We start from the raw sequence: 55,647 nt of genomic DNA, 5'->3' as shown, positions 1-55,647 counted from the left end.
CCGGCCCGACGCCACGGACGAGGAACTGTGGCACGCGCTGGAGACCGCCCAGGCGAAGGACTTCGTGGAGCGCATGCCCGAGGGCCTGGACACCCCGGTCTCCCAGGGCGGCACCACCGTCTCCGGCGGCCAGCGCCAGCGCCTGTCCATCGCGCGGGCCCTGGTGCACCGGCCGGAGATCTACCTCTTCGACGACTCCTTCTCCGCACTCGACTACACCACCGACGCCCGGCTGCGCGCCGCGCTCGCCGCGCAGACCTCCGACGCCACCGTCCTCATCGTGGCCCAGCGGGTCAGCACGATCCGCCACGCCGACCGGATCGTGGTCCTCGACCACGGCCGCGTCGTGGGAACCGGCACGCACGACGAGCTGATGGCCGGCAACGAGACCTACCGGGAGATCGTCCTCTCCCAGCTCACCGAACAGGAGGCCGCGTGACCACGCCGAAACAGCCGGCTCCCGGCAAGCCCGGCGGCCCCGGCGGCCCCGGCGGAGCGCCCCGCGTGGGGCCCGGAGCCTGGATGGCGGGACCCTCGCTGGAGAAGTCCTCGGACTTCACCGGCTCGGCCAAACGGCTGCTGCGCAGCCTGCGGCCGGAACGCGCGCTGATCGTCACCGGGCTGGCGCTGACGGCGGTCAGCGTCGCGCTCACCGTGGCCGGGCCGAAGATCCTCGGCACGGCCACCGACCTGATCTTCAACGGGGCGATCTCCGCGAAGCTGCCCGCCGGCGCCGACAAGGAGCAGGTCGTCGCGGGACTGCGCGAGCGGGGCGACGACACCTTCGCCGACATGATCTCCTCGATGGACGTCGTCCCCGGCGAGGGCATCGACTTCGGCGCGGTCGGCAGGGTGCTGCTCGTCGCGCTCGCCGTCTACCTGGTCGCCAGCCTGCTGGCGGTGATCCAGGGCCGGGTGACCACCCGGGTCGTCCAGCAGGCGATGTACCGGCTGCGCCGGCAGGTGCAGGACAAACTCTCCCGGCTGCCGCTGAGCTACTTCGACAGGCAGCAGCGCGGCGAGGTGCTCAGCCGGGTCACCAACGACATCGACAACCTGTCGCAGAGCATGCAGCAGACGCTGAGCATGGCGGCGAACTCGCTGCTCACCATCGTCGGCGTGCTGGCGATGATGTTGTGGATCTCGCCGCTGCTGGCGCTGGTCGCCCTGGTCACGGTGCCGCTGTCCATGGTGGTCGCGGCGAAGATCGGCGCGCGTTCCAAGCCGCAGTTCATCCAGCAGTGGGCGAGCACCGGCAAGCTCAACGCGCACATCGAGGAGATGTACACCGGGCACACGCTGGTGTCGGTCTTCGGCCGCAGGGACGAGGCCGCCGAGACGTTCACCGAGCAGAACGACAAGCTGTACCAGGCCTCGTTCAAGGCCCAGTTCATCTCCGGGATGATCCAGCCCGCGATGATGTTCATCGGGAACGTCAACTACGTGCTGGTCGCGGTGATCGGCGGGCTGCGGGTCGCCAGCGGCTCCCTGTCCCTCGGCGACGTCCAGGCGTTCATCCAGTACTCGCGCCAGTTCACCCAGCCGCTCAGCCAGCTGGCGAGCATGGCGAACCTGGTGCAGTCCGGCGTCGCCTCGGCCGAGCGGGTCTTCGCCCTGCTGGACGCCGAGGAGCAGCGCCCGGACCCGGACGAGCCCGCGAAGCCGGAGCGGATCGAGGGCCGGGTCGCCTTCGAGCACGTGAACTTCTCCTACAAGGAGGACGAGCCGCTCATCGAGGACCTGTCCCTGACCGTCGAGCCGGGCCAGACCGTCGCGATCGTCGGCCCCACCGGCGCGGGCAAGACCACGCTGGTGAACCTGCTGATGCGCTTCTACGAGCTGAACGCAGGCCGCATCACGCTGGACGGCGTCGACATCGCCGAGATGAGCCGCGCCGACCTGCGCTCCCGCACCGGCATGGTGCTGCAGGACGCCTGGCTGTTCGGCGGCACCATCGCCGACAACATCGCCTACGGCAGGGCCGACGCCACCCGCGAGGAGGTCGTCGAGGCGGCCAGGGCCACCCAGGTCGACCCGTTCGTGCGGACCCTGCCGGACGGCTACGACACCGTCCTGGACGAGGAGGGCGGCACGGTCAGCGCGGGTGAGAAGCAGCTCATCACCATCGCCCGCGCCTTCCTGGCCGAACCCGCCATCCTCATCCTCGACGAGGCCACCAGCTCCGTCGACACCCGCACCGAGGTCCTCATCCAGCGGGCGATGCGCAGCCTCCGCCAGGGCCGCACCAGCTTCGTCATCGCCCACCGCCTGTCCACCATCCGCGACGCGGACCTCATCCTCGTCATGGAGAACGGCTCCATCGTCGAGCAGGGCACCCACGACGAACTGATCGAGGCCGGCGGCTCCTACCAGCGACTCTACGCCGCCCAGTTCGCCGAGGCCGTCACCACCTGACCCACCGCTCCCACACGACGAAACCGGCCGGGCCCTCCAGGGGCCCGGCCGGTTTCGCGTCCCGGCGAGACGCCGGGCGGACGGGCGACGAACGGCGCCTTGACCTCAACCTCGGTTGAAGTTCTACCGTGTTCATGCAGTCCAGCCGATCCGAAGGAGGCGTCAACGACCGTGAAGGAATACTCCCAAGAGCGCCTCGCCGCTCAGCCCGTCGGTTACTGGAGCGGCGAGGCATACCGCCTCGTGGTCGGACGCATCCGCGCCGACCTGGCCGTGGAGAACCTCACCCAGCCGCACTGGTGGACGCTCAACCACGTCGCCGGCGCCCCCGGCGTCTGGAGCCGCTCGAAGCTCACCGAGAAACTCGCCCCGTTCGACGACCTGGGCATCGATTTCAACGCCGTCTTCGACGACCTGGTCACCCGCGGTTGGCTGAGGGAGGACGCCGATGCCCTGACGCTGACCGAGGCCGGTGAGGCCGGGCGCCTACGCGCCAAGGACCGCAGCGCACGTGCGCTCGAGCAGATGCATGAAGGCATCGACAAAGCGGACTACGTCACGGCTCTCAACGTCCTGCGCCGTATGATCGCCAACCTGGGCGGTGACAGCGACCTTCCCGATTAGGACTGCGTTCGACGCAGATCTAGACACGGAGACATGCTTCATATGCCACACGAACAGCAGCACCGACGCGAAGCCGAGCCGTCGGCCGCCGCCGACGTCCAACTGAACCACACCATCGTCTACGCCGCGGACCGGCGGCTGTCCGCCGAGTTCCTCGCCTCGATCCTGGGGCTGGAGGTCGGCGACGCCTTCGGGCCGTTCCTTCCCGTCGATCTGGGCAACGGGGTGACGCTCGACTACTACGAGAAGCGCGACGGGCCGATCCAGGGGCAGCACTACGCCTTTCTCGTGCCCGACGAGCAGTTCGACACCATGATCGCCCGCCTGGAGGAGGCCGGGGTCGTCTACTACGCCGACCCCGGGCACACCGAGCCCGGCCGGGTCAACCGCCTCTTCGGTGGTCGCGGCGCGTACTTCGAGGACCCGAACGGCCACAACATGGAGATCATGACCCGGCCGTACGCCCGTCCGTGAAAAACCGGAGGGACGGCCTCCGCCGGCATGGCGGAGGCCGTCCCTTGCGCGTGCTACCAGGCGAAGGCCTCCGGGGAGGGGCCGGGGCCGGGGAAGATCTCCTCCAGCTTCGCGAGGAAGTCCGGGGAGAGTTCCAAGGCTGCGGCGCGCAGGCCCGACTCCAGCTGTTCCAGGGTGCGGGGGCCGACGATCGGGCCGGTGACGCCCGGGCGGGTGAGCAGCCAGGCGAGGCCGACCTCTCCCGGGTGCAGGCCGTGGGCGTCGCAGAGGTCCTCGTAGGCCTGGATCCGGGCGCGGGTCTGCGGGTCGGAGAGCACCTGCCGGTTGCGTTCGGACAGGGAGCGGGAGCCGCCGCCCTCACGCTCCTTGCGCAGGGCGCCGCCGAGCAGGCCGCCCTGGAGCGGGGACCAGGGGATGACGCCGAGGCCGTAGGACTGGGCCGCGGGGATGACCTCCATCTCCGCGCGGCGCTCGAAGAGGTTGTAGAGGCACTGCTCGCTCACCAGGCCGAGGGAGCCGCGCCGGGCCGCGGTCTCGTTGGCGCGGGCGATGTTCCAGCCGGGAAAGTTCGACGAGCCGACGTACAGGACCTTGCCCTGCTGCACCAGCACATCCATCGCCTGCCAGATCTCCTCCCAGGGAGTGGCCCGGTCGATGTGGTGGAACTGGTAGAGGTCGATGTAGTCCGTGCCGAGCCGCTTGAGAGACGCCTCGGCGGCCCGGCGGATGTTCAGGGCCGAGAGCTTGTCGTCGTTGGGCCAGGGCTTCCCGTCGACGCCCATGTTCCCGTACACCGTCTTGTCCCTGCGTCCGCCGCCCTGCGCGAACCAGGTGCCGAGGATCTCCTCGGTACGGCCCTTGTTCTCTCCGTTGCTGATTTCATAGTCGGGTATCAGCATCTCCGGCCTTTCGGCTGGAGAGGTCCGTAACGGTGACACCTCAGCCGCAGAGGCCGGGTGTCTGTTGACGGTCCTCGTTTCCTTCCCCCGCTGGTGCGGTGGCGCTGCGCCGCCTGCCCGGCCCGCCCCGGCCTTGCGGCCGGGACGGGTGGTGCGGGTCTTACAGCCGGCTCCACGAGGCTTCGGCGCCGAGGCGCCCAGGTCTCCGGCCACTCCGGTACCTGTTGACACACTCGCCGCGAGGGCGAGAAGGTTACGGGCCGCGTTCTCATCCCGATCCAGGACGAGCGGGCAATGATCGCAGGCGAACACCCGGACGTGCAGCGGCAGCTTGGCTTTCACCGCACCACACCCCGAGCAGGTCTTCGACGAAGGAAACCACCGATCCGCCACGATCGTGGGGCAGGCATGACGACGGCCCTTGTAGGTCAGCTGACGCCGGAGCCGTCCGAACCCGGCATCGGCGATCTTCCGGGACAGGCGCCGGTTCCTGAGCATCCCCGCCACGTTCAGGTCCTCGACCACCACGACGGCGTACTCGCCCCGGATCGCGGTGGTCAACTGGTGCAGGGCGTTCTCGCGCAGATTCGCCACCCGGTACTGCGCCCGGTTGCGTTCGGCGTTCGCCTTCACCCACCGGTTCGACGGCCCCTGCCCGGCGCGCCGGTCGGGGCCCCGGCGGCGCGAGACACGCCGGGACAGGTGCCGGAGCTTCTTGAGCGCGGTCTCGTAGTGGCGGGGGTTGGGGACATGGCGGGTCTCGCCGAGGCTGTCGGCCAGTACCGCCAGGTGCTTGATCCCCAGGTCGATGCCGACCGCGCTCCCGGGCCGGGCCACCCGCTCGATGTCCCGCTGCACCTCGACCTGGAAGGACACCAGCCACCGGCCCCGCTCATGCCGGACGGTAGCCGACAGGATTCTTGCGGAGCCTGCGGTGATCCTTCGGTGGAGTTTGCCGGTGGGCTCGTGGGTGCGGAGCGTGCCCAGACGCGGCAGGGTGACGTGCCTGCGGTCCGGCTCCAGGCGGATCGTGCCAGTGGTGAACCGGCACGACAGCGCGGTCTTGTGCTTGGCCTTGTAACGCGGCCGCCCCATCGGCCTGCCCTTGCGCCGCCCTTGCTTGGACTTGGCGTAGTTGTCGAACGCGGCGGCGGCACCCGCCAGGCCGGTGTTGTAGGCCTCCTTGGAGTTCTCCCGCCACCAGGACGCGAAGCGCGGGTCGCTCTTCTTGGCCTCGTTGAACGCCTTGCGCAGCTCCGGCAGCGACCACGGCCGCCACGGCGTCAGCTCTTCTCCGCCGAGGCCGTGGGTCTGCTCGGCGCCACGCTGCCGCCAGGACGCCGTCACCCAGCCGACGGCCCAGTTGTAGGCGGTGCGGGCCGCACCGCAGTGCGACCGCAACGCCGCTTCCTGGCCTGCGTTGGGGTCCAGGGCGAACCGGTAGGCCTGCACCACGCAGCCGGGACGCGGCCGGAACTTCCTCACCCCGGCCCCTCCTCTCTGGCGCGTGGTCTGCGGGCGGCGGTGTCGAACACCACACCGAACACTACTACAAGTAATGGGCTGGTCACGCAATGGCCGGGTGGTGGGGGCGGGGCCTTTCGAGACGGTCCCGCCCTCCACCCTGCAGAGTGGTCGTTACGCCCTGCTGGAGCTCCTGCCCGGCGGGCTTCATATCGCTATGGATGCCTATATCTGACCATGAAACCGGGAGCAGTTGCTTAACCCCACCCGTACACGTCGGCCGTGTTGAAGAAGTTCCCTCCGGCGTCGAGCGCCGCTTCCATGATCTTGTGGCTGTCCGTCTCGGATGTCTCCGGACCGAAGTTCATCGTCCCGAGCACCAGACGGCTCACCTTGGGCCCGGTCTTCCCAGCTGCACGTAGTCCATGGCACTGCCGACCACACGAGGACACGAGATCTTCCGGACCTGCCGCGCCGTATCCCGTCCGACCGCGTGGATCCGCCCGTCACCCCTCGGAAAGCGCGCCGAAGGTCACCTCGACGGGGACCGGACTGTCGAGAGACAGCCTTCGGGTGTGGAGGCAGACCAGGTGATAGCGCCCCTCCGAGAGCCGGTACTCCTCGATCCGCTCGATGCCGTCCTGGGATTCGGAGAGGAACACGATCAGGTAGACCGGGATGCCGGCAGCGGCGTACGCGGCTTTCTTGTCGACGGTGTCGGTACGGAAGGAACTGTCGGGCGACACGATTTCGACCACCAGGACGGTGTCCCCCGCGTACAGGCGCCGATCGTCGGGCAGGCAGCGGTACACGATGACATCCGGGCGACGGAGGTTGAGCGGGACGTCACTGATGCGCACATCCACATCGGTTTCCACCATCAGGCACGGTTCAGGCTTACGACCCTGCTCCAGCACCGCCGCCAGCCGCCGCGCGACTCGGTTGTGCAGTCGAGACGCGCTCTCGCATTTGACGATGTGCCCGTCGATGACCTCGATCGTCCGGCGGAAATCCTCAGGCAGCGCCTCATACTCCTGCGCGGTGATCTGCTCGGGAATCCAGCGATACCAGTCCTCGGGACCGTCGCTCGTCATGGCGCGAGTCTATCGTTCCCTCCGACGCCCCTCAGGAGCCGCAGGATCTTCCAGTCGGGCCGCTACCAGCGCATGTGCACCTGTTCGGCCCAGCCGAGCAGACCGTCCAGCTCGATCGTGCCCCCGTTCTCTGGGCGGATCGTGCCGGTGTAGTGGCCGAAGCATTGGTGGGTGTCGTTGAGTAGAAGGCCCGCGTTGATCGAGGCTCGGCGTTCGTGGAAGGGGGTGAAGGTGAGGTCGAGGCGGTCCGAGCCGGTGATCCGCCAGGGTTTGAGGAAGTCTGCCGTGTCGTACTCCCAGGCCAGTTCCTCACCGACCTTGGTGAGGTGTCCGTCGACGCACAGGGCGTTCTCGGTCATGCCGGTGCCGTCGGTCCACTTGCCGCCCAACTGCAGGCCGATGACGCGGCCGTCCTGGGTGCCGGAGGCCGCGCCCCAGTTCCAGAGGGTGTCGTAGGGCCAGCGGCCGCGGCCGTGGTCCAGGACGCCCCAGGCTCCGGTGAAGTCGTAGCGCCTGGCGCCGAGGGTGACGGTGCCCTCGGCGGGCCGCGCGGTGTGCTTGGAGGTGAACTGGAACCGCTTGTCGCTCCAGGGGATGACCACGCTCAGCGTCTCGTGCCCGGCGGGCAGCGCGACGAACAGGTCGGCGGCCAGATCTCCTTCGGACGTGCGGCAGGACGCGCGCAGCCGGTGGCCGCCGTCCTCACGGGTGATCGAGACCTGGACGGAACCGGGGACCGCGATGTCCTCGCCGTCCAGGCTCGCGGGGAGGCGGACGTTCCGGCCGAGCGGCGAGATGGCGCTCTTCTCCAGCTCGACGCCGCCGTACTCGAGGAAGTACACGCCGGTGAGCGCCAGGTAGTCCAGGTCGCTGACGGTCAGCGCGATCAGGTGTGTCGGCGTGGTGAGGCACCAGTACTCCCAGCGCTTGTTCCGCCCCCATCCGCCTGACAGTGCGGTGTCGTGCAGCGGGGTCCGCGACCAGCCCACCGCTTCCCTGGCGAGCCGCCCTTGGGACGTGCAGAGCGCGACGGGTTCGGTGATCTCACGTTCGTGCGTCATGGGTCCAGGTTCCCCGGTCAGGCGAAGGCGCGGTAGAGGGAGGACAGGAAACGGATCAGGAGTCCCTCGCGGGTCTGCGGGGGCAGGGCGTCCAGGACGGAGTTGACCACGGCCATGCCGCCGCCTCCGGGCTCGGCCGCGGGGTCGGCGCCGACGGAGGCCAGCAGGGCGGCGAACCCGGCATCGTCGACGGTGTCGAGGTCCAGCTCCAGGAGCGCTTCGACCAGGCCGTCGGGGAGGGCCGCCGGACCCGCCTCGCGGGCCTCGGCGGCGGCCTTGGCGAGGACTTCGAGCAGGGCGTCCACGCCGGCGAGGCTCACGCCGGTGAGGGTCAGGTGGACGTTGGCGGGGATGCCGGGGAAGGACAACTGCGGCTGGATGAGCCAGCCGTGGTCGCGCGCCTTGTCCGACAGGACGAAGACGTCCAGGCCGGGGTCGTCGGAGGCGACGGCGACCAGGGAGGCGTCCGGGGAGCCCAGGACGCGCAGGCCCGGGATGTCCTCGACGCCCGCGATGAGCTTGCGGGCCGCGGCGACCGCGTCGACGGCCAGTTCGCGGTAGCCGGATTCTCCGAGGGCCTGGAGCGTCGCCCACGCCCCGCCGAGCGGGCCGGCGCCCTTGCTGCTCTGCACCGTGGAGTTGATGACGGTGTAGCCGGGCCAGGCGGCGGAGGCGAAGTAGGCGTGGCGGCGCAGCGACTCGTCGGCGTACAGGACGACCGAGGCGCCCTTGGGCGCGTAGCCGTACTTGTGCAGGTCGCAGGAGATCGAGGTGACTCCCGGGACGGACAGGTCGAACGGGGCGACGTCCTCTCCGGCGTCGCGCAGCCACGGCAGCAGCCATCCGCCCACGCAGGCGTCGACGTGGCAGGGGATCCCGCGCGCCGAGGCGAGGGCCGCGATCTGCGGCACGGGGTCGATCACGCCCTGGGGGTAGGACGGCGCGGACACCACGACCAGCACGGTGCTGTCGGCGTCCTCGTCGATCGCGGCCTCCATCGCCGCCGGGTCCGCCCGGAACGTCGTGGTGTCCACCGGCACGGTCACGAGTTCGAGGCCGAGGTAGTGGGCAGCCTTGTGGAAGGCGGGGTGGGCCGTCACCGGGACGACGAGCCGGGGCCTGGCGACCGGGCGGGCGTCCCGGGCCGACTTCACCGCCAGCATGATCGACTCGGTGCCCCCGCTGGTGAAGATGCCCGGGGTGCCGGGGCCCCCGCCCAGTTTGGCGGCGACGGCTCCGACGACCTGCTTCTCCAGCTCCACGATGCTGGGGAAGGCCGTCGGGTCCAGGCAGTTGACCTCGAGCATCTCCAGGTAGGCGCGGGCCGCGGCCTCGCGGACCTCGGCCCGTCCGGTGTCGTAGACGTAGGCGGTCACCTTGCCGCCGTGGACGGGCAGGTCCGCCTCCTTGAGCGCGGCCAGCTCGGCCAGCAGGTCCTCGGCGGTACGTCCGTTCTCAGGCAGCATCGGGGGTTCCTTCGGTTCGGTGGGCCAGCGCGCGGGCCCGGTAGGCGAGCACCAGCGGGACGCTGAGCAGGAGCAGGAAGGCGGGGACGAGGGTGAATCCGGCGGTGAGCCCGGTCAGGGCCCCCTCCTGCTGGACCGCTTCCCGGCCCGCCTCGGCGGAGCGGAAGCCGGTGAGCGCCAGGACCGCCGAGTACACGCCGGAGCCCAGGGCCATGGCGCCGGTCTCGGCGGCCGTCCAGGCACCGGTGAACGCCCCGGCCTGGGCGTGCCCGGTCCGTCCCGCGTCGGCGTGGACGGTCTCGGGGAGCAGGGACAGCGGCAGCAGTTGCAGCGCCGCGTAGCAGACGCCGAGCAGCCCGGTCAGCGCGAAGACCGTGACCGCGGCCCCGGCGGTGAGCGCGGGATAGAGCGCGAGCACCCCGGCGATGAAGAGCACGACGGCCAGCAGGTAGCACGGCACCGCGCCGTACCGGCGGGACAGCCGGTTCCACGCGGGCACCGCCAGGGCGCTGGGCGCGACCAGGCAGACGAACAGCACCGAGGTGAGCCCGTCGTCGCCCAGCCGGTACTCGGCGACGTAGGCGGCGCCCGCGAGCATCACCGCGACGGCCAGGGACTGGACGGCGAACGCGCCGAGCAGCGCGAAGAACGGCCGGTTGCCGCGCGCGGCGCGCAGCGCGGCGGCGAAGCCGAGCGGTTTCGGGCCGGGCCGCGAGGTGATCCAGCGGGTGGACAGGGCGGAGTACAGCATCGCCGCGCCCATGATGAGGCCGACGACCGCGCCCATGAGGGCGTACCCGCCGCGGCCGTCCCCGGCCAGGCCGACCAGTTCGGGCGCGAGCCCTCCGGCGAGCAGGATGCCGGCGGTCAGCGCGACGATCCGCCAGGCCATGGCGCGGGACCTCTCCTCGGGGAGGTCGGAGATCTCGGCGGGCAGCGCGACGTAGGGCACCTGGAAGGCGGCGAAGGCGCTGGCGGCCAGCAGGAAGACGACCATCACCCAGGCCGCGGCGACGGTGCCGTGCGCGGGCGCGGCGAACATCAGCGCGAACAGCACCGGCAGGGTGACGGCGCCCAGGAGCAGCAGTCCGGTGCGCCGCCCGGTGCGGACGGCCTCCCGATCGCTGAGCGTGCCGACGTAGGGGTTGAGCAGGACGTCCCACGCCTTGGGCAGGACGAGCGCGACGCCCGCCACCGCCGCCGGGACTCCCATCACGTTGGTGAGGTAGTAGAGCAGCAGCAGTCCGGGAGTGGTGGAGAAGACGCCGGTCCCGACCGAGCCGAGCGCGTATCCCAGGAGCCTTCCCCTGGCGACTCTACCCTTCACAGCTCCAGCAGCCCGTCTACGAGCCGGTGCAGGGTGAGGCGGAACCGCCGGAGCGCCGCCTGGTCGTCGCCGCGCCGGCGCCGGCCCTTCTCGTCCAGGACGCCGCCGCGCACGAAACCGTGCACGCACCAGATCACCGACCACACCGCGTACTCGACGTCCGCCTCGGGGCCTGCGGCCTTCCGGGCCAGCTCCACGATCCGGGAGACCAGCGGGCGCACCCGCTCGGCCTCCAGCGAGGTGACGTCCTCGGCGTCCGACAGCCAGCGCCGCAGCCACAGCGCGGCGATCTCCGGGTGCTCCACGCAGAAGTCGAGGTAGCGGTCGGCCAGCCGGTGGGCGTCCTCGGCGGTGGGGGTGAACGTCCGCATGACCTCGCCCAGTGCCCGGCGCTCCTTTTCGGCGGCGCGTTCCATGACCGCCAGGTACAGGTCGCGTTTGCCGCCCAGGTGGTAGTTGACGGTCGCGATGTTGAGGCCGGCGGCCTCGGCGATGAGCCGGGTCGAGGCCCCTTCGAAGCCCTTCTCGGCGAAGAGGAGCGTCGCCGCGTCCAGGATCCGCTCCGCCGCGGGTCTCCCGCTCGTACTGGTCACCCCCGGAAAGTAGGACAAGCATCTGCATTCCGTCAATCGTTTGATTGACCGTCCTCTTGTGGCCGAAATCCGTAGTCCATCCTGTTCTGTGATCGGCGGAACCGGCGCCCCACTACAGTGATGCGCCTGGAGGGCAGGCATGACCGAGAATTTCGCGACGATCCTCGACCGGCTGTGCGCGCGGCCGCGGGGACGCGACCCGTTCACCAACACCGAACTCGCACGGCTCATCGTCCGGCGCGGCGGCGAGATCACCGACGGGTACATCTCCCACCTGCGCAAAGGGCATCGCGACAACCCCACCCTCCAGACGATCGAGGACCTGGCGGCCGCGCTGGACGTCTGCCCCGCGGTGTTCGTCGGCGGACGGCCCGAACGCCTCGGCCCCGAACGCCCGCGCCTGTCGTTCACCGGCAAGCTCCGCCACCTGTTCGCCGCGATCCACCCGCCGCACCGCGGCCCCTACACCCCCGAGGAGGCCGCCGCCACGATCACCTCCGGCGGCCGGTTCGGGTCGATCTCCTCGAGCTACATCAGGGAGTTGCTCAACCCGGCTCCCGGCACGCAGCCCAACCCCCGGCTGCGGCACATCCTGGCGCTCGCCGACTTCTTCGGCCTCAGCGACGGGCACGGGCCGCAGGCCGCCTACTTCCTCGACGACCGGCTGGCCGAGGTGATCGACGCCGAGCTCGCCGGGTTCATCGCGCTCCGCGACGCCGGGGTGATGGAGTTCGCGGCCCGGCTGGCACGACACGCCTCGGACTGGACCCCCGAACTGCGGCGCCAGGCGGTGCACGCGGTCACCGAGGCGGTCGAGACGGGCGAGACCACATGGGTGTTCGGGAACGGAGGCGTCAGCGGATGACCGACAGGGAGACGTTGTGCGGATGGGCCGCCGAAAGGCTCGCGCCCTCGCCTTCCGCCACCTACCAGGACACGTGCCGCCGCATCGGAGCGCTGCTCGGCGAGCTGGTCCAGGCCCAGGTCGCCGTGAAGTTCACCTCCCTGAGGGGCGCGCCCTTCAGCGGCGCGACCGTGCGGCTGGCCGACGGCTCCTACGTCGTCTACTGCGCGAACTCCCGGTCCTGGTACCACCGCATGGGCATCCTGCTGCACGAGCTCTCGCACGTCCTGCTCGGCCACGAGCCCGCCTCGCTGGAGGACATGCGCCGGCAGTTCCTCCCCCACGTCCCCGGCAGGATGGCGCGGATCGTCGCGGCCCGCAGCAGCCACACCGGGCCCCAGGAGAGGGAGGCCGAAGACCTCGCCGACCTGCTGCTGGCCCGGCTGACCGAGCACCGCGGGCCCGTCGCGGGGGCGCTCCCGCCCCCGGCCTCGGCCCGGCTGCGGCGCATCGCCGAGGAGCTCGCCCGCCCACGTTGATCCCCCGGCATCTTGCCGACCAAGGTCACAGACGATTAGGCTGCGGTTCTACTGACGTCCACGGAGGTCTGCGATGATCCCTCACCAGTATGAGAGCTGGGAGGTGCGCCGGTGACGGAGAGCGCGCTCGCGAGTTTCTCCTTCGGCCGTCCCGCCGGGCCCGACTTCGACGTCCCCAACTCCGCCCGGATGAGCGACCACCTGCTCAACGGCAAGGACAACTTCGAGTGCGACCGCCGCACCGTGGCCGAACTGCTGCGGGCCGCACCCGAACTGCCGGCGCTGGCCCGCGCCGCACGCGACTTCCTCATGCGGTCGGTGGCCCGGCTCGCCGCCGAGCACGGCATCGACCAGTTCATCGACCTCGGCTCCGGGCTCCCCGCCTCGCCCTGCACCCACGAGGTCGCCCGGGAGCACGGCCCCTGCCGGGTCGCCTACGTCGATCACGACCCCGTCGTCGCGGTGCACAACCGGGCCCTGCTCACCGGGCACCCCGGAGTCCGAGCCTTCGAGGACGACCTGTGCTCCCCCGAGATCGTCATCGCCCGGCTGAGCGCGATGGACGTCATCGACTTCGGCCGCCCGGTGGCGGTCCTGTTCGGCGACGTGCTGCCGTACCTGCCCGAACCGGCGCAGACGGTGCGCGCGTTCCGCAACGTCATGACGGCGGGCAGCGCGCTGGTGCTGAGCCACCTGTCCCGTGACCGGGCGGACCAGGGCATGGTCGCCGCGGTCGAGAAGATCTACGCCTGTACCGGCGGGCTGTCCGTCCGCACCGACGCGCAGATCTCCGAGCTGTTCACCGGCTTCGCCCACGCCCCCGAGGTGCTGGACGTGCGGCCCGACCCGGACGTGCCGGGGCTGACCAGCTACGCCGGCGTCGGCTGGCGGGTGCGCGGCGGTCAGACACGGGCCGCGACGGCCGCGCCCACGACGGGGCAGCGGCAGAACGCGTCGGCGACCTGAACCCACCAGGTGAGCTCGGTGGTGAACGCGCCGTCGCGCGCCTCCCCTCCCCCGTGGTCCCCCGCTGTGCTCCGCTCCCCCCTCGTCCAGGCCTGCAGCGCGTGCCTCAGCTGCGCGGCCTCGACCATCGCGGCCAGTGCCTCCCCCCGGTAGCCGGCCCTGTGGCCCCAGCGCTCGGCCAGCTCGGCCAGCTCCGGATCGAACAGCGGCGCGAGGCTCCAGCGCCAGTCGCTCAGCTCCAGCACCATGCGCCGGGTCCGGTGGTAGGGGTCGAACCGCCTGCCGGGAGCCGTGTAGACCAGTTCGGGCGCCACTTTCACCAGTTCCCGGTGCATCGGCCGCAACCGCAGGTACAGCCGCCATCGGAAGGTCCAGGCGCCGACCTCCTCCAGCTTCGGGCCGAAGGCGGGCAGGGTCAGCGCCGCCGTCACCAGCAGCACTCCCACCGGGGCGACCACCGGGCCGGTCGCCTTGTAGAGCCCGTCCAGCTCGGCGACTCCGGTGAGGTGCGCGACGATCGCGAGAATGCCGACCAGAGGGAACAGCGCGACGTCCACCCCGTAGGCGCCGTACAGCCGCAGACCGCGCCGCAGCCAGGGGAACCCGGCGTAGTCCGGCTCCCTGGTCCAGCGCAGGCACCAGTAGGCCAGCGTCGCGTGCCCGGCCAGCACCCACGACAGCCACAGCAGGGAGAACGCCGCGACCGTCGGCTGGTCGGCGTAGTAGAGGTTGAAGTCCTCGGTGCGCTCCACCGGGATGGACGACGCGAAGAACAGCACCGAGAGCGTGACGATGCACAGCGGGCAGGACAGGACGATCCATCGCACCAACGGCCACGCCTCCCGGAACGGGTGGCGCCACAGCAGCGCCAGGGTCAGGTAGACCCCTCCCGACACCGTCTGGCAGGCGGCGACCAGCAGGGTCGCCAGATTGGGGATCCCCGTGGTGTGGTCGACCCACAACACGTTCGAGGGCGCCGCCAGTCCCAGCGTCGCCGCGGTGGAGAGGATCGCCGCGCACAGCGCCCACAACCGGGGGCTCTCCCAGCGGGAGCGCAGGTGCCGCAGCTTGTAGAGGAACCAGGCCGTCATCGCGACGGCGCAGGCTATGTAGACGACGCTGCGGAGCATCTCAGCGCTTCTTCACGTAGCGCCACCTTGTCCACCTTTCCGGCGGGAAGCAGCGGCAGCCCCGGCAGGACCTCGATCCGCTTGGGCACCTTGTAGGGGGCCAGGTGCTCACGGCAGTGGGCGTCCAGTTCCTCCGCGGTGGCCGTCCCCACCACGAAGGCGACGCCCACCTCGGTGTAGACCGGGTCCGGCACGCTCACGACGGCGGCCGCCGCCACCGAGGGATGGCGTTCCAGGACCAGTTCGATCTCCCTCGGATAGATGTTGTAGCCGCCGGACTTGTACATCTCCTTCAGCCGTCCGACGAGGGTGAGAGCGCCGTCGGGACGGGCCACCGCCAGGTCCCCGGTCCGCAGGAACCCGTCGGGGGTGAAGGCCGCGGCGGTCTCCTCCGGCAGGCCGAGGTAGCCGGTCATGAGGCAGGGGTTGTGCACCTGGATCTCGCCGGGCGTCCCGGGCGGCACCGGTTCACCGTCCTCGCCCGCCAGCCGCAGCTCCAGCCGCGGATCGGGGCGGCCGATCGTGGTGGTCAGGCTCTCGTCGTCGGCGGTCCCGTCGTTGTAGGCGACGGCCACGCAGCTCTCGGTGAGCCCGTAGACGGAGGTCAGCTCGGCGCCGGTGGCGCGCAGCGCGGCCAGTGTTTCGGGCGGCATCGGCGCACCGCCCCAGCCGATGTGCTTCAGCGACGACAGGTCGGCGGCGGAGTACTGCGGCATCATCAGGACGTACTGGAACATCAGCGGAATCTGGCCCCACAGGGTGACCTTCGATTCCTCGATGACACCGGGGATCTGCTCGGGGTCGAAGTCGTCCATGAAGCGGATCGCGCCGCCCATCGCCAGCGGCACCGACACCACGTCCATGACCCCGCCGATGTGGCTGACCGGCAGGTTGGCCAGGGTGACGGAGTCCGGGTGGTAGAGCCGGGTGGCCTGCAGGTAGCAGCCCTCGGCGAAGGCCTGGTGGCTGATGGCCACGCCCTTGGGCCGTCCGGTGGTGCCGGAGGTGTAGACGACGAGCGCGTCCTCGTCGGGGCTGCGAGGGAGCCCGATGGGGCCGTCGGCACCTTCCAGGAAGTACTTCGGCGGCAGCGTGTCGAACTCCCGGATGCCCAGCCCCGCCCGGTACAGGGCCGCCATGTCCTCGGTGTAGTCGCGGCCCCGGTGCTCCTCCAGGCCGAACAGCAGGACCGGTCTGCTGTCGGCGACGATGTGCAGCATCTCCTCCCTGGTGTGGGCGGGGTTGAGGCCGACGTACGCGGCGCCGATCCGGGACAGTGCGAGGAAGACGGTGAGGAACTCCGGCCTTGGGGTGCTCAGGACGGCGACCTTGTCCCCGGGTGTCACGCAGGCGTCCGTCAGAGCCGAGGCCCAGGCGTTCACGTCCTCTTGGGCCTGCCGGTAGGTGCGGCGACGGCCCTCGAACTCGTCGAAGAGCGCGTCGGGCTGCCTCTCGCTCCAGTATGTGAGCCAGTCGGCGACCCGCTCCACCTTCGGGACGATGCCTTCTCCGGGCAGTTCACTCACCGGTGGCCTCCTTCGGGTCTACGAACAGGGTGAGCCAGTCGGCGACCATCGCCGGGGTCTCGTCCCCTTCGACCTCCATGACGTTGCGGGTGAGGACCCGGTACCGTCCGGGCTCGCGCTCCTTGACGTCCAGGAGTTCGGCGCGGACCCGCACCTTCTCCCCGGCCATGACCGGGCGGAGGAACCTCACCTTCTCCAGCCCGTAGTTCAGCGCGTACGCCATGTCCGCCTCCACGTCCAGGTGGCGCTTGTGCACGGCCACCAGCAGGGACAGCAGGAGGAAGCCCGACAGCAGGTTCTCGCCGTAGGGGTCGCCGTTGGACGGCGGGCGGCCGAGGAAGTCCTCGCGCAGGAACGTCGCGGAGGCGAACGCCTGCTCGTCCTCCAGGTGCAGCGGGATCCAGTCGGAACAGAACAGTTCCGTGCCGACACGGGCGGGCAGTTCAGCCAGCGGGTAGCTCATCGGTTCCCCTCGTCATAGCACCGATCCGAACATAACGGGACTCGTCAGACTTGCGCAGCCACAGCGCGTACAGCGCCGCCGCCACCGCGCACGCCAGGACGGCGTAGGGCAGGGCGTTGATCAGCGGGGAGTCGGTGTGCGCCAGCGTCTCGAAGTTCACCAGGATGAGGGACGCCGCGAACAGCAGACCCAGGCAGCCGACCAGCGGGACCACCAGGGTGCCCAGCAGCCCGCCGGAGCCCGTCCTGCGGAAGTAGACCACGCAGGCGATGGACGTGAGCGTCTGCAGCAGCACGATGCCCAGGGTCGACAGGCCGCTCATCACCGTCACGAGCGTCTTGTAGGGGTCGAGCCCGGCGATCGCGAACAGCGCCACCACCACGATGGTGAAACCCGTCTGCGCGAGGCTCGACATGTACGGCGAGCCGTGCTTGGTGTGGACGGCGGCGAGCTTCGCGGGGGCGAGGCCGTCGCGGGCCAGCGCGAACACGTACCGTCCGGCGGCCTGGTGTCCGGCCAGCAGGGACGCGAAGAGGCTGGTGATGATGAGCAGGCCGAACAGCGCCCTGGCCGTCTCGCCGAGCTGCTGCTCGGTCAGGAAGAAGAACAGGTCGCCCTCCTGGGCCACGGCGGTCTCCTTGGCGTCGTCCGCGCCGATCGCCCCGACCATCAGCCAGCTGGTGAACGTGTAGAAGAGGCCGATCACCAGGACCGCCGCGTAGGTGGCGCGCGGCACCGTCCGCACCGGGTTCTTGGTCTCCTCGGAGAACAGCGCGGCGGCCTCGTAGCCGACGAACGAGCCGAACGCGAACATGAACGCCACGCCGGGCGCGCCCGACAGGACGGTGCTCGGCGCGAAGGAGGTGAACTGGAAGGCGTCCAGGCCCTTGTGCGCCAGCACCGCGACGTCGAAGGCCGTCAGCGCCCCGATCTCGCACACCATGAGCACGCCGAGGATCTTCGCCGACAGGTCCACGTTGCGGTATCCGAACGCCCCCATGAGCACGATCGCGCCCAGGCTCCACGCCCACCACGGGCCGGGAGCGCCGCCCTCTTCGGTGAGGAAGTAGCCGATGCCTCCGCCCAGCGCCGCGACCAGCCCGTTGTACCCGGTCAGCGCGAGCACCGCCCCGCCCGCCGCGACCGGACGGCCGAGCCCGCGGGCGATGTAGCCGTAGAAGCCGCCGCCGTCCGTGATCGAACGGGCCATCGCGGCGTAGCCGACGGAGAAGCACAGGAGGGTGAGCATAGCCACGACGTAGGCGCCGGGCACGCCGGCCCCGTTCCCCGAGCCCATCGACAGCGGGACCGTTCCCGCCATCGCCACCAGCGGGGCGGCCGCGGCGACCACCATGAACACGATCTTCGGCGCGCTCAGCGTCCGGCCCAGCCGTTCCGGCGCACCCACCTCCCCGGCCGTCCCGGTCATCCCCACCCCATCCGAAGATCAACGAATCATGCGATTCCATACCTGTCACAGCGGAACCGCAAGAAGATCCACTTCTCGGGATTTGACCGGATATGGCCGTTTGAGCTGGGGCGGGATGTGGTGAAAGACCATCACCAGCCATCCGAACTCGGCCCATAGGAACCCGGCTTGATGTGCGTGCCTCGGGTGTACTCCCTGACACACTGCCAACGAAGGCGCAGCCGACAGGTTGCTGCGGGGCCCGGACGACTCGCGAGCTTGATAGACAGTGCCGAAAACCGCACCATAGGTCGGCCAACGGCCTGCCGGTGCTCAGCGAGGCCTTGGCGTACGTGGAGTACAGGCTGGTCTCCGAGTATGACGGAGAGGACCACGCCATCCTGCTCGGAGAGGTCATCGGGCTGGGCTCCCCTGCTCCGGAGGAGAGCCCACTGGTGTTCTTCCAGGGCTCCATGCGCGAACTCGGTGACACCCCGGTGTCGCGCCGCTGAGTCGCCCTACTAAGCCCGGCGCCTCGCGGCCAGTTCCTCGGCTGCGTCGAAGGCCTCCCTCGCCTGCTCCACCCGGGGCAGGTGGCTGGCGGACCAGTCGGCCAGGGAGGCGAAGAGCGGGGCCAGGCTCCGGCCCAGATCGCTGATCTCGTACTCCACCCTGGGGGGCACCTCCGGGTGGTAGGTGCGGATCAGCAGGCCGTCCCGCTCCAGTTGGCGCAGTCGCTGGGTCAGCACCTTGGCCGTGATGGCACCGATATTCCTGTGCAATTCGACGAATCGCTGCCTTCCGTACGTATTGAGCGTCCAAAGGATCGGTGTGGTCCAGCGGCTGAAGACGATATCGACGACCGGGGCGATCGTGCACGCCTGTTGTGGCGCTTCTGGATCCGCGTGCCCAGTGGTCTCTTCGAGGTCTGCGGTGGTCTCCAGCATCTCGGCGCTCACCTTTCAGGAAGTCGCTTTCCTCTAGGTACCTACTTTATTCAGGATGTTAGCTTCCCGGAAGCCGACAAAACTTCGGCTCTTTTCTCCGCACACCTGTTCCTCTAGGAGAGTCATGTCCGTCCAAGAGTCCTTTCGGCCAGTCGGCGAGGAGCCGACCGGGCCCGTCCGGCGGCCAGGCCTGATCCTTGCCTTCCTCTGCGCCGCCGGGTTCATGACCTTCCTCGACGTGTCCATCGTGAACGTCGCCCTGCCGACCGTCGAGCACGAACTCGATATCTCCCAGACCGCGCTGCCCTACGTGGTGACCACCTACGCCACGGTCCTCGGCGGGTTCCTGCTGCTGACCGGGAGGCTCGGCGACAGCCTCGGCCGCCGCCGGATGCTCCAGACCGGCCTGCTCCTGTTCGCCCTGACCTCCCTGATCGCCGGCATCGCCCAGAACGCCGCCATGCTCATCGGCGCCCGCGGCGCCCAAGGACTGGGCGCCGCGTTCATCGCCACCTCCGCGCTGAGCCTGCTGACCAGCAACTTCGAGGAAGGCCCGGAGCGCAACAAGGCCCTCGGCGCCTGGGGAGCGCTCAGCGGCATCGCCGCCGTCGTCGGAGTCACCCTCGGCGGCCTGCTCACCGACGGCCCCGGCTGGCGCTGGATCTTCTTCATCAACGTGCCGATCGGCCTCGTCGGCGCCCTTGTCGCCCCGAGGATCCTCGGTGAGAGCCGGTCGAGCGAGCGACGCGGCTCCTTCGACTTCGCCGGTGCCGTTCTTCTCACCGCCGGCCTGATCTCGTTGACCTTCAGCCTCGGCCAGACCGTCGACGACTCGGACGTCCCGACCGCCAGGATCTACGGAGGCTTCGTTCTCGCCGCGGTCCTGCTCATCGCCTTCATCTTCACCGAGCGTCGCGCCAAGGCGCCGCTGATCCCGCTCGGGATCTTCCGCCGGTCCTCGCTGCGCTCCGCGAACATCATCGCCATCCTGCTCATCGGCACCGTCGGCACGCTCTTCTTCTTCGCCAGCCTCTTCATGCAGCAGGTGCTGAACTACTCCGCCATCAAGACCGGCTTCGCCTATGTGCCGCTGGCCCTGCTCACCGGCGTGGGCGCGGGCATCGCGTCCGGAATCGTCACCAAAGTCGCCGCCAAACTCGTCCTGCTGGTCGGCCTCGCGGCGGCGGCCACGGGCATGGTGCTGCTGTGGCGTGCCCCGTCCGACGCGTCCTATCTGATCGAACTGCTGCCCGCATTCGTCCTCCTCGGTCTCGGCCTGGGCGCTTCCTTCGTCTCGCTACAGATCTCCGCGTTCGCCGGAATCAAAGAAGAGGAAGCGGGCTTGGCCTCCGGCCTCATCAACACCGCCCAGGAAGTCGGCGGAGCGCTCGGTCTCGCCGTCGCGGCCACCTTCGCCTTCCGCAGCATCGCGGAATTGGAAGCCAAGACCCGGGGCGTTCCCGCACTCATCACAAAGGCCCGTACCGACGTCTTCCATGACGCGTTCCTCGTCGGCGCAGGCTTCGCCGTAGCGGCTTTCCTCGTCACGGCGCTCCTGCTCCCGCTGACCAAGCCCGCGCCGCAGCCTGCGGACGAACCCGCCTCCTGACAGCTGGGCCAGGTTCGCACCGTTGTCCAGCGGAGCGTCTATCTGGTTGCCGGTTGGCGGCCGGTGTCGGTGCGGGCGCGGCGGGGTGCGGTGCTGTGGATGGACGGTGGTGACGGTCGATGCCGGTTACTGGTTCGCAGATCGAACCTGGCAACGAGATACTTTCCGAGTGGCCTCCGCTGATGTCCACGAGGGATCGCCGGACCAGGATCGGTTGATCGCCGACACCGATGGGGAGCGCCTGGATGTGCTCATGGGCTCCGATCAGGGCTGCCCGACGATCCCGGAGCCGCTGTCCGCTCTCATCAACCGCGTCGCGGCGAGAGATTTCTCCGGGGCCGTGTCGATCCGCGGGCCGCTCGTTCGACGTGTGGGTGCGAGGGCCGAGAGACGGCCCCGCCGGATGAGGAGAACGCGATGCCGAAGTACCTGCTGATCATGCGGGGCACCGACGAGTCGAACGCGGCCATGATGGCCGACATCGACGAGATGATGGCCGCTACCCGCCGGTTCATCGAGGAGATGGTCAAGGCCGGCGTTCTCCTCGCGGCGGAAGGGCTGGACGATCCGGGTCAGGGCGTCGTGGTCGACTTCAGCGGCGAGACCCCGGTCGTCACGGACGGACCGTACGGCGAGACCAAGGAACTGTTCGGGGGTTTCTTCCTGCTCGACGTCGCCTCGAAACACGAGGCGGTCGAGTGGGCCAAGCGGGTCCCGGCGGCCCCCGGATCCAAGATCGAGGTTCGGCGGGTGCCCGGGAGCGACGAGGTCCCGCAGGTCGACGAGTGACCATCAAGGACCGGGCCGGGCGCGAGAGCAACGGCCGGATCTGATGGGTACGGCCGATGTCGAGGCCGTCTGGCGGATCGAGTCGGCGCGGATCGTCGCCGCGCTGACCCGGTTCACCGGCGATTTCGGGCTGGCCGAGGACGCGGCCCAGGAGGCGGTGGCCGAGGCGCTGGTGTCGTGGCCGCTCGCCCCTCCGGCGAATCCGGCCGGCTGGCTGATGGCCACGGCCCGGCGGCGGGCGATCGACGCGATCCGCCGCCGGACCGCTCTCCAGGACCGATACGCCCTGCTGGCGGCTGACTCGGCGGTCGATGAGGAAATCGACCCCGACCGGATCGATGACGACGTGCTGGCACTGATGTTCGTCAGCTGCCACCCGGTGCTCTCCCCCGAGGCCCGGGTGGCGCTGACCCTGCGCGTGGTCGGCGGCCTGTCCAGCGAGGAGATCGCCCGCGCGTTCCTCGTACCCGTGCCGACCGTGCAGGCCCGCATCACCCGGGGCAAGAAGACGATCGCGGCGGCCGGGGTGCCGTTCGAGCTGCCGCCGGCCGACGAGCGCAGGGAGCGGCTGGGCGGCGTGCTCAGCGTCCTCTACGTGATCTTCACCGAGGGATCGACGGCCACGTCGGGCGACCGACTGCTGCGCCCCGACGTCGCGTACGAGGCGATCCGGCTGGCCCGCACGCTGGCCGCGCTGCAGCCGGACGAACCGGAGGTGCACGGCCTGCTGGCGTTGTGCGAGCTGACGGCCGCGCGTTTCCCGGCCCGGACCGGCCCAGACGGTTCGCCGGTCCTGCTCGACGAGCAGGACCGGCGGCGGTGGGACTTCTCGGCGATCCGCCGTGGGCTGGCCGCGCTGGCCAAGGCGTCGACTCGCGGCCTCGGCCCCTACGGCCTGCAGGCCGCGATCGCCGCCACCCACGCGTCGGCGCCCTCGGTCGAGGCGACCGACTGGGACCGGATCGTGGTGCTCTACGAGGCACTCGGCCGGGTCGCGCCCTCGCCGGTGGTCGAGCTCAACCGGGCCGTCGCCGTCGCCATGGCCTCTGGCCCGGCGCAAGCCCTGGCCATCGTGGACGAGCTGATCGCCTCGGACCGGCTCCCCGGTTCGCATCTGATACCGACCGTACGCGGTGAGCTGCTGGCCCGACTCGGACGGCGACCGGAAGCGCGCGCCGAGCTGGAACTGGCGGCCCGGCTGTGCGCCAACCAGCGCGAACGCTCAGTGCTGCTGCGCAAGGCGGCCACGCTGAGCTGACTTCTCGGGTGCTGACGAACATCGGAACCGTGATTCTCAAGCCATGGCCTGGATCGGCCTGCCGGCCGGGCTCGCCAGGGCGCGAAGCGATGAGGAGGGGGCGGTCCGGCACGCCCGGAGGGCGGCGGCGCTGCGGGAGCGGCTGGGCCTGCCCGGCCGGTGAGGTCAGGCCGGTTCGGGGGGTACCGGGCCGTCTTCCTCGGCGAGCCGGGCGAAGAGGACGAAGCGCGCGACGAGCTGGGGGTCTTCGTCACGCAGGTGTTCCGCTATGTCGGCGAGGAGCCTTCGCTGCCGGCCCGGGGTCATCATGCTTCACCTGCCCTTGTACCGGTGGATCGAGATATACCCACGATGCGATGTTTCAGCGCGTCTGTTCCAGAATCCGATCACCACAATCCAGAACTGACAAGGGTGTCCGGTAAGGCATCCGCCCTTCCTTGATGCTTCTTCTCCCCTTGTGCGCGACGCATCACATAAGTAATCCCTTACTCCCGACTCTCTTGTTGAGTAATATCCCAGGCACGGTGGCGACCCGCGGAAGAGGAGCACCTCATGGAACCTGGGTACTTCGACGACGACAGCGCGATCCGCGACATCGGCTCCGAGCCGTACACGATCCTCGGCGGAGGCACGGCGCTGCTGCTGCAACTGGCGCACCCGAAGGTCGCGCAGGGCGTGGCCGAGCACAGCGGCTTCCAGGCCAGTCCGTTCCCCAGGCTGTTCGCCACCCTGGACTTCCTGTCGATGGTCGTCTTCGGCACCAAGGACGAGGCTCAGCGGGTGGCCTGGTCGGCGATGCGCGCCCACGACCCCGTGCACGGCGAGAACTACTCCGCGCACGACGCCGACCTGCTGCTGTGGGTGCAGGCCACTCTCTTCCAGGTCTCCAAGGAGCTGTACGAGGACATGTACGGCCCGCTCTCCCCCGAGCGCGCCGAGGAGTACTACCAGCAGAACGCCAAGCTCGCCGAGCTGATCGGCGCGCCGCGCGAGTCGCTGCCGGCGGACGCCCGGGAGTTCGACGCCTACTGGAACCGGATGGTCAACACCCTGGAGATCAGCGGACACGGCCGCGAGCAGGCCCAGGCCGTCATGCACCCCAAGGGTCTGCGCGTGCCGCTCTTCCCCGTGCTGGTCGTCTTCCGCCTCGTGACGACGGGCCTGCTGCCCGAGGCCATCCGCGAGCAGTACGGTCTTCCCTGGTCGCCCTTCCGGCAGCGGGTGTTCAACGTCCTCATGGCGCTGGTCAAGATCGGGATGAACCTGACGCCGCGCGGACTGCGCAAGCTGCCCTCCAGGATGGCCGTGCCGTTCGCCCGGCGCTTCCGGTGGAACAAGTACCAGCGGCCGGCGCGCTCCCGCGCCGCCTCCGTACGCGGAATCGACGGCGGTGCCGCGGCCGGAACCCGCGCCGCGGCGGAACCCGAGAAGCGGAGGGTCGGATGAGCGGCACTCCCGTCGGCGCCGTCCCCGGCCGCGGCTCGCTGACCTGGCGGTACGGGGCCGACTGGCGGGCGGTCCTGACCAGCCGGGCGGTGCTGATGCTCCAGGTCTCCCACCCGGTCGTCGGCGCGGGTGTCGCGGACCACTCCGGCTTCCTCGCCGACCGCTGGGGACGGCTGATCCGGACGGTCAGGTCCGCCAACGCCTTCCTCGGCTTCCACGGAGAGGAACGTGGCAGGCAGGAGGCCGCCCGGCTGCGGGAGCTGCACAAGGACATCAAGGGAGTCGACTCCCGGGGCCGCCGCTACCACGCCCTCAACCACGAGGCCTACCTGTGGGTGCACGCGACCCTCTACCACGGCATGGTGCAGACCCAGCGGCTCTTCGCCCGGCCGCTCACCCCGTCCGAGGAGCTGCGGCTGTTCGGCGAATGGCGGGATCTCGCGCTGGCCCTGGGGATTCCCGACCACCACGTCCCTGGGGACCCGGAGGCGTTCGCCGCCTACTTCGACCGGATGGTCGCCGAACGGCTGGAGTTCAACGACACCGTCAAGCTGATCATCGAACTCGACCGCAGGCCGCTGCCGCCCCCGCCGGGCTGGCGCCTGCCGTCCGCCGCCTGGCCGGCGATCGCCGCTCCCCTGGCCGTCCTCATGCGCCGGTCGTCCCAGGCGGCGCTGCCCCCGGTGTTGCGGGAGCGGTTCGAGCTTCCCTGGTCCCCCTCGCGCGCCCTGGGGTTCCAGGCGTTCACCGGGGTCATGCGCGTCCTGGACCTGGGGCTTCCCTCCCGGCTCCGGATCGCCCCGACGGCCGCGAAGGCGATGGACTCCGCTCCCTGACGTCTCCCCGACGGCGAACGGGCCGTGCACCGTCCGAAGACGGCGCACGGGCCGTGCACGCTCGGGTTCCCCGCGGGCGCGGGGTGCTCAGGAGGCGGAGAGCTCCTTCTCCTTCTTCTCTTCCGCGGCGGGCGGCTCGTGCAGGTCGATGGTGTCGCGCAGGTTCTTCGGCTTGAGGAAGAGCACGGCGATCAGGCCGGCGACGGCGATCCCGGTGGAGACCAGGAAGATGTGGCCGGTGCCGTCGCCGTAGGCCGCGCGGACGATCTCCCGCAGCGGCTCGGGGATCGAGGCGAGGTCCAGGCTCCCGCCCTGGGAGTCGCTGACCTGCACGCCGACCTTGGCGAAGCCCTTCTTGATCGAGGAGGCCACCTCGGAGGCGAGGACCGCGCCGAGGACCGAGACGCCGATCGTGCCGCCCAGCGAACGGAAGAACGCCACCGCGCCGCTGGCCGCCCCCATGTCCTTCATGGACACGCCGTTCTGGACGACCAGGACCAGATTCTGCATCGACATGCCGACACCCGCTCCGACCAGCACCATCGCGAAACCGATGAACAGCAGCGAGGTCTGGTGGTCGATGGCCGACAGGAGGGCGAAGCCCGCGGTGAGCATGATCAGCGCGAGGATGACGTGCGGCCTGACCTTGCCGGTGCGGGAGATGATCCGCCCGGAGATCGTCGAGGAGACCATCATGCCGAGCATCATCGGGATGGTGAGCAGGCCGGCCTGGGTCGGCGAGTAGCCGCGCCCGATCTGGAAGTACTGCCCCAGGAAGACCACGCCGCCGAACATCGCCATACCGACCGCCGCGCTGCCGATGATCGCCAGCGCGGGAATGCGCTGCTTGATGATGTGCACGGGTACGACAGGCTGGGCGGCCCTGGTCTCCACCCACACCGACAGGGCCAGCAGCAGCGCGCTCACGCCGACCATCGCCCCGGTCTGCCACGACACCCAGGCGAAGCTGTCACCGACGAAGGTGATCCAGACGAGCAGCACGCTCACCCCGGCCGCGATCAGCGTCGCGCCCGCGTAGTCGATCTTCACATCGTCGCGGCGGACGTGCTCCAGGTGCAGGGTCTTCTGCAGCATGAAAGCCGCGAACACCGCGAACGGAACGGGCAGGAAGAAGCACCAGCGCCAGTCCATCACCTCGGTGATGACCCCGCCCAGCAGCGGTCCCGCGACGGTGGAGAGCCCCATGACCGCGCCCAGGTAGCCGTTGTACCGGCCGCGCTCCTTCGGCGAGATCATCGCGGCGATCACCACCTGGACCAGCACCTGGGCCGCGCCCATGCCCAGGCCCTGCACCGCCCGCCAGGCGATGAGCTGCTCGGTGCTCTGGGAGAAGCCCGCGCCCAGCGAGGCCAGCAGGAAGATCACGATGCCCACCTGGAGCAGGAGCTTCTTGCTGAACAGGTCCGCCAGCCTCCCCCACAACGGGGTGGAGATGGTGGAGGTGAGCATCATCGCGGTGACGACCCAGGTGTACTGGGACTGGGTGCCCTTGAGCGCGCCGATGATCTGCGGGAGCGCCACCGAGACGATCGTGGCGCTCATCATGGTCACGGACATGACGATCAGGAGCCCGCTCAAGGCTCTCAGGATCTCCTTGTGACTCATCCCCGGGGATGGTGTCTCCGCCACTTGCTTCCTCCCGATTTCGTGCGTTACACGGCAAGCATAACTACACACAGGGAAAGTTTGCACGTTGGGCATTAATTCTCACGGCGCAGTAAGATGCTCCGCATGACCACCACGCCGGGGCTGCGCGAGCGCAAGAAGGCCGAAACCCGCCAGGCCGTGTACAAGGCGGCCCTGAACCTGGTCGCCGAGCACGGCTTCGACCACGTCACCGTCGAGGCCATCGCCGACGCGGCGAACGTCTCCCGGCGCACGTTCTTCAACTACTTCGCCGACAAGGCGGACGCCGTCATGTACGGCGAGGAGCAGCGCCACCTGCGGATACTCGCGAAATTCCGGGCCCGTCCCGCCGGGGAGCCGGGCTGGCCGGCCCTGCGCGCGGCGACCGAGGACATGTACCGCGAGTTCGACGAACCCGACCGCGACTGGATCCTGCGCGTCAGGCTCGCCCGCCGCCACCCCTCCCTGCTGGCCCGGCAACTGGCCGGGCTGGGCGCACTCGAGAAGGAACTGGCCCAGGCGATCGCCGAACGCGACGGCGACTTCGGCCTGCGGCCCCGCGTCCTGGCCGGGGCCTACCTCACCACGCTGCGGATCGCCACCGTCGTCTGGCTCGAAGAGGACCAGGACCGCGGCCTGACCGAGACCACCCTGGCCGCGCTCGACGAACTGGGGCGGTCCTTCCAGGACTGACGAGGCACCACCAGAGAACGGGCCGGGTGCGTCCTCGAGGACGCGCCCGGCCCGTCGCCGGTGGCCGGATCAGGACTTCGGTGCGGACGGCCGCTCGTCGGTCCATTCACTGCCTTCGTACACCGTGGCGGCGTAGACGGTGCCCGCCGGGACCCTCGTGTAGGCCCGGGAGGGCTCCATCAGGACGTCCTTGGCCGCCAGCAGCCGTCCCGTCCCCTCGTCGATGATCAAGGTGTGCCGAACGGAACCGCGCTCGTCACCCGCCTCGTTGAGCGCGATCCCCGTGCCCGGGCGCCCCTCGGGGTCCTGGACGGGACCGAGCAGCTCGACGCCCTCCAGCTCGGCGAGCACCCGGTAGGCGGCTGCCTGCACGTCCGGGTGGACCGGGAGGGAGCCGTCCAGAAGGTCGCGGGCCGCGGTGAACAGCCACGGGTCCGCCTTGGCGCCGGACTTGCCCTGGTACCGCGTCAGCAGTGCCGTCCGGAGCCCGGTCGTGTCGGCGGGCAGAGCGTCCAGCTGGGTCGCGGTCACGTTCCGTCCGCCCAGGGTGCCGGCCTTCCCCACCGCGGTCCCGCTCTTCTGCCACGCGCCGGCCCGCTTCAGCTCGACCCGCGGCTCTCCGGTCCGGGACAGGCCGGCGACCAGCGCGGGCGAACCCGCCGCCTTCCACGCCTTCCTGTCCGCGGCGGTCTGCGGGCGGACGGCGAGCCGCTTCGTCCACACCGGGCTCACGTCCCGGGTGGGATCGGCGGCCTGCCACCGGTCGGTCCGCCGGTCCCTGACGACCAGGAAGGACGAGTTCGCGGTACCGGCGCTCACCAGTGTGCTCTCGCGGGAACTCGTGTGCAGGTACCGGCCGGTCTCCGGCGACCGCCGCGCCGTGGCGTCCGCGGCGGCCAGCAGCGCCCGGTCCGCCGTCCGCTCCGGCTGTGCGATCGGGGCGCCGTCATCGTCTCCGCCGCCGTTCCCGGTCACCAGGGTGAGCGCGACGGCCGCCACCACGCACACCGCCGCCGCGCCGGCCCGTCCGGCCCGGCCCGGCCGGAACCTCCGGCGGCGCGCCGTCCCGGCGTGGGCCAGGAGCCGTGCCCGCGCCTCGGCCTGGGCCTCGGGCCGCCGCCTCTCGTTCCCCTCCTGCACCGACCGCGGCTCAGCCATGGTCGACCCCTTCCTGTTCGAGCGCTTCCCTGAACCGGGCACGGGCGCGGGCCAGCCGCGACTCCACCGCCGCGACGGGCAGGTCGAGCTCGGCCGCGACCCGTCCGGGGCCGAAGTCCGCGCAGGCCACGAGGAGCAGGACGTCCCGGGCGCCCGGGGACATCTCCGCCAGCCTGGCGGTCAGCTCCGCCTCCTGCCGGTCCTCCAGGCCGACCGGCCTGGAGGACCCTTCGGCGGACCGGCCCCCGCCGTCGCCCCGCCGGGCGCCGGAGGACTTCCCGTCCTCGCGCCACTGCTTCCTGATCTTCTTCGTCGCGATGGCGAACAGCCAGACACCGGCGGGCCCCTGCGGGTCGTACCTGTGCCGCCGGTCGAACGCCGTGAGGAACGTGTCGGCCGCGACCGAGGCCGCCGCGTCCGCGCCCAGCCAGGACTCGGCGAACTCGTGGATCCTCGGGTAGTACCGGTCGAGGATCACCGCGAACAGCTCGGGTTCGCGCAGCGACCTCTCGATGACCTCGGCGTCGCTCACGCCGTCCGCCACCGCCTGCGTCTCCGGCGGCCCCTCGGGCACGGCGGAGACGATGGCGTCCCCCTGGACGTCGGCGGTCTCGATCATGTCCAGCGCGGCGGTCCCGGACGTCTCCGCCACGGCGAGGGTCTCGTTCAGATCGACGCTGTCACGCAGGTCCTGCGGCTTGAGGAAGAGGACCGCGAGCAGGCCGACGAGGGCGATCCCGGTGGAGACCAGGAAGATGTGGCCGGTGCCGTCGCCGTAGGCCGCGCGGATGATCTCCCGCAGCGGCTCGGGGATCGAGGCCATGTCCAGGCTTCCGCCCTGGGAGTCGCTGACCTGCACGCCCACCTCGGCGAAGCCCTCCTTGATCGAGGAGGCCACCCGGGAGGCGAGAACCGCGCCGAGGACCGAGACGCCGATCGTGCCGCCCAGCGAGCGGAAGAACGCCACCGCGCCGCTGGCCGCCCCCATGTCCTTCATGGACACGCCGTTCTGGACGACCAGGACCAGATTCTGCATCGACATGCCGACACCCGCTCCGACCAGCACCATCGCGAAACCGATGAACACCAGCGAGGTCTCGTGGTCGATGGTCGACATGCCGAAGAAGCCGAGGACGAGCACGGCGAGGCCGGCGATGACGTGCGGCCTGACCTTGCCGGTGCGGGAGATGATCCGCCCGGAGATGGCGGAGGCGAACAGCACTCCGGCCATCATCGGGATGGTGAGCAGACCGGCCTGGGTCGGCGAGTAGCCGCGTCCGATCTGGAAATACTGCCCCAGGAAGACCGCACCGCCGAACATCGCCATACCGACCGCCGCGCTGCCGATGATCGCCAGCGCGGGGGTGCGCTGCTTGACGAGATGCACGGGCACGACGGGCTGGGCGGCCCTGGTCTCCACCCACACCGACAGGGCCAGCAACACGACGCTCGCGCCGACCATCGCCCCGGTCTGCCACGACACCCAGGCGAAGCTGTCACCGACGAAGGTGATCCAGACCAGCAGGACACTCACCCCGGCCGCGATCAGCGTCGCGCCCGCGTAGTCGATCTTCACGTCGTCGCGGCGGACGTGTTCCAGGTGCAGGGTCTTCTGCAGGGTGAGGGAGGCGATCACGATGAAGGGCAGCGGGAGGAAGAAGCACCAGCGCCAGTCCATCGCCTCGGTGATGACCCCTCCCAGCAGCGGCCCGCCGACGGTGGCCACCGCCATCACGCCGCCCAGGTAGCCGTTGTACCGGCCGCGCTCCTTCGGCGAGATCATCGCGGCGATCACCACCTGGACCAGCACCTGGAGCGCGCCCATGCCCAGGCCCTGCACCGCCCGGAAGGCGATCAGCTGCTCGGTGCTCTGGGAGAAGCCCGCGCCCAGCGAGGCCAGCAGGAAGACCCCGATGCCCACCTGGAGCAGGAGCTTCTTGCTGAACAGGTCCGCCAGCCTCCCCCACAACGGGGTGGAGGCGGTGGAGGTGAGCAGCATCGCGGTGACGACCCAGGTGTACTGCGCCTGCGTGCCCTTGAGCGCGCCGATGATCTGCGGGAGCGCCACCGAGACGATCGTGCTGCTCATCATCGTCACGCCCATGACGGTGAGCAGACCGGTCAGCACTCTCATGATCTGCCGGTGACTCATAGGTTCAGTTGCGGTGTCCGTCACCCGTTTCCTCCCGTTTTGTCCGAGAACACGCCGAGGCTACCTGCACCATGGGCAAGTTTGCGCATTGGGCATAAATGACGGATCGCGCATAAACTGACGGCCATGACCATCTCCACGGGGCTGCGAGAGCGCAAGAAAGCCGAGACGCGACGGGCGGTCCACCGCGCCGCGCTCAGCCTCGTCGCCGAGCACGGATTCGACTGCGTCACCGTCGAGGCCATCGCCGATGTGGCGAACATCTCCCGGCGCACGTTCTTCAACTACTTCGCCGACAAGGCGGACGCCGTCATGTACGGCGAGGAGGAGCGCTTCCGCAGGCTCACCGCCGCGGTCCGGGCCCGCCCCGCCGGGGAGACCGGCTGGCGGGCCCTGCGTGAGAGCACCGTGGAGCTGTTCGACGAGCTCGGCGAACCCGACCGGGAATGGGTGCTGCGCAGCCGGCTCTCCCGCAGCCACCCCTCCCTGCTGGCCCGCCGGATAGCCGCGATGGGACCGATGGAACGCAACATGGCCCAGGCGATCGCCGAACGCGACGACGACCCCGGCCTGCGGCCCCGCGTGCTCGCCGCCGCCTACTTCAGTGCCGTGCGGGTCGCCAATCTCGTGTGGCTGGAGGAAGGGGAGAGCCGGAGCCTGAAGGACCTGACCCTCGCCGCGATCGACGAGCTGGACCGGCCGTCCCCCGTGTGAAGCGGACGGCCCCGCGGCTCAGTCCCGGAGGCTCAGCGAACGCCAGATCCGCTCGGGCAGCCGTGCCGACGCCTCGGCCAGGTCGAGGCCCGGGGTGCCCGCCAGCCAGCGCCGGGTGGTCTCCGCGACGGGCCCGATGAGGAGCATCTCCAGCAGAACCGGAGACAGGTCCACGACCTCGCCCGAGGCGATGTGCGGACGCAGCCAGGCCATCATGCGCTCCAGGAGCGGCCCCTTGGCCTCCCCGATGGAGGAGGCGTGGGCGGGCAGGAACGTCGCGTAGGCGGAGGCATGGATGAAGCCCGCCTTCGTACGGTTCCCCGCGGCGAAGTCCAGATAGGCGCGGGCCGCGGCCTCGACGCCCTCGCGGGCGTTCGCGCACGGTTCGATCGCGGTGACCATGGCCTCCAGCAGGTCCGTCATGCACCGGGTGTAGAGGGCCGCCGCCAGACCGTCGAAGCTGCCGAAGTGGTGGTAGAGGCTGCCGCTGCTGACGCCGCTCTCCTTGATCACCGCGCTCATGGTGAAACCCTCGCGGCCGTCGCGTGCGTAGACGGCCAACGCGGTGTCCAGCAGCCGTTCCACCGTCCCGGCGGTGGCGCGGTGCCTAGGAGACATCCAGTGCCGCCGAGGCGTCGGCCCACAGCCTCCGGGCCAGGGCCGTGTCCAGGGCCATGGGGTCCAGCGGGATCTCCTTGTCCACATCGAAGTAGGCGCCGGACGTCGCGGGAACGTCGGTGACCAGGCGTGCGACGGGACGCCCGCCCTCCTCGGGCGGCTGCCAGGAGCGCTTGACGAGCTTGAGCAGCAGGCCGATCGGGCCGCGCCGGTCGCCCAGGCCCGTCCGGATCACCCCGGGGTGAAGTGCGTTGACGGTCACCCCCGCATCCTTCCAGCGTTCGGCGAACAGCGGGAGCATCATGAGATTGGCCAGCTTGGTGTCGGCATACGTCCGGATCGCATGGAAGTCCTGGCCGGTCGGCGTGCGCTCGGGATCGACCTTGCCCTTGACGTAGAGGCCCGCGCTGACCTGGACGACCGTCGAGCCGCACTCCTCGAGCCGGTCCTCCAGCAGGTGGTTCAGCAGGAACGGGGCCAGGTGGTTGGTGAAGAACGCCTGCTCGAAGCCGTCGGCGTTGAGGACCCGCTTGGACGGCCAGATCCCGGCGTTGTGCACCAGCGTCCGCAGGTCGGGAAAACGTTCCCTCAGCTCGCCGGCCAGCGCGGTGACGCCCGCGCGGTCGGCGAGGTCGCCGACCACGAGTTCGGCGTTCTCCCCCAGCCGGGCCGCGGCGGCCTCGCCCTGTTCCCGACTCCGCGCCACCAGGGCGACCTTGGCCCCTCCGGCGACCAGCAGTTCCGCGGTGGCCAGGCCGATGCCCCGGTTGCCGCCCGTGATGACCACGACTCCCTGTTCCGTCATGAGGACGAAGGTAGCCGTTTCCAGAGAGGTTCTCTAGAGACCTTCTCTAATTTTTTGGCGGGCGCGACTCCACCAGGCGCCGCAGCAGCGAGGTCAGTCCGGCGCGTTCGGCCTCGTCCAGGCCGGCGAACCACTCCCGCTCCCGCTCCGCCTGGCACCCGAAGGCCTCCCGCACCACGGCCTCGCCCTTCTCCGTGAGCTCCGCCGTGACGGCCCGCCCGTCCGTCGGGGACGGACGGCGCTCCACCAGCCCGGAGCGCTCCAGCGTGTGCAGGGCGTTGGTGACGGCCGAGCGGCTCATCAGGGACAGCTCGGCCAGCCGGGCAGGCATCACGGGACCCAACAGCCAGAGCTTAAACATCAGCCGGAAACCGGGCAGCGTCAGGCCACGCGGCCGGTGGACCGTCGACTCCAGGTCGCTGATGAGCAGGTAGGCCACGTGCAGCAGGTTGTAGGCCAGGGAGAACGCCTCCACATCGACCTCGGGTGCCCTGTCCGGAATGGCCCGGCGGGCCAGTTCCTCGTACTCCTCCATTGCGCTCCTCCGGCCTCCGGGTCCATATTGTTACGGCCATAACAAAGTAGTGAAAGGCCACCGATGCGCGTCATCATCGCAGGAGCGGGAATCGGCGGGCTCACCACCGCGCTGAGCCTGCACGCCGCGGGGTTCTCCCAGGTGAGCGTGCACGAGACCGTCCCCGAACTCCGGCCCGTCGGCGTCGGCGTCAACCTGCTCCCCCACGCGGTGCGCGAGCTCACCGAACTCGGCCTCGCCGACCGGGTCGCCCGCCTCGGCGTCCCCGTCGCCGAACTCGTCTACGCCAACGTCAAAGGCCAGCTCATCAGCACCGAAGAGCGCGGGACGGCCGCCGGATACCGGTGGCCGCAGTACTCCGTCCACCGCGGTGAGCTGCAGATGATCCTGCTGGAGGCCGTCCGGGAACGGCTCGGCCCCGACGCCGTGCGCTGCGGAGTCCCCGTCACCGGGCTGGAACACGACGCCGACCTGCTCGTCGGCGCGGACGGCATCCGCTCCACCGTGCGCGCCGCCCTCTACCCCGACGAGGGGCCGCCGATCTGGAACGGGCTGACCCTGTGGCGCGGCGTCACCCGGGCCGAACCGTTCCTCACCGGGCGGAGCATGGTCATGTCAGGCGACGGCGTCCGCAAGTTCGTCGCCTACCCCATCAGCGGCCCGGACGCCGACGGCCGCGTGCTGGTCAACTGGATCGCCGAACGGCCCACCGACCAGGCCGTCGCCACCGGCGACTGGAACCGGCGGGCCGACCCCGCGCGGGTCGCCGAGGACTTCGCCGCCTGGGACCTCGGCTGGCTCGACGCCCCGGCGCTGATCGCCGCCGCCGACGCCGTCTACGAGTACCCGATGGTCGACCGCGACCCGCTGCCCCGCTGGACGCACGGGAACGTCACGCTGCTCGGCGACGCCGCGCACCCGATGTACCCGATCGGGTCCAACGGCGCCTCCCAGGCGATCATCGACGCCCGGGTCCTGGCGCACGCCCTGGCCACCGGCAGGGGCCTGGAGTTCTACGAGGAGCGGCGGCGGCCCGCCACCGCCGCGATCGTGCGCGCCAACCGGGGGCAGGGGCCCGAGGTGGTGCTGTCCCTCGCGCAGGAGCGCGCCCCCGAGGGGTTCGAGGACATCGAGAAGGTCATCCCGCGCGCCGAACGCGAGGAGATCTCGCTGCGGTACAAGAAGCTCGCCGGGTTCGCCCCGGCCCTGCTCAACGAGAGGGCGTCCTGGTCGGCGCACCGGGACGCGCCCGCCCTCGCCCCGCTAGCGACGTTCCGCGTCACGCTCGAGCCCGTCCGGCACCTCGGACGCACCCAGTGGGGCGACCGGCGCGTCATCGAGATCAGCGGCGGGAGCTTCGAAGGCGCCCGGCTGAGCGGGACCGTCCTGCCCGGCGGCGCGGACTGGCAGATCGTCCACGACGACGGCTCCGCCTCCATCGACACCCGCTACACCCTGCGGACGCACGACGGGGCCCTCATCTACCTCCAGACCCAGGGCTTCCGCCACGGGCCGCCCGAGGTGATGGAGCGGCTCGCCCGCGGCGAGCACGTCGACCCGTCGGAGTACTACTTCCGGCTCGTGCTGAAGTTCGAGACCTCCGACCCCGCCTACACGTGGCTCGGCAGGACCGTCGCGGTCGCCACCGGCCGCCGGGAGGCCGACGCCGTCGTCTACGACGCCTACACCCTGAGCTGAGGAGCCTTCATGGGTCAGCTGAACCTGCCGCCCCTACCCGTGGCGTCCGTCCACCGGCAGCCGGTCACGATGCGCGACGGGACGGTCCTGCGCGCCCACGTCCACCGCCCGGACGACGGGGAGCGGCACCGGACCGTCCTGGTCCGCAGCCCCTACGGGGAGCAGACCTTCCGGTCCTTCCCCCTCGTCCCCGCCCTGGAGGCGGGGCTGGCGGTGGTGTTCCAGCACTGCCGGGGACGCGGCGACAGCGACGGCGAGTTCACCCCCTGGGTGGACGAGGGCCGGGACGGAGCGGACACCGTCGACTGGGTCACCTCGCAGCCCTGGTCGAACGGGGAGGTCGTCGGCTTCGGCATGTCCTATCTGGCCGGGTGCGCGCTGCAGCTGGCTTCCGAGAGACCCGGAGCGCTCAAGGCGATCGTCGCGACCATGACCCCGCACGACTTCTACGAAGGGCTCAAATACAACGGCGGGGCGTTCGCGGTCGGCTCCGCCTTCCACTGGAGCGCGCTGCAGGGCATGCTCGGCGCGCTGCACGACCTGCGCGCCGGTGACCCCGACGCGCTCGGACGGCTCCTCGAACAGCTCCCGCTCATCGGCGAGACGCCGTCGCCGACGGAGGACCACCCGCTGCCCGACGCCCGGGTCGCCAAGAACTTCCCGTTCTGGCGCGAGTGGGTGGAGCACCCCGAACGCGACGCCTACTGGGAAGGGCTCGCCGGGACGCTGCGGCACGAGAACATCGACGTCCCTGTACTGCACACGGCGGGCTGGTTCGACGTCTTCCTCAAGGGGACGCTGGAGAACCACAAGCGTGTCGGCGGACGGCTCATCGTCGGCCCGTGGACCCACCTCGACCAGGGCGCGTCCGCCGGTGAGATCTACTTCGGCTCCTCCGCCGCGAGTCGGTTCTCCGGGCTGGAGCAGGCCCAGCTCGCGTTCCTGACCGGGCAGCAGGACGGGCCCACCGTGCGGATCTTCGTCATGGGCGCGAACGTCTGGCGTGATGAGGAGTCATGGCCTCCGGCCCGCGCCGTTCCCACGCGCTTCCACCTGCACCCCGACGGCGTGCTCTCCCAGGAGGATCCGTCCGCCGACGCCCGGCCGTCCCGCTTCCCGCACGACCCGGAGAACCCCGTGCCCACCCGCGGCGGCGGGCTGCTCCTGCCCGACCCGCTCGACGTCGGCCCCCGCGACCAGCGCGAGGTGGAGCGGCACCCCGGCGTGCTGTGCTTCACCAGCGAGCCCCTCGCCCGCGACCTGGAGGTCACCGGCGAGCTGACCGCGACCCTCCACGGTGCCACTACCGCCCCCGGCGCCGACTGGACGGTGAAGCTCGTCGACGTCCACCCCGACGGCCGGGCCATGAACGTCGCCGACGGCATCGTGCGCTCCCCCGCCTCGGCGCTCATCCACGAGGTCGACCTGGTGGCGACCAGCCAGGTCTTTTTGGCCGGGCACCGCATCCGAGTGGAGGTCGCCGGCTCCAATTACCCGCGTTTCGACCGCCACCCCGCGCTGGAGAAGGCCGAGCAGACCCTCTTCCACGACGCGGAGCGCCCGTCCTGGATCACCCTGCCCGTCATCCCCTGACGGGCGTCACGCCCATTCCGGCCGGTAGGCGGGGTGGTCGGAGTACTGCGAGGCCAGGTCCCTGAGCACGGTCTCCAGCACGCCGCTGCCCGGCACGCCCCGCTGCCGCGCCCACTGCTCCTTCTCGTACAGCGCGACGGCCTTCCGCTGCGCCTCGACCCGCCGCAGCACCCGCCGCGGATCGTGCCGGACGATGTGCTCGGCGTAGGCCTCGTTCTCCGCCGAGGCCACGAACCCCTGCCGCTCCGGATGCCCGGGCGCGTCCCCGGCCGTCTCGGGCCAGGAGTCCACCCGGACCCGTCCTCCCGCCGTCACCTTCCACGAAGCGCTCATACAGGCCCGCGCCACGGCCTCGTCCCGGTCGAGTCTCGCCCGGAGGAACGCCACAAGATCTTCCACCTCTTCATCTTGCGTCCTCCGGACCCGTTCCGCACCTGGAACCTTCAAGCCCGTCCTCTCGTCTTCCCGGAAGCCGAGAAAGCACCCCAGATCTCTCTTTTGGATCACCGGCGGCATACTTGGCCCGACCCGAACGATCCCCGGAAGGCTCCCATGCTCTCTGTATCCCTCGACACCATCCGCGTCTTCCTGCACGTGCTCGCCGCCACCATCTGGGTCGGCGGCCAGCTCACCCTCGGCGCCCTGGTACCGGCCCTCCGCGGCTTCGAGGGCGTGACCAAGGTCGCCGCCCGTCGCTTCAACATGGTCGCCTGGCCGGCTTTCATCGTCCTCTTCATCACCGGCATCTGGAACATGGCGTCCCTGGGCGACGACGTCGGCGACGCCTACAAGATGACCCTCAACGTGAAGATGGCCTTCGTCCTCCTCTCCGGCCTCGGCGCCTTCATGCACCTCCGCGCCAAGTCCAAGGCCGGCCTGGCCGTCTGGGGCGCCGTCGGCACCGTCACCGCCCTCGGAGCCCTCTTCTTCGGCGTCCAACTCGGCTGACCGGCTCAGGACGAGGTCGGAGACCGTGTCTCCGACGCTGTCCCTCCTCAGCCGAGGAGGGACAGGGAGTCCAGGTCCAGGGCGTGCTGGGCGTGGCGGGTGGTCATGGTGCAGAACATGTCGTCGCCGCGGTCGGTGCGTTCCACGAGCATGGAGGCGCCGATGGACATGGTTATGCCGTGGAAGGCGTGTTCGCGGTAGGAGCGCCAGCAGTCGTCCCAGGTCAGGGGGATGCCGCCGGCGGTCAGGGTGGAGTGGTAGCGCCGGACGAGGGCGCGTTCGTGGGCGCGGCGGGTGTCCGTGGAGAGGCTGGAACCCAGGAAGTAGGACAGGTCGGACAGGGGTGAGCCGTAGGAGCAGGTCTGCCAGTCCAGGATGGCGGGGCGGGGGCGGCCGAACAGGAGGTTGTCCGCGCGGAAGTCGCCGTGGGTGAGGGTGGACGGACCGGAGCGGGGCGCCAGATAGGCGGCGAGGTGCGGGAGGAAGTCCTCGATGAGGGCGAGGGCCTCGGGGGCCAGGCGCTCGGCGTAGCGATCGCGGAAACCCTCGTACAGGCCGGTGACCATGGCCGCGGTGAACTCGGCGGAGGCCGTGCTGTGGCGGTTCAGCCAGGAGAGGGAGGCCAGGTCCGGGGAGTCCCAGCCGGCCGCGTGCAGGACCGCCAACTCGTCCACCGCCGCGGCGGCCTCCTCGACGGTGACGCCGGCGAGCTGGTCGCCGGGGCGGCCCGGAGTGAGGTCCTCCAGGATGACGGCGTAGTCGTCGTGCTCGGGTTCGTGGGCGCTGAAGTAGCAGACGGGGATCGCGGCGGACAGCCCCTGCGCCAGGTGGGTGTAGAAACCCGCCTCGACCTCGTAGGTGCGGATCGCCCTGGCCGCGGCTCGGCTCGCCGGGTCCAGGGCGGGGACCTTGGCCACCAGGGTGGAGGGCAGGTCGACGGGACGCTCGTAGGTGAGGGCGAGGCGGAGGGTGTCGGAGACCTGGCCGGTGCCGACGGGGGTGGCCTGGACGTCGGTCACCTCCACCCCGGACAGGCGGGGGGCGAGGGCCTCGGTCAGCCAGGCCGCGGTCAGGCCGGAGGGGCCGGAAAGGGCGGGGGCGCTCATGGCTGCTCCTCCGGGGTGCCGAGCGGGGTCGCGGAAGGTTCGGGGAGGTAGGACCAGCCGTGGTCGCGCCAGCCCGGCGGCTGGTGCCACTCGGTCCAGCCGTGCCCGGTGCGGCCGTCCTCGGTCTCGAAGCGGCACAGGGCGCGCGGGAAGTGGGCGAGGACGCCGTCGGGGGAGGTCACCGCGACGGGAGCGAACGCCACCGGCGTCGCGGTCATCGGCGCGCCCTTCAGCCGCAGCCGTGAGAGCTCCGGCAGGTCGTCGGAGCCGAACACGGTCTCGGCGCAGAATCCGTCGAGATGGGCCGGCCCTCCGTCCGGGGTCGCGGCGAACGACGGCCAGGCCAGGGGGAAGCCGATGTTCGCCTGCATGCCGTGGAACCAGGTGCCGTCGTCGAGCCGTCCCGAACTCCACAGCCACGAGACCGACCACCAGTCCCGCTCTCCCCAGGAGTGGTCCCGCTCCCCCGAGGCGGTGACGGTGAACGTCTCGTCGCCGATCCGGACCGTTCCCGACACCGTGCACGGGATCTCGTAACGCGGCAGGTCCTTGTAGGGGTACACGCCGCCGACGGTGTGCCATTCCAGGTCGAGGACGAGTCTCGTCGTCTCCGCCGTGCCGAGGTCCCCGTAGGCGTCCGTGGCGGACGGGAGCACGTGCGCGGTGGCGTCCAGGTTCAGGCGCGCGGGGCCGAACGGTTTCAGGATCTCCTGCGTGGCCCGGTAGGCGTCCGTTCGCACCGTCGTCTCACCGGGGCCGGGCAGCGGGGCGTCGTCGTCCGCGACGAGGACGAGTTCGCGTCCCGGCCCGGTCACGCAGGCCCAGTACCAGGCCCGCCCCCAGTTGGGGTAGAGGCCGAGCCGGACGTACCCGCCGAGCGACCCGTCTTCGGTGACGAAGTCGAAGTAGTAGGACTCGTTCCACAGCGTCCCCTCGCCCGGGGTGTGCCGTGACTCGTCCTCTTCTCCGAGTCTCCAGGTCCCGTGTTCCACGATCTTCACCACGCGGTCGACTCCTCCTCAGACGGACGCATGACGTTGTTCGCCGAACAATGTCACAGGTGCCAACAAAACAGAACAAAGTCCGAAAAATCGGAACGAGGAAGCGCCCGGCAGGTGAACCTCTCGCCACCCTCACGGAGCGAACACACTTCCGGCAAAGCTCAGGAAAGGCCGGGAAAGGCATCACCAGAAACGCTCTGAACTGGGCATACCGGGGATTTGCCGGACGCGACAGGGGGAGGCCCTGTGCTGGCGTCACCGACGGTGACGCACGATATCAACGGGGGAAACATGGACGACGTGTTCACCGCTCTGGAGAACGGCCACCGCGAGATCCGGCGCATGCTCCGCGAACTGGAGAGCTCGCCGAACAGCACCAACGGGGCGAACCAGGCCGCGCTGGCCCGGCGCCGTCAGATGGTCGACCGGCTCATCATGGAGCACTCCCGGCACGAGGCGGCCGAGCAGGAGTGCTTCTGGCCCGCCGTCCGCGAACTCATGGCGAACGGCGACCAGCTGGCCGAGCAGTGCATCCGGCAGGAGCAGTCGGCACAGCGGATGATGAACGAGCTGCGCGGCCTCGACCCGCAGGAGGCGAAGTTCGAGGAGATGCTGCGCAACGCCGCCCAGGACGTCAAGTCCCACATGGAGTTCAAGGAGCAGCAGGTCCTGCCGTCGCTGCGCAAGGTCATGGACCCGCAGCGCGCCCAGCGGATCGGCGAGCAGATGATGCAGAGCAAGCAGGCCGCGTCCGCCGGACGGGCTCAGCCGCACGCCGCGCCCCGGCCCGGCCAGCTCAAGGGCACCGCCCAGGCCAAGGGAGGCAAGTCCCAGAAGCAGCCGCAGCAGCGCGGCCAAGGCCAGAAGCAGGGCCAGAACCGGCACCAGCAGGAACAGGAGCAGGAACAGGAGCAGAGCCGGCAGAAGCCCAGGGACACGATGGGCCGCGGCCGCTGATCCACCGGAGGCCGGGCGGGGCACGCCCGGCCTCCTCATGCCTTCCGACCACTGCGGCCGCGGGGATGTGTCATGGACCTGAGGAGATGGCCGGTCTACCGGCAGCTCACCGGAGCCGACCGGCTCGGCAGGGGCGCGGCCGCGCGGTCGGCGGAGACCGAGCGGCTGAGACCGCGCACCGCGACGGCCGACCGGGTCGTGAAGTCGGTGTGCCCCTACTGCGCGGTCGGCTGCGCGCAGAACGTCTACGTCGAGAACGAGAAGGTCGTCCAGATCGAGGGCGATCCGGACTCCCCGGTCAGCCGGGGCCGGCTGTGCCCGAAAGGTGCGGCGTCCCTGCAGCTCACCACGGGCCCCGCGCGCGAGCACCGAGTGCTGTACCGGCGTCCCCGCTCCACCCACTGGGAGGAGCTCGACCTGGAGACGGCGATGGACATGGTCGCCGACCGGGTCATCGCCACCCGGGAGAGCACCTGGCAGGACGAGGACGACGGGGCGCGGGTGCGCCGGACGCTGGGGATCGCCAGTCTCGGCGGCGCGACGCTCGACAACGAGGAGAACTACCTCATCAAGAAGCTGTTCACCGCGCTGGGCGTCGTCCAGGTGGAGAACCAGGCGCGGCTCTGCCACAGCTCGACCGTCGCGGGCCTGGGGACGTCCTTCGGCAGGGGCGGCGCGACGATGTTCCTGCAGGACCTGCAGCACTCCGACTGCATCGTCATCCAGGGCTCCAACTTCGCCGAGGCCCATCCCGTCGGCTTCCAGTGGGTGATGGAGGCCAAGGCGCGCGGGGCGACGGTCATCCACGTCGACCCGCGGTTCACCCGCACCAGCGCGCTCGCCGACCTCTACGTGCCGTTGCGCGCCGGGTCGGACATCGCCTTCCTCGGCGGGATCATCAACCACGTCCTTCAGAACGACGCCTATTTCCATGAGTACGTCGTCAACTACACCAACGCGGCGACCATCCTCAACGAGGACTTCCAGGACACCGAGGACTTGGACGGTGTGTTCTCCGGGCTGGACCGCGAACACCGCGCCTACACCTTCGACACCTGGCGCTACGAGGGCGTGGGCGCCACCGCCGCGGCGGCGTCCGGCGCGCGGGACGAGGCCTACGACGAGCGGACGCGGAAGATCCGCGAGTCCGGGCGCGGGGAGAGCCACGGCGCGGGCGGCCCGGCGATCGGCGCCGGGGTTCCGGAGACCGATCCGACGCTGCGGCACCCGCGGTGCGTCCTCCAGGTCCTCAAACGGCACTACGCCCGCTACACGCCCGAGATGGTCCAGCGGGTCTGCGGGGTCCCTCCGGAGCTGTTCGCCCGGGTATGCGACGCGCTGGTGCGCAACTCCGGCCCCGACCGGACGAGCGCGTTCGCCTACGCCGTCGGCTGGACCCAGCACACCGTCGGCTCGCAGTACATCAGGACGGCGTCGATCCTGCAGCTGCTGCTGGGCAACGTCGGCCGCCCCGGGGGCGGGATCCAGGCGCTGCGCGGGCACGCCAGCATCCAGGGCTCCAGCGACATCCCCACCCTTTTCGACCTGCTCCCCGGCTACATCCCGATGCCGCACGCCCACGCCCACCAGGATCTGGACTCCTTCGTCGCGGCCGACGCCGCGCGGAAGGGCTACTGGGGCCACATGCGGGCCTACGTCGTCAGCCTGCTCAAAGCCTGGTGGGGTGAGGCGGCCCGCGCGGAGAACGACTTCTGCTTCGACCACCTCCCTCGGCTGACCGGCGGCCACAGCACGTACGAGACGGTCCTCGCGCAGCTGGCAGGCGAGTGCAAGGGCTACTTCCTGCTCGGCGAGAACCCCGCGGTCGGCTCGGCCAACGCCCGGCTGCAGCGGCTCGGGATGGCGAAGCTCGACTGGCTCGTCGTCCGGGACTTCTCCCTGATCGAGAGCGCGACGTGGTGGAAGGACGGGCCGGAGATCGAGACCGGCGAGCTGCGGACCCGTGACGTGGCGACCGAGGTGTTCTTCTTCCCCGCCGCCTCCCACACCGAGAAGGCCGGCAGCTTCACCAACACCAACCGGTGGCTGCAATGGCACCACCAGGCCGTCGAACCCTCCGGAGACGCGCGGAGCGACCTGTGGTTCATGTACCACCTCGGGCGGATCATCCGGGAGAAGCTGGCGGGCTCCACGGCCGGACGCGACCGCCCCGTCCTCGACCTGACCTGGGACTACCCGGTGGAGGGGCGGCTGGCCGAGCCCAGCGCCGAGGCGGTCCTGGCGGAGATCAACGGCTTCGGACCCGACGGGGCGCACCTGTCGACCTCCAGTCTGCTGCGCGACGACGGGACGACGAGCTGCGGCTGCTGGATCTACTGCGGCGTCTACAAGGACGGCGTCAACCAGGCGGCCCGCCGCAGGCCCGGCGGCGAGCAGAGCTGGATCGCGCCCGAGTGGGCGTGGGCGTGGCCGGAGAACCGGCGCGTCCTCTACAACCGGGCGTCCGCCGCGCCCGACGGAACCCCGTGGAGCGACCGCAAGGCCCTGGTCTGGTGGGACGCGGCAGCCGGGCAGTGGACCGGGCATGACGTTCCGGACTTCGAACTCGACATGCCTCCCTCCTACCGGCCCGCCGCCGACGCCACCGGGCCCATGGGCCTGAGCGGAACCGACCCGTTCATCCTCCAGGCCGACGGGAAGGGCTGGCTGTTCGCGCCTTCCGGGCTCGTCGACGGGCCGCTCCCGACGCATTACGAGCCGCAGGACTCGCCTTTCGACAACCCGCTCTACGGGCAGCGGCGCAATCCCGTCCGTCAGGTCTTCTCCCACCCGCACAACCGGTACCACCCCAGCGGGTCGGATCCGGGGTCGGAGGTCTTCCCGTACACGGTCACCACCTACCGGCTCACCGAGCACTTCACGGCCGGTGGGATGAGCCGGTGGTCGCCCTACCTGTCCGAACTCCAGCCCGAGGCGTTCTGCGAGGTCTCGCCCGAGCTGGCCGCCGAACGGGGGCTGGAACACGGCGGGTGGGCCACGGTCGTCACGGCCCGCAACGCCATCGAGGTCCGGGTCATGGTGACCGAGCGGGTGCGGCCGCTGCGGCTGAACGGGCAGGTCGTGCACCAGATCGGACTGCCCTACCACTGGGGACCGAACGGTTACAGCACCGGGGACTCCGCCAACGAGCTCGCCTCCGTCTCACTGGATCCGAACGTGCACATCCAGGAGGTCAAGGCGTTCAGCGCGGACATCCGCCCCGGCCGGCGCCCCCGGGGAGCGGCCCTGACGGCTCTCGTGCGCGAGTACCGGACCCGGGCGGGCATCACCGCGTCCACCGGAATGGAGTTGTGAGGCATGGGCCTTCTCAGCGGACCCGAACCGGACGTGGCCGCCGACGCCGGGCACGCCGACCCGCCGCCCCGGGTGGGCTTCTTCACCGACACGTCCGTCTGCATCGGGTGCAAGGCGTGCGAGGTCGCCTGCAAGGAATGGAACGCCGTCCCCGAGGACGGCCTGGACTTCACCGGATGGTCCTACGACAACACGCGGGCCCTGGGCGCGGACTCCTGGCGGCACGTGGCGTTCGTCGAACAGCGCAGACCCGACGGGGACGGCGGTATGCGATGGCTGATGGCGTCGGACGTGTGCAAGCACTGTACGCACGCCGCCTGCCTGGACGTCTGCCCCACCGGGTCACTGTTCCGCACCGAGTACGGCACCGTCGTGGTGCAGGAGGACATCTGCAACGGGTGCGGGTACTGCGTGCCCGCCTGCCCGTACGGCGTCATCGAGAAACGCGAGGAGGACGGGCGGGCCTGGAAGTGCACGATGTGCTACGACCGGCTCGGCGACGGGCTCGAACCGGCCTGCGCCAAAGCCTGCCCGACCGACTCCATCCAGTTCGGGCCGCTGGAGGAACTCCGCACCCGCGCCGCGACCCGGCTGGCGCAGCTGCACGTCGCGGGGGTCTCCGACGCCCGTCTGTACGGCCACGAACCCACTGACGGAGTGGGCGGAGACGGCGCGTTCTTCCTGCTCCTGGACGCCCCCGAGACCTACGGGCTGCCGCCCGACCCCGTCGTCACCACCCGGGACCTGCCCGCGATGTGGCGGTACGCGGGCATGGCGGCGCTCACCCTGTTCGGCGGGATCACCGCCATCTCGATGTTCGGGAGACGCCGATGAGCGAGTCAGTCGTCACCAGGGAAGGCGTCCGCGGCCAGCGGCCGGGCCGGGAGGCCAGCCCCGCCGCGCTGCGCTCCGGCCGCCGGGGAGGAGAGAGGACCGTCGTCCCCGACGCCGAGTTCGCCTCCTACTACGGGCGCCCCATCCTCAAACGCGCCCCCTGGGCCGCCTCCGACATCGCCGGGTACTTCTTCCTCGGCGGACTGGCCGGGGCCTCCTCGGTGCTGGCCGCGGGCGCCGACGCGGCGGGACGGCGCCACCTCGCCACGGTGAGCAAGCTCGGCGCGCTGGGAGCCATCGGCGTGTCCACCGCCCTCCTCATCCACGACCTCGGCGTGCCGTCCCGCTTCCCGCACATGCTCCGCGTCTTCAAGCCGACCTCCCCGATGAACACGGGCTCCTGGCTCCTGGCCGTCTACGGGCCCTCCGCGGGCTTCGCCGCCCTGACCCACGTCACCCGGCTGTTCCCCCGCCTGGGCGCGACGTCCACCTCGCTGGCCGCCCTGACCGGCCCCGCCGTCGCCACCTACACGGCCGTCCTCCTCGCCGACACCGCCGTCCCCACCTGGCACGAGTCCCACCGCGAACTCCCCTTCGTCTTCGCGGGCTCGTCCATGTGCGCGGCCACCGGGCTGGCCCTCGCCCTGCTCTCCCCCGCACGTCACGGTTCCGTCCGGACCACGGCCCTCCTCGGCGGGCTGATCGAGCTGGCCGCCTCCCGCCGCATGCGCCGCCGTCTGGGGCTCCTCGCCGAGCCCTACCGCCGCGGCCGCGCGGGCCTGCTCACCCTGGCCGCCGAGACCCTCACGCTCCTCGGCGCCCTCACCGCTCCGACGGCCCGCACGCGTAAGGCCGGGCTCCTCTGCGGCGGCTCCCTCCTGCTCGGCTCCGCCCTCACCCGCTTCGCCGTCCTGGAGGCGGGCCGGGCCTGCGCGGACGACCCGAAGTACACGGTCCTGCCCCAGCGGCGACGCAAGGAGGCCGAGACCCGCGAAGAGTCCCCGCCCGAGATGGCTCCCCCTCTCGGCCTCTCCTGAAGGGGTTTGAGGGTTTTCCCAGGCACTTCCCGATCGGGGCGAGGAAAGTCTCACAGGGCAGTGCAATGACATAGTCGAAGAGGGAAAACCTCCACCTGAAAGGGGCACTCCGGAGTGAACGAGAATGACATCGTGCGGTTCGTGTCCGGGCTGCCGGGAACCCTGGCCGTCACCGCCGGCGCGGACAACGGGGCGCCCGAGGCCGCCTGGGGGGACTCGTTCTTCTTCTACGACCCGGAGGGCGAGACGCCGCCCGACCGCCGGATGCCCTTCGCGACCCTCGTCGTCAAGGACTACGAGGGGTTCGACACCGCCTCCTCGCTGAACCGGCCCGGCGTCTTCAGGTTGAACGTCTCCGTCGGCCGCGCCCGTTTCCAGCAGTTGCTCGGCTACGCGCCCGCCGCGCACCCGGACCACCACTCCGGCATCGACTACACGGTGGCGGACAGGCTCCTCCCCCACCCGGTATACGCGACGCAGGGCTGGATCTCGATCCTGAACCCGGGTGAGGCGACCGGCTCTCAGGCCCGCGCCCTCCTCGAGGAGGCCCATGCCCGCGCCGCGGAAAGGCACCGGCCGCGCCGTTGAGGCGCGAGAGCCCTGACATTTTGTTGACTCGATTCACAATTTCTGCCATGCTGCGCAGACGATCATGCGGGTGGTCGGCGGTGGCGCGGCTCAGGGGGCTCGATGCGGGCGACACGCCAAGGGCGAGGACGGCGCCGCCTTCCGACCCGTAATCTCGGCACAGTGAACGCCCGCCCCTCTTCCCTCGTCCACCGCAGAGCCGCCTACCGGGGCGAACCACCCGCGTCCAGCCCCTCCCCGTCACGAACGGCCACCCCCGAGACATGCCGCTGATCCGAAGAGACCACGCGAGACACCACCCGCCGACGAACCGCGCCTCCGACCGGTTCCCGTCCGTCGCCGAGGCCCTGATAGAGATCCCCGCCGGCGAGGTCGCCCTGCGGGACGAGAGCACCAAGTCCACCTGGACGGTCGAGGTCGCCCCCTTCCTCCTGGCGCCCGTCCCCGTCACCCGCGAGCTCTACCGCGCCGTCCACGACGGCTCTCCCGAGAGCCCCGAGGCTCCGCGCGTCCCCGTCACCGAGGTCTCCTGGCTGGACGCCGTCCGCTTCTGCAACCTCCTCTCCCGGGCCGCGGGCCTCACCCCCTGCTACGGCCTGACCGACGACCCCAACGCCCAGGACGTCACCTGCGACCGGCACGCGGACGGCTACCGCCTCCCGTTCGAAGCCGAATGGGAGTACGCCTGCCGGGCCGGCACCTCGGGCCCCCACCACGGCCCCCTCGACGAGGTCGCCTGGTACCGCGCCAACTCCCAGGGCCGCGTCCACGAGGTGGCCACCAGGTCCCCCAACCCCTGGGGCCTGCACGACATGCTCGGCAACGTCTGGGAGTGGTGCTGGGACCTCTACGACCCCGGCGTCTACGGCCCCTACCGCGTCTTCCGGGGCGGCGGCGCCCACGACCCCTCCTGGAGCTGCCGCGCCTCCACCCGCCGCAAGAGCCACCCCACCTTCCGCATAGACGACCTCGGCTTCCGCCTCGCCCGCTCCCTGCCGCCCGCCTGAATCAGTCGGCGAACCAGTTGCCGTGGAAGCCCTCGGGCACCCGGCGCGGGAGGCGGACGGAGGCGACGTGGGAGAGGTCCGCGGCGTCGAGGACGCGCAGCTCTGACCGGGAGCCGATGAGGGAGAGGAGCCAGCCGTCGTCCTCCGCGCCCGCGGCGCCGGGATTCCGGGGAACGAAGACGGCTTCGCCGGGGGCGCCTTCGGTCTGGTGGACGAGGGCTGAGGCCGTGGCGGTGTCGTACTTGACGATCTCCTGGCCGCTCACCGCGTAGAGATGGGTGTTGGGCATGCCGGTGCGGCGGTTGTCGATGGTGGGGAACTCGACGGGGCGGTCGTCCAGGAGTTCTTCCTTGGCGGTGCCGGTGGCGGGGTCGAGTATCCAGCGGTGCAGCCCGGAGCCCCCGGCCTGGGCTGCCGGGTTCGAAGCGCCGCTGATGCCCTTCCAGAGCTCTACGAAGATGTCGCGGGGGTACTGGACGGCGTCGATGACGACGCGGCCGGAGGCGTCTTCGCGGGCGTTGGCCACATGGAAGACGTAGCAGGGGTCGATGTCGAACCAGCGGACGGTGCCGTCGCCGTCACGGGGCATGATGCCGATGCGGGCTCCGTACTCGTCGTCCCAGCGGTACGGGAGCCCGTCGCGGATCATCTCCAGGTCGAACACCACCGGCAGGTCGAGCCAGACGATGTGATGCTCGGTGATGGCGAAATCGTGCATCATCGTGGGGCCCGGCACCGGGACCTCCAGGCTCTCCACCAGCTCACCGGACGCGTTCGCGCGGTGGTAGGTGAGGTGGGGAGGGGCGAACCCGTAGCCGAAGAAGTGGAGTTCGCCGGTGCGCGGGTCCTCTTTCGGGTGTGCCGTCATCGCCGTGGTGAGCCTGCCGCCGAAGTCGCAGGGGCCCAGCGTCTCCAGTTCGCGGTCCACCTCGTAGGGAAGCCCGCTTTCGACCAGGGCGAGGATCCTGTCCGCGTGGCGGATGACGTTCGTGTTCGCGGCGACGGCCGACAGGTCGATCCCCGAACGGCTGAGGAACGGCTTCCCCTCGAGCTGGCCGGTGCGCACCCAGCGGTTGCGGTACCACTCGGCGCGGCCGTCGCGGAGCCGTATCCCGTGGAGCATCCCGTGGCCCATGAACCAGTGGCCCGGGTCCTGGCCGGGCAGCGGGTTGGGGCCGTTGCGGAAGTAGCGCCCGTTCAGCTCCGCCGGAAGGACCCCCTCGACGGCCAGTTCCCCCGTCTCGATCTCGTCGGGAACGGGCGCGAAGTTTCCTTGCAGGTAAGAGGCGGTCATACGGTCACTCCGTTCGGGAATCCGGGCCTCGATCATCACCGCCGGCACAGGCGATGCCAAGCCTCGATTCAGGATCTTCCGGAAATATCCGCTCCTCTAGGGTTCAACGGCTCCAAGACCGGGCGCAATCCAGATCACCGGCATGAAGCCCTTCATGCCGCTCGCGCCTCCTCCGACGATCGCGACCACCGGCCCGTCCTGACTCTGAACTTCGACATCGAACATTCTCCAAGGGCAGTACACATTTCCAACAAGAATAGTAGAGAATTGGGACGGGTCGTCCCGGACGCGATACGGCGCCGCGTCCGGGACGACCTGACGGCTACAGCATCGAGGGACGCACGCCCCTGGCGCGCAGGACCCCGGCGTTCTCCTCGTAGAGGGCGGCGAACGCCGACGCCTCGGCCGGGTCCGCGTCCTCCTCCCACTTCACCGCGCCCTCGCCGAGCAGCGCGGACGGCTCCAACTCGGTGCGGTAGACGATCGTGGCGTTGCCCTCCAGCAGCGGCTGCCAGCGCCCCTCCCGCTCCTGCAGCCAGCTGCGCGCCGGGCCGCCGGGGTTGCGCACCAGCACCGGCCGGTCCGGCTCGACCAGCCCCAACCGGGAGAGCGTCGCCCGCGAGGCGGCGATCCCCGAGCCGCAGGACGGGGTGAGGCCCGCGCCCCGCTCGAAGGTGTGGACGAACACCTCGTCCTCCTCCAGCGGCAGGACGAAGCTGGCGTTCGCCCCGATCGGGAACGTCGCGGTGTCGGCGGCGATCCGCCGCCCGGTGGCGATCAGCTCGTTCTCGTCGTAGGCGTCGACCACGGTGATCAGGTGGGAGTTCGGCACGGCGACGACCGTCACCGTCCGGGACGGGTGGTAGGCCGGCAGCGCCCCGTCGACGAACGGATACTCCACCCCCGCCACGATCGGGTCGGCGGGCGTGAAGTCGACCGGCGGCAGCTCCACCGACACCCGGCGGACCCCGTGCGGGCTCGGCTCGGCCCGCCGGACGGCGAAGGAGTAGGGCCCGGTGTGCACCAGGACGCTCTCGGCCGAGTGGCGGTCCAGCAGCAGCCGCCCCACGGCCCGCATCCCGTTCCCGCACAGCAGCGAGGGCGAACCGTCGGGGTTGAAGAACCAGGCCTTGGCCGTGCCGTCGCCGAGGTCCTCGACGAAGTAGGCGCCGTCGCCGCCCAGCCCGAGCTCGCGGTCGCACAGGCGCTCGACGGCGCGGGCCACGTCCCCGGCGGGCAGCAGGGCGTCGGGCGCGCCGTCGATCACGAAGATCTCATTGCGCGACCCGTGGGTCTTGGTAACCGAGAGCGTGGACATGGACCGCTTCCTGCAGGGGCGCCGACGGCGCCGTGACCAGCGAATCAGCCCATTTTATCGGCAGCGGCCCGCGGGGAGATCACCCCGCGGACTGCGGCATGCGGGTCGCCAGGTAGGCGCCCGCCTTCTCGGGGTCGAAGAACCAGTCGGCCAGGGACGGCGGCACCGCGTAGCCGCGGGCGAACCGCCGCGCCGTCTCGTCGTCCATGGACGCCACGCCCAGGATCTGCTGCACGTGCTCGGGCAGCGGCCCGATCATCGTGTTGGTCAGGGCGGTCGCCCACTGGGAGTACTCCCAGTACCGCTCGAACGTCCGGTGCATCCACTCGGGGGTGAAGGGCCTGTCCCCGTGCTCCACGATCGCCTTGTGATAGATCGACGCGCAGTGCGCCGCGTTGTTGGCCCCCTGCCCGCAGCCCGGGTCGTTGAGGACGACGACGTCGCCCATGCCCAGGACGTGCCGGTCCCCCACCGTCCCGACCGGACGCCGCACGACCGGCGCGTACCCCCCGTACAGCGTGGCGAACTCGTCGGTCGGCCGGGCCTCGACGTACAGCTCGTGCTCCCACGGCGCCCACTGGGCGTAGAGGGCCTGCAACCGCCGCAGGTGCTCGTCCGGGCTGATCCGGCGGTCGCCGAAGACGTCGAACGGCCCGCCCGGCACCGCCTCGACCAGCACCGCGTCGCAGACCCCGCTCCTGGTGAGGGCGGGCATCAGATACGTCTCCCCCACTCCCGGCACGGCGTTGATCCGCACGTGCGGCGTCGGGTGCGGCGGGTAGGGCCTGACGCCGTGCACGTAGATCGCGGCGAGGTTCCGCTGCGGGGCGTCGTAGGGCGAGCGGGACGGGTCGCGGTCGAACAGCTCGACCAGCGCGCCCTTGCCCGCCGCGATGAGCGTCAGGTCGTACATGCGGCTCAGGGCCTCCAGGTCGGAGGTGACGACCGGGTGCAGGACGACCCGCCCGCCGGCCTTCTCCACCCGCTCCAGCCAGCCCGACATCTTGATCCGCTGGTCCACCGACTGGGCGGGGGCGTCCCAGATCCCGTAGGTCTCCAGCAGCCTCTGGCCGCCCGGCCCGGCCAGGGTCACCCGCTGCCCCTCGATCCAGGGGGCGGGCTCCTCCCAGTGGTTCAGCCCGGCGTCCCGTTCGATCTGGAGGGCGGGGAAGAACATGCACTGGGTGGAGGTGATCCGCCCGTTCAGGATCTCCTCGGGGGTCTGCGCGGTCATGACGGTGACGTCGTAGCCGCCGTGCCCGAGCAGGGTGAGGGCGAGCTGGAGTCCGGCCTGCCCGGCGCCGATGATGAGGATTCTGCGCATCCGTGCTCCCAAGATGGGTCAGGTGGCCGCCGCGTGCGCCGCGGCGGGGTCGGTGGTGCGGATCGTGTGCTCCACGGAGGCGATCAGCGCGCTGACGGTCTGCCGCCGGTCCCGGACGTCCGCGGCCATGAGCGGCACGTGAGGGGAGATCTGCAGCGCGTCCCGCACCTTGTCCAGAGGGTGGGTGGCCACCCCGTCGAAGAGGTTGACCAGCACGATGAACGGCAGCCGCCTGCTGCGCTCGAAGTAGTCGACGGCCGCGAAGGAGGACTCCAGTTCGCGGGTGTCGACCAGGACGATCGCGGCGCTGGCACCCCGCGCGATGTCGTCCCACATGTGCCAGAACCGCGGCTGTCCGGGCGTGCCGAACAGGTACAGCACCAGCCCGGTCGGCAGGGAGATCCGGCCGAAGTCCATCGCGACGGTGGTGCGGACCTTGCCGGGCCGGTCCCGGTCGACGCCGCGGGACTCCGCGGTCATCCAGGCGTCGGTGTCGACGGGTTCGATCTCGCTGACCGAGCCCACGAAGGTCGTCTTGCCGACCCCGAACCCGCCCGCGACGACGATCTTCGCGGAGACCGGCGGGCGGTCAGAGTGCGCGGAGGCCATCGAGCAGCCTTTCCAGGATGTGCGGGCTGAAAGGGTCGATGTCGGCGTGCAGGGTGACCAGGCCGCGGCCCGCGAGGTCGCCCAGCAGGACCCGGGTGACGCCCAGCGGCACCCCGCAGGAGGCCGACAGCTCCGCCACCGACCGGGGCCCGTCCAGGACCTTCAGGTACAGGGCGCGGGCCTCGGGCTGCGGTCCGGCCGCGGCGGGCGGATGGGTCCCGGCGCTGCTGACCAGCGTGTGCACCAGCATCCGCCACCGGGTGCCGGTGCGGCCTCCGACGAGCACGAAGTTGCGGGCCCAGGGATGGCGGGGCGGCCCGCTCACGCCGGTCCGCCCGGCGTGTGCAGCGGCTGGGGCGCCAGCCGGGCGCCGACCCCGCCGATGAGCCGCTGCAGGTCGTTGACGATCGCCGGCAGGTTCGCGCCCGGCTCGACCGCGACGCCCAGGCCCGCGGTCATCCCGATCGCGCCGACGACGAAGTGCCCGCCTGACGGGAACTGGCAGATCATCTGCCCGCCGCGCTGGTCGGACTCGCCGACCTCCTTGGCCAGCGCCCGCCCGGTGCCCAGCGCCGAGCAGGTCAGGGCGGCGAGCCGTTCGGCGGTGTCGCGGTCGAGCCCCTCGGACCACGACATCGCCAGCCCGTCCATGGACAGCAGCACCACGTGCCGGACGCCGGGGGTGCGGGCGAAGTCGTTCAGCAGGTAGCGCAGGTCGCCTCCGACCTGGCCGGGCGGACGGGGCGGTGCTGTCACGAACGCTCCTGGTGCTCGGGGGTGGGTGAGAAGGCCGCGGCCAGGTCGGCCAGCGAGCCTCCGGCGGGTGGGGCGGGGGATGCGTCCTGCTCCTGATGCTCGTCCCCGGTGTAGGCGCTGCCGGGAACCCGCCGGGGCAGGTCGGGGACGTCCGCCGGCGCCTGCGGGGGCGGCGGCGCCTCCTGCGGGGCCTCGGTCAGGAGCGGCGCGGGGACGTAGACCGTCACGAGAGTGCCGCTCTCGCCCTGCCCCGGCGGGGACATCGAGACGTTGACCTGCAGCCCGTGCTTGCGGGCCAGGTGGTGGACGATGGTCAGGCCGCTGTGCTGCCCTGTCTGGGCGGTCACCGGCTGGACCGTTCCGGCCAGCCAGGCGTTGACCCTGGCCATCCAGTCCGGGGAGCAGCCGGTTCCGCCGTCCTGCACGTAGACCGCGACGGTTCCGCTCTCGAGCCGGTAGGCGCCGACGGTCGCCCGCTCGCCGTAGCGGGTCCCGTTGTCGAGCAGCTCGGCCAGCAGGAGGCCGAGGTCCTCGGCGAAGTGGGGCGGGGCGACCCGGTCGACGAGTTCGGCGACGCGGACCCGCTGGTACCGGCCGACCATGGCGGTCGCCATGTTGACGACGTCCCGCATCGTCGCGGCGTGCCCTCCGCCGTATCCGGCGGGCTCCCCTGCGAGGATCTGCAGCCCCCGCGACAGGCGGCGCATCTGGGCGTTGCCGTGGTCGAGCCGGTAGAGCAGTTCGAGAGTGCGCGGGTCGTCCTCGGCCTGCTGGAGGGAGTCGAGGGCCTCCCGCTGCCGTTCGGTGAGGCCGAGCAGGCGCAGGGTCATCGCCGAGGCGACCTGCGGCGGCCAGGAGGGCCGGGGCGGCGTCGCGGGCTGTGCGGCGGGCGGTGCCGCCGGAGGAGCCGGCTCCCGTAGCCGTTTCCACCAGTTCACCCGGGTTCACCCCCACGACGCATGATCACAGCGCCCTAGAAGACCGGCTGCTCGGCTCGGGAGGAAGAGCGTTTCACCCGGCGTTCCCTCCACTAGGCGTTTACTGGGCGTTTATTGCCAAACCAGATGGATCGCTCGTAATAAACCACCACAATTACCAAGCAAAGAGGAGGCGCCGGGACGGGGCAGGTAGTGGACACCAAGCGGGACCAGGGCCACCGGAGCGGGCTGAAGACCGCCAGGGACCGGCGGGGCTGGGGGCAGGAGCAGGCCGCGGAGGCCGTGCAGGTGTCGGTCTCCACCTGGTCGCGCTGGGAACGCGGGGTCCAGGACGTGCGCCCCGCCCACCGGGCCAGGCTGGCCGAGGTCTTCGGCACCACGCTCCAGGAGGTCTCCCTCTGGTTCGGCGACGGCCCCGAGCCGGTCCGGACCCCGGCCGACGGCTGGAGCGGCTGCACCGGCTACACCGGCGGCACTGTGCGCGGCGCGGTGGAGCTGTGGGCCGCCGACGCGGACGTGAGGCGGCGCCGGGAGCTGCGGTCCCTTCCCGTCTCCCCCGAGGCCTGGCCCGAGTGGCTGCTCAGCTGGGACCTGGACGCCGGACCCGAGTCGCGCGAGCACGCCGGACGCAGCCGCAGGGTCGGCATGCCGGACGTCCGGCGCATCCAGGAGGCCACCCGGGCGTTCGCGTCCATGGACCGCCGCCACGGCGGGGGCATGGTCCGGCCCGCGGTCGTGGACTACCTCCACACGCGGGTCGCCCCGCTGCTGGCCGGCACCTACCCCGACCGGGTCGGCGCCGCCCTGCTGACCGCCGCCGCGACCATGACGGGGCTGGCCGGGTGGGAGGCCTACGACCTGCGCCTGGACGGCCTGGCCCAGCGGCACTACGGGCAGGCACTGGGCCTGGCCAAGGCCGCGGACGACCCGATGACCGCGGCCTGGGTGCTGACCGTCATGTCCCAGCAGGCCATCGACCTCGGCCGGCCCGTCTGGGCGGTCCGGCTGGCCAGGGCCGCCCGCAGGTCCGGGCGGGACGCCGGCGCGCCGCCCCGGGTGCGGGCCGCGCTGGCACTGCGCGAGGCCCGCGCCACCGCGCTGCGGGCCGAGCTGTCCGAGGTCCCCGACGGGCACACCGCCCGGCGGGTGCGGCGGCTGCTGGAGGAGGTGGAGACCACCTTCGCCCTGGCCACGCCCGGTGACGAGGAGCCCTCCTGGATCAGCGACCTGGGTCCCGCCGAGATCGCCGCCGAGGCGGGCTGCGCCTGGCGCATGATCGGAGAGGCCGGCCGCGCCGCCGCCTGCGCCAGGGAGGCGCTGGCCGGGTTCGGTACCGCCTATCCCCGCTCCGCCCAGTTCAACGTGGTGCACGAGGCCCAGGCGCTGGCCCGGCTCGGCGAGCTCGACGAGGCGGTGGCGGTGGCGCGCCGCGCCGTCCCCATGGCCAACGGCCTCACCTCGCGCCGGGCCCGGGCCCTCCTCAAGTCCTTCACCGCGGAGCTCTCCCCGCACCAGGGCCATCCCGTGGTCCGCGAGTGGCGGGAGTACCTGCGCACCGCGCTGCGTCCGGCCGCCGCCTGATCCCGTTCGCCCTGGCCGTACGCTCACGGGTAGGAAACGAGGAAAGACGAGCGATGCCCGCCGTACGCCTGCCGCCCATTCCCGAGGCCAAGGTCATGCAGATCTTCGAGGGCGCCAACCAGATCCAGCGCCTGGTGATCTCCCGGCATCTGTCCCGCTGAGGCGGAGCTCACCCCGCCCTCCCCTGATCGTCTGCGTTTTCTCTGGTGAGCATGGGTAAAAGCGACCCATGCGGAAATGGCT

At 70.9% G+C, this 55,647-nt stretch carries 55 protein-coding genes and 1 pseudogene (2 of these 56 only partly in view); 26 read left to right on the top strand and 30 right to left on the bottom strand.

Annotated elements, in window-relative coordinates; translation table 11 throughout:
• The 4 genes from ABGB12_RS30920 to ABGB12_RS30905 form a co-directional block, all read left to right on the top strand.
• A protein-coding gene (locus ABGB12_RS30920) for an ABC transporter ATP-binding protein (protein WP_347683348.1) crosses the window boundary here: on the top strand, window positions 1-439 show its 3' portion. The gene continues 1,295 nt to the left of window position 1, outside the view; the window shows 439 of its 1,734 coding nt (coding positions 1,296-1,734); its start codon lies off the left edge, out of view; it ends in the stop codon at window positions 437-439.
• Window positions 436-2,415: an ABC transporter ATP-binding protein gene (locus ABGB12_RS30915; RefSeq protein ID WP_347683346.1), complete on the top strand. Its 1,980-nt coding sequence runs from the start codon at window positions 436-438 to the stop codon at window positions 2,413-2,415. Before ABGB12_RS30920 ends, ABGB12_RS30915 begins: the two co-directional genes overlap by 4 nt.
• 171 nt (window positions 2,416-2,586) lie before the next feature.
• Complete coding sequence (locus tag ABGB12_RS30910) at window positions 2,587-3,039, top strand: MarR family transcriptional regulator (RefSeq protein ID WP_347683344.1); 453 nt, start codon at window positions 2,587-2,589, stop codon at window positions 3,037-3,039.
• A 42-nt stretch (window positions 3,040-3,081) separates the two neighbouring features.
• On the top strand, window positions 3,082-3,513 hold the full coding sequence (locus ABGB12_RS30905) for a VOC family protein (protein WP_347683342.1): 432 nt from the start codon (window positions 3,082-3,084) through the stop codon (window positions 3,511-3,513).
• Window positions 3,514-3,566: 53 nt separating this feature from the next.
• Here ABGB12_RS30905 and tnpB read toward each other — a convergent pair whose 3' ends face one another.
• The 7 genes from tnpB to ABGB12_RS30870 form a co-directional block, all read right to left on the bottom strand.
• Window positions 3,567-5,897, bottom strand: coding sequence for an IS607 family element RNA-guided endonuclease TnpB (tnpB, locus tag ABGB12_RS30900; RefSeq protein ID WP_347683340.1), 2,331 nt, complete (start codon window positions 5,895-5,897; stop codon window positions 3,567-3,569).
• 236 nt (window positions 5,898-6,133) lie between these two features.
• Window positions 6,134-6,268, bottom strand: a complete 135-nt coding sequence (locus ABGB12_RS30895) for an aldo/keto reductase (RefSeq protein WP_347683338.1) — start codon at window positions 6,266-6,268, stop codon at window positions 6,134-6,136.
• Window positions 6,269-6,382: 114 nt separating this feature from the next.
• A complete protein-coding gene (locus ABGB12_RS30890) occupies window positions 6,383-6,970 on the bottom strand; it encodes a Uma2 family endonuclease (protein ID WP_347683336.1) in 588 nt (195 codons plus the stop codon).
• A 62-nt stretch (window positions 6,971-7,032) separates the two neighbouring features.
• A complete protein-coding gene (locus ABGB12_RS30885; RefSeq protein ID WP_347683334.1) occupies window positions 7,033-8,031 on the bottom strand; it encodes a DUF2804 domain-containing protein in 999 nt (332 codons plus the stop codon).
• A 17-nt stretch (window positions 8,032-8,048) separates the two neighbouring features.
• The gene (locus tag ABGB12_RS30880; protein ID WP_347683332.1) at window positions 8,049-9,497 is read right to left on the bottom strand and encodes an aspartate aminotransferase family protein; all 1,449 of its coding nucleotides are present in this window, start codon (window positions 9,495-9,497) and stop codon (window positions 8,049-8,051) included.
• Window positions 9,487-10,824, bottom strand: coding sequence for an MFS transporter (locus ABGB12_RS30875; RefSeq protein WP_347683330.1), 1,338 nt, complete (start codon window positions 10,822-10,824; stop codon window positions 9,487-9,489). The genes ABGB12_RS30880 and ABGB12_RS30875 overlap by 11 nt, the downstream gene beginning before the upstream one ends.
• A complete protein-coding gene (locus tag ABGB12_RS30870; protein WP_347683328.1) occupies window positions 10,821-11,417 on the bottom strand; it encodes a TetR family transcriptional regulator in 597 nt (198 codons plus the stop codon). Before ABGB12_RS30870 ends, ABGB12_RS30875 begins: the two co-directional genes overlap by 4 nt.
• 139 nt (window positions 11,418-11,556) lie before the next feature.
• Between ABGB12_RS30870 and ABGB12_RS30865 the strand changes: the two genes are divergently transcribed.
• The 3 genes from ABGB12_RS30865 to ABGB12_RS30855 all read left to right on the top strand — a co-directional run bounded on the left by ABGB12_RS30865 (window position 11,557) and on the right by ABGB12_RS30855 (window position 13,766).
• Window positions 11,557-12,282, top strand: coding sequence for a hypothetical protein (locus ABGB12_RS30865; protein WP_347683326.1), 726 nt, complete (start codon window positions 11,557-11,559; stop codon window positions 12,280-12,282).
• On the top strand, window positions 12,279-12,800 hold the full coding sequence (locus ABGB12_RS30860; RefSeq protein ID WP_347683324.1) for a hypothetical protein: 522 nt from the start codon (window positions 12,279-12,281) through the stop codon (window positions 12,798-12,800). The genes ABGB12_RS30865 and ABGB12_RS30860 overlap by 4 nt, the downstream gene beginning before the upstream one ends.
• A gap of 111 nt (window positions 12,801-12,911) precedes the next feature.
• Window positions 12,912-13,766: an SAM-dependent methyltransferase gene (locus tag ABGB12_RS30855; protein ID WP_347683322.1), complete on the top strand. Its 855-nt coding sequence runs from the start codon at window positions 12,912-12,914 to the stop codon at window positions 13,764-13,766.
• On the opposite strand, the gene ABGB12_RS30850 is transcribed toward ABGB12_RS30855, so the two are convergent.
• From ABGB12_RS30850 to ABGB12_RS30835, 4 genes are read right to left on the bottom strand one after another with little or no spacing between them, the layout of a single operon-like run.
• Window positions 13,703-14,896 (bottom strand): MAB_1171c family putative transporter, encoded by a 1,194-nt coding sequence (locus tag ABGB12_RS30850; RefSeq protein WP_347683320.1) that lies wholly within the window; start codon window positions 14,894-14,896, stop codon window positions 13,703-13,705. The genes ABGB12_RS30855 and ABGB12_RS30850 overlap by 64 nt on opposite strands.
• Complete coding sequence (locus tag ABGB12_RS30845) at window positions 14,872-16,422, bottom strand: class I adenylate-forming enzyme family protein (protein ID WP_347683318.1); 1,551 nt, start codon at window positions 16,420-16,422, stop codon at window positions 14,872-14,874. The genes ABGB12_RS30850 and ABGB12_RS30845 overlap by 25 nt, the downstream gene beginning before the upstream one ends.
• Window positions 16,415-16,885: a hypothetical protein gene (locus ABGB12_RS30840; RefSeq protein ID WP_347683316.1), complete on the bottom strand. Its 471-nt coding sequence runs from the start codon at window positions 16,883-16,885 to the stop codon at window positions 16,415-16,417. Before ABGB12_RS30840 ends, ABGB12_RS30845 begins: the two co-directional genes overlap by 8 nt.
• Window positions 16,866-18,314 (bottom strand): APC family permease, encoded by a 1,449-nt coding sequence (locus ABGB12_RS30835; RefSeq protein ID WP_347683314.1) that lies wholly within the window; start codon window positions 18,312-18,314, stop codon window positions 16,866-16,868. Before ABGB12_RS30835 ends, ABGB12_RS30840 begins: the two co-directional genes overlap by 20 nt.
• 173 nt (window positions 18,315-18,487) lie before the next feature.
• Between ABGB12_RS30835 and ABGB12_RS30830 the strand changes: the two genes are divergently transcribed.
• On the top strand, window positions 18,488-18,805 hold the full coding sequence (locus ABGB12_RS30830) for a flavin reductase family protein (protein WP_347683312.1): 318 nt from the start codon (window positions 18,488-18,490) through the stop codon (window positions 18,803-18,805).
• 9 nt (window positions 18,806-18,814) lie between these two features.
• Here ABGB12_RS30830 and ABGB12_RS30825 read toward each other — a convergent pair whose 3' ends face one another.
• On the bottom strand, window positions 18,815-19,240 hold the full coding sequence (locus tag ABGB12_RS30825) for a helix-turn-helix domain-containing protein (protein WP_347683310.1): 426 nt from the start codon (window positions 19,238-19,240) through the stop codon (window positions 18,815-18,817).
• Between the two features lie 124 nt (window positions 19,241-19,364).
• On the opposite strand from ABGB12_RS30825, the gene ABGB12_RS30820 reads away from it, so the two are divergent.
• From ABGB12_RS30820 to ABGB12_RS30810, 3 genes and pseudogenes are all read left to right on the top strand, one after another.
• Window positions 19,365-20,849, top strand: coding sequence for an MFS transporter (locus ABGB12_RS30820; protein WP_347683308.1), 1,485 nt, complete (start codon window positions 19,365-19,367; stop codon window positions 20,847-20,849).
• 417 nt (window positions 20,850-21,266) lie between these two features.
• A pseudogene (locus ABGB12_RS30815) lies at window positions 21,267-21,682 on the top strand (YciI family protein).
• Window positions 21,682-22,896, top strand: a complete 1,215-nt coding sequence (locus tag ABGB12_RS30810; RefSeq protein WP_347683306.1) for a sigma-70 family RNA polymerase sigma factor — start codon at window positions 21,682-21,684, stop codon at window positions 22,894-22,896. Before ABGB12_RS30815 ends, ABGB12_RS30810 begins: the two are co-directional and overlap by 1 nt.
• Window positions 22,897-23,061: 165 nt before the next feature.
• On the opposite strand, the gene ABGB12_RS30805 is transcribed toward ABGB12_RS30810, so the two are convergent.
• Complete coding sequence (locus tag ABGB12_RS30805) at window positions 23,062-23,205, bottom strand: hypothetical protein (RefSeq protein ID WP_347683304.1); 144 nt, start codon at window positions 23,203-23,205, stop codon at window positions 23,062-23,064.
• Window positions 23,206-23,448: 243 nt separating this feature from the next.
• On the opposite strand from ABGB12_RS30805, the gene ABGB12_RS30800 reads away from it, so the two are divergent.
• Both ABGB12_RS30800 and ABGB12_RS30795 read left to right on the top strand, forming a co-directional pair.
• Window positions 23,449-24,342 (top strand): oxygenase MpaB family protein, encoded by an 894-nt coding sequence (locus ABGB12_RS30800; protein ID WP_347683302.1) that lies wholly within the window; start codon window positions 23,449-23,451, stop codon window positions 24,340-24,342.
• On the top strand, window positions 24,339-25,178 hold the full coding sequence (locus ABGB12_RS30795; RefSeq protein ID WP_347683300.1) for an oxygenase MpaB family protein: 840 nt from the start codon (window positions 24,339-24,341) through the stop codon (window positions 25,176-25,178). The genes ABGB12_RS30800 and ABGB12_RS30795 overlap by 4 nt, the downstream gene beginning before the upstream one ends.
• A gap of 87 nt (window positions 25,179-25,265) precedes the next feature.
• Here the strand turns inward: ABGB12_RS30795 and ABGB12_RS30790 are convergent, their stop codons facing one another.
• Window positions 25,266-26,804 carry an MDR family MFS transporter gene (locus tag ABGB12_RS30790; RefSeq protein ID WP_347683298.1) on the bottom strand — a complete coding sequence of 513 codons (1,539 nt, stop codon included), beginning with the start codon at window positions 26,802-26,804 and terminating at the stop codon, window positions 25,266-25,268.
• A gap of 126 nt (window positions 26,805-26,930) precedes the next feature.
• On the opposite strand from ABGB12_RS30790, the gene ABGB12_RS30785 reads away from it, so the two are divergent.
• Complete coding sequence (locus ABGB12_RS30785) at window positions 26,931-27,518, top strand: TetR family transcriptional regulator (RefSeq protein ID WP_347683296.1); 588 nt, start codon at window positions 26,931-26,933, stop codon at window positions 27,516-27,518.
• A 69-nt stretch (window positions 27,519-27,587) separates the two neighbouring features.
• On the opposite strand, the gene ABGB12_RS30780 is transcribed toward ABGB12_RS30785, so the two are convergent.
• Window positions 27,588-28,676: a CU044_5270 family protein gene (locus ABGB12_RS30780; protein WP_347683294.1), complete on the bottom strand. Its 1,089-nt coding sequence runs from the start codon at window positions 28,674-28,676 to the stop codon at window positions 27,588-27,590.
• Entirely contained in the window at window positions 28,669-30,810 is a 2,142-nt protein-coding gene (locus ABGB12_RS30775; protein WP_347683292.1) for an MFS transporter, read from the bottom strand. The genes ABGB12_RS30780 and ABGB12_RS30775 overlap by 8 nt, the downstream gene beginning before the upstream one ends.
• Window positions 30,811-30,954: 144 nt before the next feature.
• Here ABGB12_RS30775 and ABGB12_RS30770 point away from each other — a divergent pair, with 144 nt between their 5' ends.
• Window positions 30,955-31,542 carry a TetR family transcriptional regulator gene (locus ABGB12_RS30770; protein ID WP_347683290.1) on the top strand — a complete coding sequence of 196 codons (588 nt, stop codon included), beginning with the start codon at window positions 30,955-30,957 and terminating at the stop codon, window positions 31,540-31,542.
• An 18-nt stretch (window positions 31,543-31,560) separates the two neighbouring features.
• Here ABGB12_RS30770 and ABGB12_RS30765 read toward each other — a convergent pair whose 3' ends face one another.
• Genes ABGB12_RS30765 through ABGB12_RS30755 form a run of 3 tightly spaced genes read right to left on the bottom strand, consistent with a single transcriptional unit; the run spans window position 31,561 to window position 33,500 of the window.
• Window positions 31,561-32,160, bottom strand: a complete 600-nt coding sequence (locus ABGB12_RS30765) for a TetR/AcrR family transcriptional regulator (protein ID WP_347683288.1) — start codon at window positions 32,158-32,160, stop codon at window positions 31,561-31,563.
• Complete coding sequence (locus ABGB12_RS30760) at window positions 32,150-32,965, bottom strand: SDR family NAD(P)-dependent oxidoreductase (RefSeq protein WP_347683286.1); 816 nt, start codon at window positions 32,963-32,965, stop codon at window positions 32,150-32,152. Before ABGB12_RS30760 ends, ABGB12_RS30765 begins: the two co-directional genes overlap by 11 nt.
• Before the next feature lie 46 nt (window positions 32,966-33,011).
• Entirely contained in the window at window positions 33,012-33,500 is a 489-nt protein-coding gene (locus ABGB12_RS30755; protein ID WP_347683284.1) for a MarR family transcriptional regulator, read from the bottom strand.
• A 63-nt stretch (window positions 33,501-33,563) separates the two neighbouring features.
• Here ABGB12_RS30755 and ABGB12_RS30750 point away from each other — a divergent pair, with 63 nt between their 5' ends.
• Window positions 33,564-35,198 carry a DUF3237 family protein gene (locus ABGB12_RS30750; protein ID WP_347683282.1) on the top strand — a complete coding sequence of 545 codons (1,635 nt, stop codon included), beginning with the start codon at window positions 33,564-33,566 and terminating at the stop codon, window positions 35,196-35,198.
• A 9-nt stretch (window positions 35,199-35,207) separates the two neighbouring features.
• Entirely contained in the window at window positions 35,208-36,791 is a 1,584-nt protein-coding gene (locus ABGB12_RS30745; RefSeq protein WP_347683280.1) for a CocE/NonD family hydrolase, read from the top strand.
• Window positions 36,792-36,797: 6 nt separating this feature from the next.
• Here ABGB12_RS30745 and ABGB12_RS30740 read toward each other — a convergent pair whose 3' ends face one another.
• A complete protein-coding gene (locus ABGB12_RS30740; protein WP_347683278.1) occupies window positions 36,798-37,190 on the bottom strand; it encodes a DUF6221 family protein in 393 nt (130 codons plus the stop codon).
• Window positions 37,191-37,343: 153 nt separating this feature from the next.
• On the opposite strand from ABGB12_RS30740, the gene ABGB12_RS30735 reads away from it, so the two are divergent.
• Complete coding sequence (locus tag ABGB12_RS30735; RefSeq protein WP_347683276.1) at window positions 37,344-37,739, top strand: hypothetical protein; 396 nt, start codon at window positions 37,344-37,346, stop codon at window positions 37,737-37,739.
• A gap of 47 nt (window positions 37,740-37,786) precedes the next feature.
• Here the strand turns inward: ABGB12_RS30735 and ABGB12_RS30730 are convergent, their stop codons facing one another.
• Both ABGB12_RS30730 and ABGB12_RS30725 read right to left on the bottom strand, forming a co-directional pair.
• Window positions 37,787-38,845: a phosphotransferase gene (locus ABGB12_RS30730; RefSeq protein ID WP_347683274.1), complete on the bottom strand. Its 1,059-nt coding sequence runs from the start codon at window positions 38,843-38,845 to the stop codon at window positions 37,787-37,789.
• Window positions 38,842-39,849 carry a hypothetical protein gene (locus tag ABGB12_RS30725; RefSeq protein ID WP_347683272.1) on the bottom strand — a complete coding sequence of 336 codons (1,008 nt, stop codon included), beginning with the start codon at window positions 39,847-39,849 and terminating at the stop codon, window positions 38,842-38,844. Before ABGB12_RS30725 ends, ABGB12_RS30730 begins: the two co-directional genes overlap by 4 nt.
• Before the next feature lie 288 nt (window positions 39,850-40,137).
• On the opposite strand from ABGB12_RS30725, the gene ABGB12_RS30720 reads away from it, so the two are divergent.
• From ABGB12_RS30720 to ABGB12_RS30695, 6 genes are all read left to right on the top strand, one after another.
• On the top strand, window positions 40,138-40,803 hold the full coding sequence (locus tag ABGB12_RS30720) for a hemerythrin domain-containing protein (RefSeq protein ID WP_347683270.1): 666 nt from the start codon (window positions 40,138-40,140) through the stop codon (window positions 40,801-40,803).
• Between the two features lie 72 nt (window positions 40,804-40,875).
• Window positions 40,876-44,118, top strand: a complete 3,243-nt coding sequence (fdh, locus tag ABGB12_RS30715) for a formate dehydrogenase (protein WP_347683268.1) — start codon at window positions 40,876-40,878, stop codon at window positions 44,116-44,118.
• A 3-nt stretch (window positions 44,119-44,121) separates the two neighbouring features.
• A complete protein-coding gene (locus ABGB12_RS30710) occupies window positions 44,122-44,952 on the top strand; it encodes a 4Fe-4S dicluster domain-containing protein (RefSeq protein ID WP_347683266.1) in 831 nt (276 codons plus the stop codon).
• Window positions 44,949-45,989, top strand: a complete 1,041-nt coding sequence (gene nrfD / locus ABGB12_RS30705) for an NrfD/PsrC family molybdoenzyme membrane anchor subunit (RefSeq protein ID WP_347683264.1) — start codon at window positions 44,949-44,951, stop codon at window positions 45,987-45,989. The genes ABGB12_RS30710 and nrfD overlap by 4 nt, the downstream gene beginning before the upstream one ends.
• Before the next feature lie 114 nt (window positions 45,990-46,103).
• Complete coding sequence (locus tag ABGB12_RS30700) at window positions 46,104-46,577, top strand: DUF6194 family protein (protein ID WP_347683262.1); 474 nt, start codon at window positions 46,104-46,106, stop codon at window positions 46,575-46,577.
• 347 nt (window positions 46,578-46,924) lie between these two features.
• On the top strand, window positions 46,925-47,584 hold the full coding sequence (locus tag ABGB12_RS30695) for an SUMF1/EgtB/PvdO family nonheme iron enzyme (RefSeq protein ID WP_347683371.1): 660 nt from the start codon (window positions 46,925-46,927) through the stop codon (window positions 47,582-47,584).
• 1 nt (window position 47,585) lies between these two features.
• Here the strand turns inward: ABGB12_RS30695 and ABGB12_RS30690 are convergent, their stop codons facing one another.
• The 8 genes from ABGB12_RS30690 to ABGB12_RS30655 all read right to left on the bottom strand — a co-directional run bounded on the left by ABGB12_RS30690 (window position 47,586) and on the right by ABGB12_RS30655 (window position 53,823).
• Complete coding sequence (locus tag ABGB12_RS30690; protein ID WP_347683260.1) at window positions 47,586-48,878, bottom strand: carotenoid oxygenase family protein; 1,293 nt, start codon at window positions 48,876-48,878, stop codon at window positions 47,586-47,588.
• Window positions 48,879-48,974: 96 nt separating this feature from the next.
• Window positions 48,975-49,103 carry a hypothetical protein gene (locus tag ABGB12_RS30685; RefSeq protein ID WP_347683258.1) on the bottom strand — a complete coding sequence of 43 codons (129 nt, stop codon included), beginning with the start codon at window positions 49,101-49,103 and terminating at the stop codon, window positions 48,975-48,977.
• A gap of 97 nt (window positions 49,104-49,200) precedes the next feature.
• On the bottom strand, window positions 49,201-50,196 hold the full coding sequence (gene dapF / locus ABGB12_RS30680) for a diaminopimelate epimerase (protein WP_347683256.1): 996 nt from the start codon (window positions 50,194-50,196) through the stop codon (window positions 49,201-49,203).
• A 79-nt stretch (window positions 50,197-50,275) separates the two neighbouring features.
• The gene (locus tag ABGB12_RS30675; protein ID WP_347683254.1) at window positions 50,276-51,520 is read right to left on the bottom strand and encodes a styrene monooxygenase/indole monooxygenase family protein; all 1,245 of its coding nucleotides are present in this window, start codon (window positions 51,518-51,520) and stop codon (window positions 50,276-50,278) included.
• Window positions 51,521-51,538: 18 nt separating this feature from the next.
• Window positions 51,539-52,129, bottom strand: coding sequence for an ATP/GTP-binding protein (locus ABGB12_RS30670; RefSeq protein ID WP_347683252.1), 591 nt, complete (start codon window positions 52,127-52,129; stop codon window positions 51,539-51,541).
• On the bottom strand, window positions 52,110-52,454 hold the full coding sequence (locus ABGB12_RS30665) for a DUF742 domain-containing protein (RefSeq protein ID WP_347683250.1): 345 nt from the start codon (window positions 52,452-52,454) through the stop codon (window positions 52,110-52,112). Before ABGB12_RS30665 ends, ABGB12_RS30670 begins: the two co-directional genes overlap by 20 nt.
• Window positions 52,451-52,885 carry a roadblock/LC7 domain-containing protein gene (locus ABGB12_RS30660; RefSeq protein WP_347683248.1) on the bottom strand — a complete coding sequence of 145 codons (435 nt, stop codon included), beginning with the start codon at window positions 52,883-52,885 and terminating at the stop codon, window positions 52,451-52,453. The genes ABGB12_RS30665 and ABGB12_RS30660 overlap by 4 nt, the downstream gene beginning before the upstream one ends.
• Window positions 52,882-53,823 carry an ATP-binding protein gene (locus ABGB12_RS30655; RefSeq protein WP_347683246.1) on the bottom strand — a complete coding sequence of 314 codons (942 nt, stop codon included), beginning with the start codon at window positions 53,821-53,823 and terminating at the stop codon, window positions 52,882-52,884. The genes ABGB12_RS30660 and ABGB12_RS30655 overlap by 4 nt, the downstream gene beginning before the upstream one ends.
• Window positions 53,824-54,015: 192 nt before the next feature.
• Between ABGB12_RS30655 and ABGB12_RS30650 the strand changes: the two genes are divergently transcribed.
• Entirely contained in the window at window positions 54,016-55,404 is a 1,389-nt protein-coding gene (locus ABGB12_RS30650; protein ID WP_347683244.1) for a helix-turn-helix transcriptional regulator, read from the top strand.
• 229 nt (window positions 55,405-55,633) lie between these two features.
• A protein-coding gene (locus tag ABGB12_RS30645) for a hypothetical protein (protein WP_347683242.1) crosses the window boundary here: on the top strand, window positions 55,634-55,647 show its start. The gene runs 373 nt beyond the window's last position; only the first 14 of its 387 coding nucleotides appear in the window; it begins with the start codon at window positions 55,634-55,636; the stop codon falls past the right edge of the window.

The organism is Actinocorallia sp. B10E7 (assembly GCF_039871655.1).
Taxonomy (GTDB): Bacteria; Actinomycetota; Actinomycetes; order Streptosporangiales; family Streptosporangiaceae; genus Actinocorallia.
Note: the sequence above shows the minus strand (reverse complement) of the source record. Positions and strands in the feature narration are given on the sequence as shown.

Bases quoted from the DNA above. Each gene is read 5' to 3' on its own strand.
- ABGB12_RS30730 (WP_347683274.1), bottom strand. From the start codon at position 38,845: ATGAGCGCCCCCGCCCTTTCCGGCCCCTCCGGCCTGACCGCGGCCTGG.
- ABGB12_RS30685 (WP_347683258.1), bottom strand. From the start codon at position 49,103: ATGTTCGATGTCGAAGTTCAGAGTCAGGACGGGCCGGTGGTCGCGATC.
- ABGB12_RS30790 (WP_347683298.1), bottom strand. From the start codon at position 26,804: ATGAGTCACAAGGAGATCCTGAGAGCCTTGAGCGGGCTCCTGATCGTC.
- ABGB12_RS30710 (WP_347683266.1), top strand. From the start codon at position 44,122: ATGGGCCTTCTCAGCGGACCCGAACCGGACGTGGCCGCCGACGCCGGG.
- ABGB12_RS30745 (WP_347683280.1), top strand. From the start codon at position 35,208: ATGGGTCAGCTGAACCTGCCGCCCCTACCCGTGGCGTCCGTCCACCGG.
- ABGB12_RS30670 (WP_347683252.1), bottom strand. From the start codon at position 52,129: ATGGCCTCCGCGCACTCTGACCGCCCGCCGGTCTCCGCGAAGATCGTC.
- ABGB12_RS30840 (WP_347683316.1), bottom strand. From the start codon at position 16,885: ATGAGCTACCCGCTGGCTGAACTGCCCGCCCGTGTCGGCACGGAACTG.
- ABGB12_RS30825 (WP_347683310.1), bottom strand. From the start codon at position 19,240: ATGCTGGAGACCACCGCAGACCTCGAAGAGACCACTGGGCACGCGGAT.
- ABGB12_RS30865 (WP_347683326.1), top strand. From the start codon at position 11,557: ATGACCGAGAATTTCGCGACGATCCTCGACCGGCTGTGCGCGCGGCCG.
- ABGB12_RS30890 (WP_347683336.1), bottom strand. From the start codon at position 6,970: ATGACGAGCGACGGTCCCGAGGACTGGTATCGCTGGATTCCCGAGCAG.
- fdh (WP_347683268.1), top strand. From the start codon at position 40,876: ATGGACCTGAGGAGATGGCCGGTCTACCGGCAGCTCACCGGAGCCGAC.
- ABGB12_RS30770 (WP_347683290.1), top strand. From the start codon at position 30,955: ATGACCATCTCCACGGGGCTGCGAGAGCGCAAGAAAGCCGAGACGCGA.
- ABGB12_RS30800 (WP_347683302.1), top strand. From the start codon at position 23,449: ATGGAACCTGGGTACTTCGACGACGACAGCGCGATCCGCGACATCGGC.
- ABGB12_RS30735 (WP_347683276.1), top strand. From the start codon at position 37,344: ATGCTCTCTGTATCCCTCGACACCATCCGCGTCTTCCTGCACGTGCTC.
- ABGB12_RS30795 (WP_347683300.1), top strand. From the start codon at position 24,339: ATGAGCGGCACTCCCGTCGGCGCCGTCCCCGGCCGCGGCTCGCTGACC.
- ABGB12_RS30675 (WP_347683254.1), bottom strand. From the start codon at position 51,520: ATGCGCAGAATCCTCATCATCGGCGCCGGGCAGGCCGGACTCCAGCTC.
- ABGB12_RS30775 (WP_347683292.1), bottom strand. From the start codon at position 30,810: ATGAGAGTGCTGACCGGTCTGCTCACCGTCATGGGCGTGACGATGATG.
- ABGB12_RS30820 (WP_347683308.1), top strand. From the start codon at position 19,365: ATGTCCGTCCAAGAGTCCTTTCGGCCAGTCGGCGAGGAGCCGACCGGG.
- ABGB12_RS30850 (WP_347683320.1), bottom strand. From the start codon at position 14,896: ATGCTCCGCAGCGTCGTCTACATAGCCTGCGCCGTCGCGATGACGGCC.
- dapF (WP_347683256.1), bottom strand. From the start codon at position 50,196: ATGTCCACGCTCTCGGTTACCAAGACCCACGGGTCGCGCAATGAGATC.
- ABGB12_RS30835 (WP_347683314.1), bottom strand. From the start codon at position 18,314: ATGACCGGGACGGCCGGGGAGGTGGGTGCGCCGGAACGGCTGGGCCGG.
- ABGB12_RS30755 (WP_347683284.1), bottom strand. From the start codon at position 33,500: ATGGAGGAGTACGAGGAACTGGCCCGCCGGGCCATTCCGGACAGGGCA.
- ABGB12_RS30765 (WP_347683288.1), bottom strand. From the start codon at position 32,160: ATGTCTCCTAGGCACCGCGCCACCGCCGGGACGGTGGAACGGCTGCTG.
- ABGB12_RS30690 (WP_347683260.1), bottom strand. From the start codon at position 48,878: ATGACCGCCTCTTACCTGCAAGGAAACTTCGCGCCCGTTCCCGACGAG.
- ABGB12_RS30810 (WP_347683306.1), top strand. From the start codon at position 21,682: ATGGGTACGGCCGATGTCGAGGCCGTCTGGCGGATCGAGTCGGCGCGG.
- ABGB12_RS30885 (WP_347683334.1), bottom strand. From the start codon at position 8,031: ATGACGCACGAACGTGAGATCACCGAACCCGTCGCGCTCTGCACGTCC.
- nrfD (WP_347683264.1), top strand. From the start codon at position 44,949: ATGAGCGAGTCAGTCGTCACCAGGGAAGGCGTCCGCGGCCAGCGGCCG.
- ABGB12_RS30880 (WP_347683332.1), bottom strand. From the start codon at position 9,497: ATGCTGCCTGAGAACGGACGTACCGCCGAGGACCTGCTGGCCGAGCTG.
- ABGB12_RS30780 (WP_347683294.1), bottom strand. From the start codon at position 28,676: ATGGCTGAGCCGCGGTCGGTGCAGGAGGGGAACGAGAGGCGGCGGCCC.
- ABGB12_RS30860 (WP_347683324.1), top strand. From the start codon at position 12,279: ATGACCGACAGGGAGACGTTGTGCGGATGGGCCGCCGAAAGGCTCGCG.
- ABGB12_RS30760 (WP_347683286.1), bottom strand. From the start codon at position 32,965: ATGACGGAACAGGGAGTCGTGGTCATCACGGGCGGCAACCGGGGCATC.
- ABGB12_RS30720 (WP_347683270.1), top strand. From the start codon at position 40,138: ATGGACGACGTGTTCACCGCTCTGGAGAACGGCCACCGCGAGATCCGG.
- ABGB12_RS30750 (WP_347683282.1), top strand. From the start codon at position 33,564: ATGCGCGTCATCATCGCAGGAGCGGGAATCGGCGGGCTCACCACCGCG.
- ABGB12_RS30905 (WP_347683342.1), top strand. From the start codon at position 3,082: ATGCCACACGAACAGCAGCACCGACGCGAAGCCGAGCCGTCGGCCGCC.
- ABGB12_RS30805 (WP_347683304.1), bottom strand. From the start codon at position 23,205: ATGATGACCCCGGGCCGGCAGCGAAGGCTCCTCGCCGACATAGCGGAA.
- ABGB12_RS30785 (WP_347683296.1), top strand. From the start codon at position 26,931: ATGACCACCACGCCGGGGCTGCGCGAGCGCAAGAAGGCCGAAACCCGC.